Annotated in this window: 57 protein-coding genes and 1 pseudogene (1 of these 58 cut by a window edge); 17 read left to right on the forward strand and 41 right to left on the reverse strand. The window is 61.3% G+C overall.

What is annotated here, in order from left to right; genetic code table 11:
- Positions 1-184: 184 nt before the first annotated feature.
- Together HMPREF3104_RS07405 and HMPREF3104_RS12085 are read left to right on the forward strand one after the other, a co-directional pair.
- Positions 185-961 (forward strand): ATP-binding protein, encoded by a 777-nt coding sequence (locus tag HMPREF3104_RS07405; RefSeq protein WP_052205464.1) that lies wholly within the window; start codon positions 185-187, stop codon positions 959-961.
- 91 nt (positions 962-1,052) lie between these two features.
- Positions 1,053-1,217 (forward strand): annotated as a pseudogene (locus HMPREF3104_RS12085) (terminase); the annotation flags it as partial.
- Here the strand turns inward: HMPREF3104_RS12085 and HMPREF3104_RS07410 are convergent.
- A complete protein-coding gene (locus tag HMPREF3104_RS07410; protein WP_070495012.1) occupies positions 1,218-2,447 on the reverse strand; it encodes an MFS transporter in 1,230 nt (409 codons plus the stop codon).
- 91 nt (positions 2,448-2,538) lie between these two features.
- Between HMPREF3104_RS07410 and HMPREF3104_RS12610 the strand changes: the two genes are divergently transcribed.
- On the forward strand, positions 2,539-3,216 hold the full coding sequence (locus HMPREF3104_RS12610) for a TetR/AcrR family transcriptional regulator (protein ID WP_070495013.1): 678 nt from the start codon (positions 2,539-2,541) through the stop codon (positions 3,214-3,216).
- 248 nt (positions 3,217-3,464) lie between these two features.
- Here HMPREF3104_RS12610 and HMPREF3104_RS07420 read toward each other — a convergent pair whose 3' ends face one another.
- The 3 genes from HMPREF3104_RS07420 to HMPREF3104_RS12750 all read right to left on the reverse strand — a co-directional run bounded on the left by HMPREF3104_RS07420 (position 3,465) and on the right by HMPREF3104_RS12750 (position 5,368).
- Complete coding sequence (locus HMPREF3104_RS07420; protein WP_070495014.1) at positions 3,465-3,656, reverse strand: hypothetical protein; 192 nt, start codon at positions 3,654-3,656, stop codon at positions 3,465-3,467.
- A 428-nt stretch (positions 3,657-4,084) separates the two neighbouring features.
- Positions 4,085-4,222 carry a hypothetical protein gene (locus tag HMPREF3104_RS12480; RefSeq protein ID WP_168156364.1) on the reverse strand — a complete coding sequence of 46 codons (138 nt, stop codon included), beginning with the start codon at positions 4,220-4,222 and terminating at the stop codon, positions 4,085-4,087.
- On the reverse strand, positions 4,223-5,368 hold the full coding sequence (locus HMPREF3104_RS12750) for an ImmA/IrrE family metallo-endopeptidase (RefSeq protein WP_070495016.1): 1,146 nt from the start codon (positions 5,366-5,368) through the stop codon (positions 4,223-4,225). It abuts the gene before it with no gap.
- A 642-nt stretch (positions 5,369-6,010) separates the two neighbouring features.
- On the opposite strand from HMPREF3104_RS12750, the gene HMPREF3104_RS07435 reads away from it, so the two are divergent.
- Positions 6,011-7,225, forward strand: a complete 1,215-nt coding sequence (locus HMPREF3104_RS07435; RefSeq protein ID WP_070495017.1) for an ATP-binding protein — start codon at positions 6,011-6,013, stop codon at positions 7,223-7,225.
- Positions 7,226-7,278: 53 nt separating this feature from the next.
- On the opposite strand, the gene HMPREF3104_RS07440 is transcribed toward HMPREF3104_RS07435, so the two are convergent.
- Both HMPREF3104_RS07440 and arsB read right to left on the reverse strand, forming a co-directional pair.
- Positions 7,279-7,692, reverse strand: coding sequence for an arsenate-mycothiol transferase ArsC (locus HMPREF3104_RS07440; RefSeq protein ID WP_256388265.1), 414 nt, complete (start codon positions 7,690-7,692; stop codon positions 7,279-7,281).
- A gap of 9 nt (positions 7,693-7,701) precedes the next feature.
- Positions 7,702-8,781 (reverse strand): ACR3 family arsenite efflux transporter, encoded by a 1,080-nt coding sequence (gene arsB, locus HMPREF3104_RS07445; RefSeq protein ID WP_070495019.1) that lies wholly within the window; start codon positions 8,779-8,781, stop codon positions 7,702-7,704.
- An 82-nt stretch (positions 8,782-8,863) separates the two neighbouring features.
- On the opposite strand from arsB, the gene HMPREF3104_RS07450 reads away from it, so the two are divergent.
- Entirely contained in the window at positions 8,864-9,211 is a 348-nt protein-coding gene (locus HMPREF3104_RS07450) for an ArsR/SmtB family transcription factor (protein WP_070495020.1), read from the forward strand.
- Between the two features lie 28 nt (positions 9,212-9,239).
- Here HMPREF3104_RS07450 and HMPREF3104_RS07455 read toward each other — a convergent pair whose 3' ends face one another.
- The 3 genes from HMPREF3104_RS07455 to HMPREF3104_RS07465 are packed head-to-tail and all read right to left on the reverse strand — an operon-like array spanning position 9,240 to position 11,820.
- Entirely contained in the window at positions 9,240-9,716 is a 477-nt protein-coding gene (locus HMPREF3104_RS07455) for a carboxymuconolactone decarboxylase family protein (protein ID WP_052205472.1), read from the reverse strand.
- A gap of 51 nt (positions 9,717-9,767) precedes the next feature.
- Positions 9,768-10,460 carry a potassium channel family protein gene (locus tag HMPREF3104_RS07460; RefSeq protein WP_052205473.1) on the reverse strand — a complete coding sequence of 231 codons (693 nt, stop codon included), beginning with the start codon at positions 10,458-10,460 and terminating at the stop codon, positions 9,768-9,770.
- A complete protein-coding gene (locus tag HMPREF3104_RS07465) occupies positions 10,453-11,820 on the reverse strand; it encodes a TrkH family potassium uptake protein (RefSeq protein ID WP_070495021.1) in 1,368 nt (455 codons plus the stop codon). Before HMPREF3104_RS07465 ends, HMPREF3104_RS07460 begins: the two co-directional genes overlap by 8 nt.
- A gap of 145 nt (positions 11,821-11,965) precedes the next feature.
- On the opposite strand from HMPREF3104_RS07465, the gene HMPREF3104_RS07470 reads away from it, so the two are divergent.
- A complete protein-coding gene (locus tag HMPREF3104_RS07470; protein ID WP_141738168.1) occupies positions 11,966-12,943 on the forward strand; it encodes a 1,4-dihydroxy-2-naphthoate polyprenyltransferase in 978 nt (325 codons plus the stop codon).
- Between the two features lie 18 nt (positions 12,944-12,961).
- The gene (locus HMPREF3104_RS07475; protein ID WP_070495023.1) at positions 12,962-13,876 is read left to right on the forward strand and encodes an AEC family transporter; all 915 of its coding nucleotides are present in this window, start codon (positions 12,962-12,964) and stop codon (positions 13,874-13,876) included.
- 18 nt (positions 13,877-13,894) lie between these two features.
- Here HMPREF3104_RS07475 and HMPREF3104_RS07480 read toward each other — a convergent pair whose 3' ends face one another.
- Entirely contained in the window at positions 13,895-14,203 is a 309-nt protein-coding gene (locus tag HMPREF3104_RS07480) for a DUF4229 domain-containing protein (RefSeq protein WP_070495024.1), read from the reverse strand.
- Between the two features lie 41 nt (positions 14,204-14,244).
- Here HMPREF3104_RS07480 and HMPREF3104_RS07485 point away from each other — a divergent pair, with 41 nt between their 5' ends.
- Entirely contained in the window at positions 14,245-14,502 is a 258-nt protein-coding gene (locus HMPREF3104_RS07485) for a hypothetical protein (protein WP_070495063.1), read from the forward strand.
- Positions 14,503-14,660: 158 nt separating this feature from the next.
- On the opposite strand, the gene HMPREF3104_RS07490 is transcribed toward HMPREF3104_RS07485, so the two are convergent.
- The 8 genes from HMPREF3104_RS07490 to hemL form a co-directional block, all read right to left on the reverse strand.
- Complete coding sequence (locus HMPREF3104_RS07490; RefSeq protein ID WP_246816382.1) at positions 14,661-14,900, reverse strand: helix-turn-helix domain-containing protein; 240 nt, start codon at positions 14,898-14,900, stop codon at positions 14,661-14,663.
- 73 nt (positions 14,901-14,973) lie between these two features.
- Positions 14,974-15,975 carry a UDP-glucose 4-epimerase GalE gene (gene galE, locus HMPREF3104_RS07495; RefSeq protein ID WP_070495026.1) on the reverse strand — a complete coding sequence of 334 codons (1,002 nt, stop codon included), beginning with the start codon at positions 15,973-15,975 and terminating at the stop codon, positions 14,974-14,976.
- A 3-nt stretch (positions 15,976-15,978) separates the two neighbouring features.
- The gene (gene ccsB / locus HMPREF3104_RS07500; RefSeq protein WP_070495064.1) at positions 15,979-17,004 is read right to left on the reverse strand and encodes a c-type cytochrome biogenesis protein CcsB; all 1,026 of its coding nucleotides are present in this window, start codon (positions 17,002-17,004) and stop codon (positions 15,979-15,981) included.
- 71 nt (positions 17,005-17,075) lie between these two features.
- On the reverse strand, positions 17,076-18,719 hold the full coding sequence (locus HMPREF3104_RS07505) for a cytochrome c biogenesis protein ResB (protein WP_070495027.1): 1,644 nt from the start codon (positions 18,717-18,719) through the stop codon (positions 17,076-17,078).
- 10 nt (positions 18,720-18,729) lie between these two features.
- On the reverse strand, positions 18,730-19,509 hold the full coding sequence (locus tag HMPREF3104_RS07510) for a cytochrome c biogenesis CcdA family protein (protein ID WP_070495028.1): 780 nt from the start codon (positions 19,507-19,509) through the stop codon (positions 18,730-18,732).
- A 3-nt stretch (positions 19,510-19,512) separates the two neighbouring features.
- On the reverse strand, positions 19,513-20,088 hold the full coding sequence (locus tag HMPREF3104_RS12305; RefSeq protein WP_052205482.1) for a TlpA disulfide reductase family protein: 576 nt from the start codon (positions 20,086-20,088) through the stop codon (positions 19,513-19,515).
- A gap of 33 nt (positions 20,089-20,121) precedes the next feature.
- A complete protein-coding gene (locus tag HMPREF3104_RS07520; protein ID WP_070495029.1) occupies positions 20,122-20,724 on the reverse strand; it encodes a histidine phosphatase family protein in 603 nt (200 codons plus the stop codon).
- On the reverse strand, positions 20,721-22,055 hold the full coding sequence (gene hemL / locus HMPREF3104_RS07525; protein WP_083278999.1) for a glutamate-1-semialdehyde 2,1-aminomutase: 1,335 nt from the start codon (positions 22,053-22,055) through the stop codon (positions 20,721-20,723). Before hemL ends, HMPREF3104_RS07520 begins: the two co-directional genes overlap by 4 nt.
- 20 nt (positions 22,056-22,075) lie before the next feature.
- Here hemL and HMPREF3104_RS07530 point away from each other — a divergent pair, with 20 nt between their 5' ends.
- Positions 22,076-22,918 (forward strand): NAD(P)-dependent oxidoreductase, encoded by an 843-nt coding sequence (locus tag HMPREF3104_RS07530; RefSeq protein ID WP_070495031.1) that lies wholly within the window; start codon positions 22,076-22,078, stop codon positions 22,916-22,918.
- A 243-nt stretch (positions 22,919-23,161) separates the two neighbouring features.
- On the opposite strand, the gene HMPREF3104_RS07535 is transcribed toward HMPREF3104_RS07530, so the two are convergent.
- A complete protein-coding gene (locus tag HMPREF3104_RS07535; RefSeq protein ID WP_070495032.1) occupies positions 23,162-23,917 on the reverse strand; it encodes a DedA family protein in 756 nt (251 codons plus the stop codon).
- Positions 23,918-24,126: 209 nt separating this feature from the next.
- On the opposite strand from HMPREF3104_RS07535, the gene HMPREF3104_RS07540 reads away from it, so the two are divergent.
- Positions 24,127-24,342, forward strand: coding sequence for a hypothetical protein (locus HMPREF3104_RS07540; protein WP_070495033.1), 216 nt, complete (start codon positions 24,127-24,129; stop codon positions 24,340-24,342).
- A 377-nt stretch (positions 24,343-24,719) separates the two neighbouring features.
- Here HMPREF3104_RS07540 and HMPREF3104_RS07545 read toward each other — a convergent pair whose 3' ends face one another.
- The 10 genes from HMPREF3104_RS07545 to HMPREF3104_RS07590 form a co-directional block, all read right to left on the reverse strand.
- Positions 24,720-26,201, reverse strand: coding sequence for a protoporphyrinogen oxidase (locus tag HMPREF3104_RS07545; RefSeq protein WP_070495034.1), 1,482 nt, complete (start codon positions 26,199-26,201; stop codon positions 24,720-24,722).
- A 5-nt stretch (positions 26,202-26,206) separates the two neighbouring features.
- Entirely contained in the window at positions 26,207-27,256 is a 1,050-nt protein-coding gene (gene hemE / locus HMPREF3104_RS07550; protein ID WP_052205487.1) for a uroporphyrinogen decarboxylase, read from the reverse strand.
- Positions 27,257-27,304: 48 nt separating this feature from the next.
- Positions 27,305-29,857, reverse strand: a complete 2,553-nt coding sequence (locus HMPREF3104_RS07555; RefSeq protein ID WP_070495035.1) for a heavy metal translocating P-type ATPase — start codon at positions 29,855-29,857, stop codon at positions 27,305-27,307.
- A 15-nt stretch (positions 29,858-29,872) separates the two neighbouring features.
- Positions 29,873-30,382, reverse strand: a complete 510-nt coding sequence (locus HMPREF3104_RS07560) for a hypothetical protein (protein WP_070495036.1) — start codon at positions 30,380-30,382, stop codon at positions 29,873-29,875.
- Between the two features lie 3 nt (positions 30,383-30,385).
- Positions 30,386-31,024 (reverse strand): hypothetical protein, encoded by a 639-nt coding sequence (locus HMPREF3104_RS07565; protein ID WP_052205490.1) that lies wholly within the window; start codon positions 31,022-31,024, stop codon positions 30,386-30,388.
- Entirely contained in the window at positions 31,017-32,051 is a 1,035-nt protein-coding gene (hemB, locus tag HMPREF3104_RS07570) for a porphobilinogen synthase (protein ID WP_052206474.1), read from the reverse strand. The genes HMPREF3104_RS07565 and hemB overlap by 8 nt, the downstream gene beginning before the upstream one ends.
- 10 nt (positions 32,052-32,061) lie before the next feature.
- Entirely contained in the window at positions 32,062-33,786 is a 1,725-nt protein-coding gene (locus HMPREF3104_RS07575) for a bifunctional uroporphyrinogen-III C-methyltransferase/uroporphyrinogen-III synthase (protein WP_083279000.1), read from the reverse strand.
- Between the two features lie 165 nt (positions 33,787-33,951).
- Complete coding sequence (gene hemC, locus HMPREF3104_RS07580; protein ID WP_052205492.1) at positions 33,952-34,836, reverse strand: hydroxymethylbilane synthase; 885 nt, start codon at positions 34,834-34,836, stop codon at positions 33,952-33,954.
- A gap of 1 nt (position 34,837) precedes the next feature.
- On the reverse strand, positions 34,838-36,178 hold the full coding sequence (locus HMPREF3104_RS07585) for a glutamyl-tRNA reductase (protein ID WP_083279001.1): 1,341 nt from the start codon (positions 36,176-36,178) through the stop codon (positions 34,838-34,840).
- Between the two features lie 46 nt (positions 36,179-36,224).
- Complete coding sequence (locus HMPREF3104_RS07590) at positions 36,225-36,461, reverse strand: glutaredoxin family protein (RefSeq protein WP_070495040.1); 237 nt, start codon at positions 36,459-36,461, stop codon at positions 36,225-36,227.
- 144 nt (positions 36,462-36,605) lie between these two features.
- On the opposite strand from HMPREF3104_RS07590, the gene HMPREF3104_RS07595 reads away from it, so the two are divergent.
- On the forward strand, positions 36,606-37,631 hold the full coding sequence (locus HMPREF3104_RS07595; protein ID WP_070495041.1) for an HAD family hydrolase: 1,026 nt from the start codon (positions 36,606-36,608) through the stop codon (positions 37,629-37,631).
- 278 nt (positions 37,632-37,909) lie between these two features.
- On the opposite strand, the gene HMPREF3104_RS07600 is transcribed toward HMPREF3104_RS07595, so the two are convergent.
- The 6 genes from HMPREF3104_RS07600 to HMPREF3104_RS07620 all read right to left on the reverse strand — a co-directional run bounded on the left by HMPREF3104_RS07600 (position 37,910) and on the right by HMPREF3104_RS07620 (position 42,856).
- The gene (locus HMPREF3104_RS07600) at positions 37,910-39,205 is read right to left on the reverse strand and encodes an NADH:flavin oxidoreductase (protein ID WP_070495042.1); all 1,296 of its coding nucleotides are present in this window, start codon (positions 39,203-39,205) and stop codon (positions 37,910-37,912) included.
- Between the two features lie 433 nt (positions 39,206-39,638).
- Positions 39,639-39,740: a 30S ribosomal protein bS22 gene (locus HMPREF3104_RS12090; protein WP_003855542.1), complete on the reverse strand. Its 102-nt coding sequence runs from the start codon at positions 39,738-39,740 to the stop codon at positions 39,639-39,641.
- Between the two features lie 165 nt (positions 39,741-39,905).
- On the reverse strand, positions 39,906-40,097 hold the full coding sequence (locus HMPREF3104_RS07605) for a helix-turn-helix domain-containing protein (protein ID WP_052205496.1): 192 nt from the start codon (positions 40,095-40,097) through the stop codon (positions 39,906-39,908).
- Positions 40,098-40,252: 155 nt separating this feature from the next.
- A complete protein-coding gene (gene proC / locus HMPREF3104_RS07610; protein ID WP_070495043.1) occupies positions 40,253-41,065 on the reverse strand; it encodes a pyrroline-5-carboxylate reductase in 813 nt (270 codons plus the stop codon).
- 33 nt (positions 41,066-41,098) lie between these two features.
- The gene (locus HMPREF3104_RS07615) at positions 41,099-41,890 is read right to left on the reverse strand and encodes a hypothetical protein (protein WP_070495044.1); all 792 of its coding nucleotides are present in this window, start codon (positions 41,888-41,890) and stop codon (positions 41,099-41,101) included.
- 6 nt (positions 41,891-41,896) lie between these two features.
- On the reverse strand, positions 41,897-42,856 hold the full coding sequence (locus HMPREF3104_RS07620; RefSeq protein WP_070495045.1) for a Ppx/GppA family phosphatase: 960 nt from the start codon (positions 42,854-42,856) through the stop codon (positions 41,897-41,899).
- A 33-nt stretch (positions 42,857-42,889) separates the two neighbouring features.
- Here HMPREF3104_RS07620 and HMPREF3104_RS07625 point away from each other — a divergent pair, with 33 nt between their 5' ends.
- A complete protein-coding gene (locus HMPREF3104_RS07625; RefSeq protein WP_070495046.1) occupies positions 42,890-43,774 on the forward strand; it encodes a DUF3109 family protein in 885 nt (294 codons plus the stop codon).
- On the opposite strand, the gene HMPREF3104_RS07630 is transcribed toward HMPREF3104_RS07625, so the two are convergent.
- From HMPREF3104_RS07630 to HMPREF3104_RS07640, 3 genes are read right to left on the reverse strand one after another with little or no spacing between them, the layout of a single operon-like run.
- Positions 43,756-44,445 carry a response regulator transcription factor gene (locus tag HMPREF3104_RS07630; protein WP_052205501.1) on the reverse strand — a complete coding sequence of 230 codons (690 nt, stop codon included), beginning with the start codon at positions 44,443-44,445 and terminating at the stop codon, positions 43,756-43,758. The two genes, HMPREF3104_RS07625 and HMPREF3104_RS07630, sit on opposite strands and share 19 nt — an antisense overlap.
- A gap of 8 nt (positions 44,446-44,453) precedes the next feature.
- Entirely contained in the window at positions 44,454-45,629 is a 1,176-nt protein-coding gene (locus HMPREF3104_RS07635; protein ID WP_236587391.1) for a sensor histidine kinase, read from the reverse strand.
- A gap of 47 nt (positions 45,630-45,676) precedes the next feature.
- Complete coding sequence (locus HMPREF3104_RS07640) at positions 45,677-46,423, reverse strand: phosphoglyceromutase (RefSeq protein WP_070495047.1); 747 nt, start codon at positions 46,421-46,423, stop codon at positions 45,677-45,679.
- A 34-nt stretch (positions 46,424-46,457) separates the two neighbouring features.
- Here HMPREF3104_RS07640 and HMPREF3104_RS07645 point away from each other — a divergent pair, with 34 nt between their 5' ends.
- Entirely contained in the window at positions 46,458-47,612 is a 1,155-nt protein-coding gene (locus HMPREF3104_RS07645; protein WP_070495048.1) for a chymotrypsin family serine protease, read from the forward strand.
- 11 nt (positions 47,613-47,623) lie between these two features.
- Here the strand turns inward: HMPREF3104_RS07645 and mshA are convergent, their stop codons facing one another.
- A complete protein-coding gene (gene mshA, locus HMPREF3104_RS07650) occupies positions 47,624-48,886 on the reverse strand; it encodes a D-inositol-3-phosphate glycosyltransferase (RefSeq protein ID WP_070495049.1) in 1,263 nt (420 codons plus the stop codon).
- A gap of 35 nt (positions 48,887-48,921) precedes the next feature.
- Positions 48,922-50,094 (reverse strand): MinD/ParA family ATP-binding protein, encoded by a 1,173-nt coding sequence (locus tag HMPREF3104_RS07655; protein WP_083279002.1) that lies wholly within the window; start codon positions 50,092-50,094, stop codon positions 48,922-48,924.
- Positions 50,095-50,690: 596 nt separating this feature from the next.
- Here HMPREF3104_RS07655 and HMPREF3104_RS07660 point away from each other — a divergent pair.
- A complete protein-coding gene (locus HMPREF3104_RS07660; RefSeq protein ID WP_070495050.1) occupies positions 50,691-52,403 on the forward strand; it encodes a long-chain-fatty-acid--CoA ligase in 1,713 nt (570 codons plus the stop codon).
- Between the two features lie 25 nt (positions 52,404-52,428).
- On the forward strand, positions 52,429-54,126 hold the full coding sequence (locus HMPREF3104_RS07665) for a long-chain-fatty-acid--CoA ligase (RefSeq protein ID WP_070495051.1): 1,698 nt from the start codon (positions 52,429-52,431) through the stop codon (positions 54,124-54,126).
- Between the two features lie 29 nt (positions 54,127-54,155).
- On the opposite strand, the gene HMPREF3104_RS07670 is transcribed toward HMPREF3104_RS07665, so the two are convergent.
- Positions 54,156-55,217, reverse strand: coding sequence for a UDP-N-acetylmuramate dehydrogenase (locus tag HMPREF3104_RS07670; RefSeq protein ID WP_371441050.1), 1,062 nt, complete (start codon positions 55,215-55,217; stop codon positions 54,156-54,158).
- Here HMPREF3104_RS07670 and HMPREF3104_RS07675 point away from each other — a divergent pair.
- Complete coding sequence (locus HMPREF3104_RS07675) at positions 55,179-55,670, forward strand: DUF2505 domain-containing protein (protein ID WP_052205507.1); 492 nt, start codon at positions 55,179-55,181, stop codon at positions 55,668-55,670. The two genes, HMPREF3104_RS07670 and HMPREF3104_RS07675, sit on opposite strands and share 39 nt — an antisense overlap.
- Positions 55,671-55,688: 18 nt before the next feature.
- Positions 55,689-56,281, forward strand: partial view of a class I SAM-dependent methyltransferase gene (locus tag HMPREF3104_RS07680; protein WP_070495053.1) — the 5' portion only. It continues 217 nt past the right edge of the window; the window shows 593 of its 810 coding nt (coding positions 1-593); its start codon is at positions 55,689-55,691; its stop codon lies off the right edge, out of view.

Genomic DNA, 56,281 nt, shown 5'->3' on the forward strand with positions numbered 1-56,281 from the left:
ACATCATGCCCTCTCACCAACCCAGGCCGGTTTAATCAACCCGCCCGACAGGCCATGATCTGCCAGCCATAACACCGCCTGAAACACCACCGGTGGAACACGCACGCGATACCCGCGGCGCATATCTGGGTGGGTCTGCCCAGTTCAGCATGGAAAACCTCACGAAGAAAGGACCCCTACAGTCATGACACAGCCACAACCAGCATCAGCATCAGCGCGCTTTCCTGATGAATCGATCCTGCCTGTCTTTACCGATCTACGTATGACGGCTTTTGGCCGAACCGTGATTGATATTGCAGCAGATCCCATCTTCGACTCGTGGAGCTTTTCTGACAAAGTGCTCTACGCGCTGGATAAAGAAGTCGCGGCCAAGCGTGAACGACGAGTCAACAAATTACTCAAAGCATCCCGATCGCCAAATCTCGATGCGTGTATCGAAGACATCACCTACACACCCGGCCGCAACCTCAACAAAGAGCAAATCACCAGACTCGCTCACTGCCAATGGTGCCAAAAAGCGCAAAGCATTGTCATCCTCGGCAAATCATCCGTCGGCAAAACATACCTGGCCCAAGCACTCCTTACCGCTGCGTGCAGAAACGACTACTCTGCCCGTTTCTTCCGCACAGACACCCTGGCCAACCAGCTGATGGTGCTACGCCATGATGACACAGCACGCATGGAGTTTCTTCAAGACTTACACCTGGCAGACGTACTCGTGCTTGATGACTTCTTAACAACGCCGATTGATGCTGCCACAGCACACCAGCTGCTCAACATTCTTGCTGAGCGTGAACACCGGGGCTCAACCATTGTCACCTCCCAGTTCACACCCGATGAGTGGTACAAGTCCATCCCGGATGCTGTCATCGCCGAGTCGATACTGAATCGGCTTGTCGCTGGCGCTGAGATCATCACACTCGAAGGACCAAACATGCGCCTCGAAGCCAATACGCAGTAGCGGCTCATAGTCAACGCCCGGGTGTTACCCGATACTCACTCGGGCGTTACTGGATACTCACCACAGTGTTACTAAATCCGTGGTCCTAACAGCTATCGCGTCCCCATTCGTGGCCATGTCTCAGTCGTTTAGCAAGCAGGCGAATACGCTCTGGTACGAGATTTTCGATGTCGTCAAAGACAACTCGCTGGTGGACTACTCGGGGCCGACTCCTGCGGATAACGTGATGGAACGGCTACTTCAGGCTCGCTCATAGTTATTGGCGTAGTGCGGGTGCGGTGTGGGCGTAGATGACGACCACTGCAATCAAGGCGATACAGACGGCGAAGGGTGCCAGCGGGTTCCACCCGTAAAGGGCGGTCGAAGCCAGCGGGGCAATCGCGTACGCCAACCCATTATTAGCGTTGATGATGCCAGCCACTGCGCCTTGCTCATCTGCACTCATCTTCAAGGTTGGGCCAGTGTTGTACCCGGGCATCGCCAGTCCCATACCTACCCCCAGCACGATACACCCGACAACCAGTAAAGCGTGCGAGGAGGTAGGCCAAATGAGCACAGTTGCAACTAGTGTAATGGCCAGACCAGTACGTAAAAGCTTCGCTGCTCCCCACCCTGTCTTTGGAGCAATCACCGCTTGGGCAATGATCATGGTCACGCCCATGATGGTCAGGTAAATCGCGGAAATACCTGCGGTCGCAGTTGCCGACAGGGCGAAGCGGTCTTGGACAGTGAATCCAAAAATCGTAGCAACAGAAGAAAACACAAGAAACATCACCAGACCAGTTGCTAGCCAGGGAGCTACACGCGGATCAGTGAAGCGAATCCGTTGAGGCTTTGCAAAAAGTTGCCCTCGGCTTTGAGGTGCGAAACTCACCAAGAGAACAACCAGACCAATCACCATCACAACGGGCATGACCACCAAGGGCAAGAGCAGGCCACCAGCAGCGGCTAACACACCTCCAGTAACACCTCCAACAATGGAGGCCATCCCTTGAGCCGCTCCAATCATGCCCAGTGCTTTTACCCGCCCGTTCTCGCTGGCAGCATGCGTGACCAGGTGGGCTTGCGCGGTCGGGGCGATCGCTGAAATCCCTCCACCATAGAGCAAACCACGAGTGATCACAACACCAAAAACTAGTCCGACACCGCCAACTACCTGGTTCATCCCCAGGTAGGAGACAATACCGAAGGCGCTCAAAGCGATGATCGCGATCACAAGCCCGGCCGCGAGTACACGTTTAGCGCCGACACGTTGGGAAGCTCGCCCCCAATAAGCACTCAAGCTCGCTAGTACAATCGCTGCCAAAGAGATAGTGGCGCCAATATGCCATTCCCGCAATCCCATCTGTCGTGACAGTGGCGCGATGATCGGATTGAGAATCATTTGCCCCATAAAGGCGAGAAAAACGATTCCCACTACCAGGTTCGCTTGCGCTCCTGGATCAATAGAGCTCTGTGTCGGCTTATTACTACGAGGGTCGGGCATCACTACACTCCATTACTAGAACACTGTTTCACTTAGGGATATTGTAGAATGGTGTTCTAGTAAGGGTCAAGGAATAAGTTAGGGTCACCTTATGAACACTGTGCTAACGGGGCGAAGGGCTGGGCTATCACGCGAGCTGATTGTCAAACAAGCTGTACAGTTAAGCGCGATCAGTGGCGTTGAGGGATGGTCAGTACGGGACATTGCCCGTGAACTGGGCGTGGTTCCCTCAGTGATTTATCATTATTTTCCAAACAAGGAAGCCATTTGTGATGCTGTTGTAGACCGGGTATGTGTCGGGATTGAAGTTCCCGACCCGGACCTTGAATGGAAAGCCTGGTTTCGAGCTATGGCTCACAATCTACGCCCCGCATTGTTAGCATATCCGGGGATTACCGACAGGTTCGCGCGGGGCAAGTTCACCGAACAGTTTTTGCCGATGATCGATGGAGCCTGGGCCAAACTACAAGAAGCTGGGTTTGGTGACAATTCGCCTGTGGCCTACACAATTATCGCGAACTCGATCATCCACACGATCGGAGCGAGAAACCTGCGCGCATCCAATCAAATCCAGCCTCGCCACAACCTGCACGAAATGCTTGTCAGGCTTGAGCCTATGATGGCTCAATCTGTTGGACTGACCAGTATTGTCAACTCTTACCTGGAGCCTCTCTCACACTCTGATGAAGAAGAAGCGATGTCCGAGGAATACTACGACCTCGTCATCGATGTGATCCTAGACGGCATCGAACACACCCTGCTGCCTTAACTCTGACCCACTTCTCAATCATCGTCTTAGTGAGCGCCCGCACAGCGGTGTACTTCAACACAGCGGATGTAGCCCAGTTGATAAGCCGGGTCAGTTCACGTTCACCCCTCGCGTTCTCATGGTCACGGAGACGGTTAAGTAGTTCTTCCTGATACGGATTATTCATGGTGTGCCCTTCATCCAGGTATGGGTAAAGGGAGCCAAGGCACACACCCTGACCCCCTTCGCTGCCTGCTACGGGCTAGCGTCTACTCGGTAGCACCCGCCGTGGTCGGCTCCACCACATCCTGTTCAGCCGTCGCCAGCACCTCCGGGCGGAACACGGAACCGCCGTACACCTGGAGGCCCGTAATCGCACGGGTGAAACGGAACGGCAGCATGGACGATTCCGCCACCTCCGTGATCTGGTAGCCGAACGCGGTAGCCATCGGGTGGCCCACAATGACACCTCACGGCCCGCCACCGTCGGCACCGTCGGCGCGGAAATGATGCGGAACCCGAGCAGGCGACCAATCTCACCGTTCAAGAGATTGCTGTTGTTCACTGCCTTGTCCAGGCGCTCGTCGTACAGCAACGCCGATTCCATCTCGGGGCCAACCATCACGAAACGGTCAGTCTTCGGAACCGAAGTGGCGTTGAGTTTCTTACGCAGCGCCACCAGCGTCTTGTACGCGTCCTTCTTCTCAATGTCGAGCGGGAGGGTGCCCACCTTGTTGGAGTTCTTCACTCCGTCCTTCATGAGCTTGCCGATGTAGGTATCGACCTGCTCGGACATGCCTTCCACTGCCTCGCTGACTGCCCCCGGCTTCACGTCCAGAGCAGACTGGACGGAAGATACCAGCGGAATCTTGAAGTTAAAGTAATCGCCCTAGTCGATCTTGAACTTGCGGTCGCTGAACTCAAGGTCTTCAACAACCATGTCTTCGGACTCGTCGTACGATTCAAAAATGTCTCGCGGACGGTGATTGAACGCACCGATCACGATATTCGTATCGATGAGGTACACCTATGCGACCTCCTGCATACGAGTAACCGCATTCTTCAGCGTCGCAGTCTTTGCAATGCCCAGTTGGCGCGAAGCTTCCTCTTGAGAAATTGCGCCATCTGCATATGCGCCGGTTACTGTGTCCAAGAACCGGCCACCCAGCCGAGACTTCAACGTGACGAAGAAGTCACCGCCTCCACTAACAATCGGAGGCGTAGGGTTCGAGGGACGTTGCCGAAGGAATTCCTGCACTTGTGGTTTGCCAAGGCGGCGCTGCCCCACAAGGGACCACAGTGTCGTATCCGCGATTACCCGGTACGCATCGTATGCCCATTCAGTGATGTGTTTCAGATCGGGATTTCTGTCCCATTCCTGCAACAACGCATGCTGCGGCAGAAGCAGGGCAGCTGCAAACCTGTTACACCATCGCTCTACATCGTGATGATCGTTCATGGCTCCAGTGAGCCCTTCTGCAGCGAGTAGTACGTGGCCTAGCTCGTGAGCAAGGCTAAAGTACTGCCCAACTTTGTAATCACTGCCGTTGATGAAGATCAAGGGGTAAGCACCATCGAGCAGTGTGAAAGCACGAAACTCGTCGATGTCGAGTTTGCGGTGGTTGTTATTTCCAAGTACGGAGTTTCGCATCACCAAGACACCGCAGTGCTCCATTGCCTCCGCTAATTCCAGCACATTCTCTCGACCAGTAGCCGCCCTGCCTGGCTTCCATCCAGCATCGGCGAGCTGAGGAAGTAATGCACGCACGGCATCGTCCGGGTTATCACGTAATGTCCATTCGCCACCGAAACGTGGGGGCTCAATGCCTTCTGCACGAGCAAATTCGGCGTACCAACCCAAACGCCGCTCACAGGCGTAAATCGTTTCCTTCAATTCCGGGCTGAACTCGGTTACTTTCTTACTGTCTACGGTGCGGAAATCTGGAAAATCCGGTTGGTCATCCGTGGGGTCGTCGAGAAGCAAGTATCCAAACGGGATACAAGCAAGCGACGCCAAGTGCTGAGCCTGACGCAACGTCGGGGATACCTCCCCTTCCAGCCATTGCCGGACCAACCGAAAATCGCTTTTTTGGGCAAGTTCTTCAACCGTGACGCCGGTCCGCTGTAGGGCCCAACGCAACGTCGATGCTGCAATGTCGACTCGAACAGTCATCACTCACCTCCCGCTAGTTACGTAGTTTTTACCTTAGCGGAGGAGCCCAACAAACATCTCCGGGGAGCTACAGCTATCAAATTGATACAAACGAGTTTTCATGCCTGCGGAACTAGCCTCGCTCATGCTAGGGTTCATGTCAATCGTTCAGCCCGCCTCCGAGCCAAGCTCAGAGTGTGGGCTGGATTTCTTATTGCAATCTGGCGGATCCCTTCGTACTCCGGCATCGCCCGCACCGTCACCGCGCTGACCTGAGTTGGTCGACGGGAAGGGTGAAGCGTCCTGGGTTCCGTTCCGCTTACTAAACACCCAGCATCTGCACGTACGGTGCACCGTTACCGGAAGCGGTGTAGACCGTGGCACCGCCCTCACCGATCGCGATCGCGCCGACCGCGTCACGGTTGCGCACCATGGCTCCGGCCCCGCCACCGCCACCGGCACCCCGTCCGGACCGGAGCTGAAGGTGTTCGCGCGTAGCAGGGGTGGCTCGTGGACGTGTTTATCGATGGGTTGCGGGCGCAGGTCGAAGGGGCGTCGTAAAGCAAAGGCCCACAATGCACTGGTAGCCTGCTTGGCCCGGATTTCAGGTATACCTGAAACTATGCTCAATTCCGGCGTGAATTTCAGGTATATTCGAAATCTATGAGAGTCCTGCACCCACGGCAGCAGTACCTGGATAACCTGCTGGCAGTCACCGATAACGACTTCGTGCGCATCATCACCGGCGTGCGCCGCTGCGGAAAATCGACCCTCCTAGAGTTGTACCGTCGCCACCTGCGCGAGCACGGCACCCCGGAAGACGCCATCATGGTGATCAACTTCGAGGACCAAGCCAACGCAGCGCTGCGGGAACCGAACGCTTTCCACGATGCCGTCAAGGAACGCATCGCAGCCGGCCTGCGCTACCTCCATGTCGATGAGGTGCAGGAACTGGAGGATTGGGCGCGCGTGATCAACTCACTGCGGCTCAATGAGCAGCTGGAGATCTGCGTGACCGGCTCCAACGCCTCCCTGTTCGTTGGCGAGTCGCTGACCTATTTGGCGGGGCGCTACATCGAGATCCCGATGCTGCCGCTTTCCCTGGCGGAGTTCATGGAGTTCCGCTACTCGGCGGACGAGCGACCGGGCCTTGATCGCGCGTTTCAGGAGTGGGTCACCATCGGTGGCTTCCCCGCTACGGTGCAGCTCGCGGACCCGGTGGTGATTCGTCAGGCGAACTCCTCACTCTTCGATTCCATCTTCACCCGCGATATTTGCCTGCGCGGCCAGATCAGGGACACCGACGCTTTCCTGCGCGTGGCCCGCTTCCTCTTCGACAACGCCGACAACCCGGTGTCCACGAATCGCATCGTGGGCCACCTCAAGCACGAGGGACTCAAGGCGTCGAGTGAAACCGTGGACCGCTACCTCGGCCTGATGTCGGACGCGCACCTTATTTATCAGTGTCGGGATTACGACACGAAGGGCAAGCGGTGGCTGAGCACCAACGGCAAGTTCTACTTCGTCGACCCGGGGTTGCGCACCGCGCTGCTCGGCTCCCGCGCGTTCAACTTCGGCCACGACCTGGAGAACATGGTCTATCTGGAGCTTCGCCGCCGTGGCTACCAGGTTTCCACCGGCAAGGTACCCGGTGGGGAGATTGATTTCATCGCCAATGACGGTCAGCGCACGCTCTTCGTCCAGGTGGCGCTCACGGTGGCTGAGCCTGCAACGCTCGCGCGCGAGCTCGCGCCGTTCGATACCCTGCCCACCGGGTCCCGCTGCGTCCTCGTAACGACGGACCGCTTCGCCCCCGACACCGGCAACGTCTCGTGGCGCGACGCCATCGAGGTGCTGGCGGGCGCGGCGCTAGACTAGCGCTTCGTAACAAAGCTACTGAAACTCCTACCCGTCGCCCCCCCGCTTGGTAGTTACTGCCCCAACATCTCGTCGATAAGCGCCTGCACGCGATTGTCAATGTCGTCGCGGACGAGGCGCATGCGCTGCATGCCTTCGATGCCGCGGAGCGACGGTTCGTCGGTGCGCCAGCGCTCCAGCGTGCCGCGGGCGTCGTCGGGCATTTCTACCTGCGCGTCTTCGCCGAGCACCACGACGCGATCAACGCTGCGCAGCAGTTCCGGATCGATGGGTTTGGGCGTGCCGTGCGACATGTCGGCGCCAGCCTCTGCGATCGCCTCGACCGATTCCTGGTTCAGCAACATGCCAGGTTTAGTGCCCGCGGAGTGGATGCCAATCCGACTACCCGCGTGCTTCTCGGCGAGCGCCGCCGCCATCTGAGACCTTCCGCCGTTGCCGACGCACACAAACAGGACAGAGGGCTTCACAACGTCTCCTTAGGACAACTTGGGCAAGGTGGGATCGCCCGGGAACAGTTTCGGCCCGACCCCGCGCATGAGGTAGACGAGGCCGACGAGGATAGGGATCTCAATAAGCGGACCGATGGTGCCCGCCAACGCCTGGGCGGACGTGGCGCCGAAGGTGCCGATCGCAACGGCAATGGCCAACTCGAAGTTGTTGCCCGCCGCGGTAAAAGACACGGACGCGGACTGGGCGTAGCCCATCCCGGATACCTTGGACACCACAAGTGCAATAGCGAACATGCCAACGAAGTAGCACAGCAGCGGGATCGCCACCCGTGCCACCGTCCACGGTTGGGAGAGAATCTGGTCGCCTTGTAACGAGAAGAGCAGAACGATTGTGTACAGCAGGCCGATCAGTGCGAGCGGGGAGATCCGGGGCAGGAAGGTGTTTTCGTACCAGTCGCGGCCCTTGGTGCGCTCGCCGATGATGCGAGACAGCAGCCCGGCCAACAGCGGGATGCCTAAAAAGACCAGCACGGAGGACACGATCGCCCAGAAGGAGAATTCCACCGAGGTGGTCTCCAAACCCAGCCAGCTCGGCAGGATTTGCAGGTAGAACCAGCCGAGCACCCCGAACATGACCACTTGGAACACCGAGTTGATGGCTACGAGCACTGCGGTGGCTTCACGGTCGGCGCAAGACAGGTCCGACCACACCAGCACCATGGCGATGCAGCGGGCGAGGCCGACGATGATTAGGCCGGTGCGCAGCTCCGGCTCATCCGGCAGGAAAATCCAGGCGAGCGCAAACATGAACGCGGGGCCGACAATCCAGTTCAAGATGATTGAGACGGTCATTAACCGTTTGTCGGTGGCAATCTCGCGGGTCTTGTCGTAGCGCACCTTGGCCAAGGGCGGGTACATCATCACCAACAGGCCGAGCGCGATCGGAAGCGAGATGCTTCCGACTTCGAGGCTCTCAAGTGCGCCCGAAAGCCACGGCACCGTTCGGCCGAGGGCGAGGCCCGCTGCCATGGCGAGCATGATCCACACCGGTAGGAAGCGGTCAAGAAATGACATACGCTCTACTGGCTGAGAGGTTGTGTCTTCCATCTGGAATCCTTATCGATTGACAGCATTCAAAACGAACACTAAGCGTCATATTTATCACTGTCAATATAACGAGGTAAGAAGCATGAAAGATTACGTCGCCCCTACAGAAAACACTGACCGCGACTGCTGCTCACTGGGCTCCGGTCTGCTCTCCGAAGCCGACGCGACGCGTTACGCGGACCTATTCAAAGTTTTAGCGGACCCCGGCCGGCTACAACTTCTCTCCAGAATCGCCGAAGAGGGCTGCGAGCCGATGAGCGTGGGCGAACTCACGCAACGCTCCGGGCTAAGCCAACCGACAGTTTCCCACCACCTCAACATGCTTACCAAGGCCGGCCTCCTAGAAAAGAGCCGCCAGGGCAGGACGGTCATACACCGGCTGCGCCCGGAGCTGTTCGAGGAACTTCGCACCGTGCTGCAGATGGACTGAGACTAACGGGGCAGGGCTTCAATGTTTGTCATTCATTACCGAGGTCAAACGCGTCGACCCGTGAAAGGCTTCGTGGATCCATCCGGGTGGTGATGGCTATGCGGTTCCACGCGTTGATTGCGACAATCGCCATCAATACGTTTCGTGCTTCCTTTTCGCCGAGCTGCTCCTCGACGTGATCCCAGAGTTCATCCGGAACGGAGCTCTCGCCGTTGATTCTCGTCACTGCATCGGTCAGTTCGAGGACGGCTCGTTCTTTTTCGGTGAACTGTTCACGGTTGTCGATCCAGTTCTCCGCCTGCGAGACGCGTTCCTTGGACCAGCCGTCTTTCCTTGCGTCGCGTCGGTGCATTGCCAGGCAGTAAACACATTGGTTCAGCGCGGATGCACGAAGTTGGACGAGGTGTGACGCGTCCTTTTCAACCCGTGCACGCACATAGGTTTCCAGGCCCAGCATCGGAGCGTAGGCAACTTTGGGGATCGGCTTGCGGGGTGTGTTCGACATGCCACAACAAGATACATCAACTCCCCCGCACCGCGGCCAGCAACAGCGCAACTACAGCTGCGAGAACCGCTCCAGGTCGTCGGGCGCACCGGCAAGCACGACCAGGTCAGAGGCGGTCAGTTCCATGCCTGATGCAAATGGGCGCCACTGGCCCGACCCGGTACGCACTGACACCACTTGCACGCGGTGTTTGTCCCAGAGACGCGAGGCGTCGCAGGGCTCGCCGATGAGGGGGCGCGGCGGGACCATTTTGATCACGCCGTAGTTTTCGGCGAGTTCGGCGAAGTCCTGGAAGCGTCCGCCGAGCAGGTGGGCGACGCGGCGACCGGTGTCGTGCTCTGGGCGGATGACGTGGGCGACGCCGAGGCGTTGCAGGATGCGGGCGTGGGATTCGGAGTCGGCTTTGGCCCAGATATCGGGCACGCCGAGATCCACAAGGTTCGAGGCGGTGAGGATAGATGCCTCGAGTGCGGAGCCGATACTGATGACGGCCCGTTCCACTTCTTGCACGCCGAGTTGGCGCAGGGCTTCGGGGTCGGTGGTGTCGGCCACGATGGCGTCGGTAAGCAATGGTGCATGCTCGCGCACGAGTCGCTCATCAGCGTCGATGCCGAGGACCTCCACGCCGTGGTGGGTGAGTTCGTGGGCAAGCGCGCCACCGAAGCGACCAAGTCCAATGACCACAACCGGCGGGATGTCGATGCGTTGTTTGCTCCGAAACAGGGAGCCGGGGAAGTTAGCCAATGAACGGCCTTTCTACTGGGTAGTCGTACCTGCGCACGACGTTACGGGTGGCAAGCGCCGCCACGAGGGTAAACGGGCCAATGCGCCCGAGGTACATCAAAAGACACAGCACGAGTTGAGAGGGCGTGCTTAGCAGCGAGGTAATGCCCGTGGACAGTCCAGTCGTCGAAAACGCGGAAATGACTTCGAAAATGACCTGGTCGGCGGTGAATTGTGGGTCGAAAACGCGCAGTGCCGCCACGCCGAGGGTGACCGCAGTAACGCCTGCGGCGGCGACCGTCATGGCCTGGCGGACCACCGACTTTGGGACGGTTCGTTTGCCCACGGTGGTCTGGTCACGCCCAGCAAACTCAGCTGCCATAGCGGCAAGCAGCACAATCGCGGTGGTGAGTTTGATACCGCCGGCGGTACCTGCGGAACCACCGCCGATGAACATGTAAATGTAGGTGACCATGAGCGTGATCGGGTGGGCGTCGGCGTAGTCGATGGAATTGAACCCGGCGGTACGCGGGGTGACGCCGCTAAAGAACGCGTTGAGCAGCTTCGTGCCGGTGGCCATGCCAGACAAGAGCCCCTGCCATTCCAGCACTGCGATAAGCAACGTCGCAGTGAACACGAGAAACGCGGTACCTGTCAGCGTCATGCGGGTGGTCACCGACAGTCGCCGGGAACTCACCGGGGTGCCGTGCACCATGCCACGGATGCGCTCACGCAGGCGCGCCATGAGTTCGGAGAGTACCGGGTAGCCGAGTCCACCAGTCATGAGCGCGCCCGCCAACGGCAGCAGAATCCATCCGTCGGTGTGATACGAGATCAGACTGTCCGAGCGCAGCCCAAACCCGGCATTGTTGAAGCCGGAAATGGCGTGGAAAATCCCCTCCCACGCCGCACGGTGGACAGGCATGTCGTAGTGCAGCAAGAACCGGAAGAATAAAACCGTCGCGACAAGTAGCTCGAACCCCAGCGTGAGCAGGAGCGTTGCAACGAGAGTGGCGCGCACCCCGCCTTCTAAAATTGGCCTGCCTTCCGCTGCCGTGGAGTGGCGCGAGCGCAGGTTCACCCGGCCGGTCAACAGCATGCCGGTGAGCGACGTGATGCTCATGATCCCTAAACCGCCAACCTGGATCAGGGCAAGGACAATCACCTGGCCGAAGAGGTTCCAGTGACCACCGGTGTCCACCGTGACAAGACCTGTCAGCGTCGTCGCAGACGTTGCTGTAAACAACGCATCCATCACCGGTGTTGTGGTGCGGTCGGCGGAGGCGAATGGCATACACAACAACGCGGTGCCACTGAGAATGAGCAGGATAAAACCGAGTGCGGTCAACCGCGCCGGTTTGAACCACCTCAAAGAGGCCATAGTGTTCACCGACGAAAGTTTACTCCTACTGCGCTACCGACTGCGACCGAAACAGTTGCACATCCTCGTCGGTATACGCCGCGGCGATTTGGGTCTCGGCGGACTACACTAGCCCAGCGCAACGCTTGGGTGCATGATGGAGTGCATGACTGATTCCGCCGCATTGCATCACTGGTGGGAGGCCGCACGCCCCCACACCTGGCCGAACGCCTTCGCCCCCGTCATCGCCGGTACGGGTGTCGCGGCGTACTGGGGTACTGAGGGCCCGCACGTGGGCAAGGCGCTACTCGCGCTCCTTGTGGCCTGGGCGTTGATCGTTGGCGTGAACTTTGCCAATGACTACTCCGATGGCATCCGCGGTACTGATGAAGACCGCACGGGCCCGGCGCGCCTGACGGCGTCAGGTACGGTGCCGCCGGAAACCGTCAAGCTCGCAGCATTTGTGGCGTTCGGTGTAGCTGGGGTGTTCGGGTTCATCCTGGCGGCAACTTCATCGTGGTGGCTGCTGTTGGTCGGCATTATCTGCATCGCCGCGGCGTGGTTCTATACGGGCGGCACGCGTCCCTACGGCTACGCGGGCTTTGGCGAGCTGGCCGTGTTCATCTTCTTCGGCCTCGTCGCCGTGATGGGCACGGAGTTTGTGCAGACCGGATTCCTCTCCAGCGAAGGCTTCCTGTGTGCCGTGGCGATCGGTTCGATCTCGGCCGCGGTGAATCTGGCCAATAATATTCGTGACATCCGCACGGACGCCGCCGCCGGCAAGAAAACCCTCGCGGTGCGCATTGGTGATTCTGCGTCTCGAACCCTGTTTACCGTCCTCACCCTCATCCCATTCGTAGTCACCATCCTGCTTGGATTCAGTACTCCGCTGGTGTTTGTTGGGTTTGCGGCGTTGCCGTTTGCGGTGGCGTCGATAGTAATTGTGCGCCGCGGCGCAACTGGCAAGGACCTGATCCCCGTACTAGGGATGAACGGCAAAGCGATGCTGATCTGGTCAATCGCAACAGCCCTCGGCTTGGCCTTCTTCGGTGCTTACTTCTGGGGCCAGCCGGTCCCCTACACCGAAGGCGGTGCCGACTTCGGGTGGTCCATGCATCTGCCTCCGGCTGGCATGCCCTTCTAGTGGCGTAAGCTGTCCGACATGCTTGATGTCTTAACCGGTTTCTCAATCATCTTCGTGGTGATTGGTGCCGGTTTCTTTCTTGCCCAGAAAGGCATCATTCGTCAAAACAACCGGCTGATGTTGAACCAGATCGCGTTCTACATCGCCACCCCTTCGCTGATTTTCTCCAGCGTCGCGGTATCCGATACCAGCGTGTTCTACTCCAAGGTGGTTGGGGTGGTGGCGGTGGCGTCCGTAGGCATCATGGTTTTGTACTGGCTGTTGAGCTTTTTTTCTTTTAAACGCCCAGTCGCCGAAACCATGGCCGGCGCCGCCAGCTCCAGCTACTACAACTCCATCAACATTGGACTGCCAATTGCCACCTACGTGATCGGGGATGCCACCTATGCCGTGCCCGTCCTGGTGCTCCAAGTAGCAATCCTCACCCCACTGATCATCACCGGCCTGAACTGGGGCGGCGCCGAAAAAGGCGCGACTTTGAAAGCAATCGTGGCCGGCCTGACCGCGCCGATGGTCATCGCCGCTATCGCCGGTTTCGTGGTGTCCGCCTCCGGCTGGACGGTGCCCGAACCCATAATGGCGCCGCTAGAGATCCTCGGCGGTGCGTCCATCCCGCTGATCCTGATGAGCTTCGGCGCCTCCCTGAAGGGCGACGGCGTCCTGCACGAGGAGCGCGTACCAACCCTGGTTGCCTCCACCTTAAAACTGGTGGGTATGCCGGCGATGGCGTGGGCCATCGGCAGCGCGTTTGGGCTTAGCGGCTCCGATCTCTACGCCGCGGTCATCCTCGCCGCCCTGCCAACCGCGCAGAACGTGTACAACTACACCGCCACCTACCGCGTCGGCGAAACCGTGGCGCGCGACACCGTCTTCATCACCACATTCCTCTCACTGCCGGCAATGCTGGTGATCGCGCTGCTGTTCGGGCACTAGCGCTGGGGTTGGCTTGGGTTAACGCTGGGCGAGCTCGCCCTCGATCCAATCCTTGCGCGCCTGGCGCTGGGCCTTGAACTGCGCCAGCGCCTCCGTCGCCTCCACACGCTGCTTGGTAAAGACCAGCATGGACAGCGGGAACGCCACAATCAACGCCAGCAATGCAGAGATAATCAACGGCACCGGCGCGCCAATCAACATGGCCACGCCCTGGATCACCACCGTCAGCGCCAAAAACAGCAGCAAACGGTACAAGCCGTAGATGGCGGCCGCCTTGTTTGCGCGGGCGCGGGCGTTCGGGTCAATGGTTGGTTGCGTATCGGTCACGCTTCCCAACCATAATGCGACGACTAGTAATGTTGGAATCTATGGGACGCGTACTTCTCATCCTCCTTGTCATCCTTGCCGTCTACCTCATGTGGCGCGCCTTCGGCCCGGGTTCCGCCGAACGCTACGGAACCCGCGCCCCCGAGCAACGCCCGGCCATCAAAGGCCCTGATGATGACGAAGAGTTCCTCTGGAACATTGAGAAGAACCGCTTCAAGGAACGCCGCGCGAAAGAAGAGGCGGAACGGCGTAAGAAAGAGGAAGAGGAGCGGCGGAAGCGTCGCGAAGAAGGGCAGTAGCGGGGTTGCCCGGGCGCCGCGCGTGGGCTGGCGCTGAAAACAAATGCGAGATCTTTCAGCGTCCTGCGGTTTTCTAGTCACATCCGTAACAAATCGAAATGTTTGCAATGAGGCCAGTGTGACAGGTGGGGTTAGCGCTGGTCAGGGGGCTTTCGGGGCTAGGCGCCGGCACCAGAGCTGGGCGTGAGCGACAGCCGAAGGCCGAGCACCTCAGCAACCGCGGCGACTTTCTCCCAGCGCACGCCCTCACCACCATGCTCGATGGTGTGCAGCGTGGAGCGGGATACACCAGCAGCGCTGGCAACGTCCTGCTGCACGCGCCCAAGCTCGCGGCGCTGGGAAGCCAGCTGCTCCCCCAGCGCCAACAACGTCGGGTTGCTGCTGGCGGGTTTGCCCACCTTATTGCGCGGCTGACTGCGTGGCTGACTTCTTGGCTGGCTGCGCGGTTGCCCCTTCGCCACACTGCCACTGCTAGTCACCGCGCAGCCCTTCCTCTTCGTCCAACACCGCCGGTAGGTGGTGTTGGGACCAGGTGAGGGCGTGGCGTACGCCGTCGATAAGCGAAAGCTCCGGGGACCAACCAAGGACCTCCAAAGCTTTGGTGGTGCGGGTGGCGCAGCCGACAACATCGCCGTCGCGCGGCGGGGCGGTGCGGATCTCCAGGGGTGTGCCGGTGGCCTCGCCGAAGGCCTCGGCAAGTTCGAAGACCGTGGTGCCCTGGCCAGTGCCCAAGTTGATGGTGGTGTGGGCGTGAGAAGTCTCGGCGAGGAAGCGCAGCGCCGCCACATGCGCACGCGCAAGGTCCCACACGTGGACGTAGTCGCGCAGACCCGAGCCGTCTCGAGTCGGCCACTCAACACCCGTAACCGTAAACGGCTCGCCAGCAGTGTGGGCCTCAATCATCTTGCCCATCGCGTGCGTGGGGTGCGGGTTCTGCAGGCCGGTGCGCATCTGCGGGTCAGCGCCGATTGGGTTGAAGTACCGCAACGACAAGGAGGTAATCACAGGCGTGTCTTCCAGCACACGCTCCACCATCCGCTTGGACGCGGAGTACGGGCTCAGCGGGTTGACCGCGCTGTGCTCATCCACCATGTAGTCCGGGCCTGGCTCATACATGGACGCCGTGGAGCTCAAAATGAACCGCGTGATGCCGTGGCGCTCCAGGGTCTGCAGCAGCTCGATGCTTTTGGCCACGTTGTTGTGGTAATACGCAAGCGGCTTTTCCACGCTCTCCGGAACGACAATCTTCGCCGCGCAGTGAATCACCGCGTCAATGTCAGGATGCTCGGTGGTGATGCGCTGGATCAGCGCAGTATCCGCAATATCGCCCTCGTAGTAATCAAAACGCTGGGCGAAGGCGCGAAGGCCGGTAGAAAAATCGTCCAGAATCACCGGCGTGATGCCGCTGTCCGCGCAGCAGTTGGCGATGGTGGAGCCGATATAGCCAGCCCCACCTGTAATCAGGACCTTCATGGTTTAGTTCAGCCCAGCGTAGGAGTGCAGGCTCGCAGCAACAAAGTTCACATACGTCATGTTAAACACCGTCATTGCCAATGCAAAGACGTTGATCCACGCCGCCTTGGAGTTTTTCCAGCCAGCGGTTGCGCGTGCGTGCAGGTAGGCCGCGTAGAGCACCCAGGTGATCATGGACACGGTTTCCTTCGCGTCCCAGTTCCAGAACCGGCCCCAGGCAACCTCAGCCCAGATCGCGCCGAAGACGATGCCAATGCCGAACAGCGGCAGGGTCACAATCGCCGTCTTGTACGTGATCGTGTCCAGGGTCTTCGCGCTTGGCAGCGGCTTTGCAATCGCACCGAAGAAGCCGTGCTCCTCACCCTTCGGCTGCCACATGCGCAGCAGGTAGAGCAGTGCGAACGCGCCGGAGACAACACCGATGGACGCACCGATAGACACCGTGGACACGTGGACCGGCATCCAGTAGGACTGCAGCGCCGGCACCACCGGAGCGGCCTGCAGGTGGAACACCGTGGAGTTTAAGAACATGGTGATCACCATCGGCGCAAGCAGCCACGGCCACAGGGAGTGCCAGCCCTTGCGCTGCACCACGGCTGCCGCGGTCACCATGATCACCGCCGTCATGAACAGGATGTACTCATACAGGTTGCCCAGCGGGAAACGCTGCGCCGCAATGCCGCGGGTAACAAAGGCGACAATGTGCAGCGTCACACCGAACCAGACCAACGCCTGGGTCATGTTCGCCCACTGGCGCGCCTTGCCCACGCGGGTTTCATATTCAGCGTCCAGCGCGGCGCTATCAACCGGCTCCTCGGGGCGCTCCTTGGTCAGCACCGAAGAACCAGCGCCAACGGCCACTTTCTCCTCCGCACGTGCAGCGAGCTCTGCACGCTCACGGCGAAGGTCCACGATGCCAAGCAGGCGACCGTAGTAGATGCAGGACATGAGCAGCGCAGCGATGTAAATGACAAACGCCGTGCGGAACGTCAAGTCCGAAAGTGAGGCCATTGTTGTATCCACGAGCATGTGCATTAACGTACCCCACTTACCAGGCCAATTCCAACCTTTTGGCGGGTCACAGGCCTGTTAGCAACGTCCTAGAGGTCACCCTCTTCGAACTCTTCTTCGCTCTCATCGTGGGTGCCAAGGATCACGCCCACCAGTTCCTCGAACTCGCTGCCCCAACCGGCGCGGTCCGTGCGGGCAAGGCCGGCGATCTCTACGCGCGTAACGGCCTCCCCGGCCGCGGTGGTCTCCGGGTGCAGGCGCACCCACACGCGGCGACGCTTGATGGTCAACGACGCCGCCAGCGCCGCCAACATAATCATCGTGGTCACCAGCGCCCAGCGCTGGAACGGGTCGCGGGAGATTTGGTAGTTGGCAAACTCGGCGGCGCCATCAAAACGCACCGTGATCGGGCCGGCCGGATCGCCCACGTCCACGCGGGCCTCCTCCCCCGGCTCAAGGGTGAGGCGCTGCGTCTTCTGCAGCTGGCCGGATGCAATGAGCGACTGGTCCAGTACGAAAATGTTCTGCGGGCGGCCGGTGTCCAGGCCGGCGTCGCCCACATACACCTCCACCGCCATCGCCGGATCCTCCATGGACGGGAAGGCGGACTGCAGCATGTCCTGGTTCGGACCGGTCCACTGCGCCGTTGGCGCGAACACGCCCTCAAACGCCAGCTGGTTCTGGCGGCGTTCCATCAGATCCGGGTACATGCCTGCCGGCGGATCAAAACGCATCACGCCAGAGGACAAAAACGTTTGCAGGTCAGTCGGGCGAAACTGCACCATCTGGGTGCGCGACTCCCCGTTCGGCCACGTCACCGTAATCTGCGGCGCAAACCCGTGCCCCTGCAGGTAGACGCGGTCCTGGCCAATGCGCAGCGGGTGGTTGACCTGCAGCGTTGCCTGCTCCCACGTCTCCTTCGGCGCGGTCACGTCATCGGTGTAGGTCACGTCGGACCAAAAGCCCAACGCCTGGCCATTCGGCAGGTAATCAGAGCGGAAGTTTTGGGATTCGAAGCAGAAGGGGGTGAGCCCGGTGCCGTCGAAAAGCGAACCGGCCCTGAACACATCAAAGTTAGACGGGCTGGTGTTGCAGAATTCACGCGAGTTTTGCACGGGCACCGCATGCTCGGATTCGGAGTTGGTGACCACGATCGCCTGGCCCTCATAAAAGGCCATCCTGCCAAGGGCGAAGGTGACAATCATGCCCACAATGCCCACGTGGAACAGCAAGTTCATCAGCTCACGCGAGTAGCCGCGCTCCGCCGAAATAGACAGCGCGCCGGCACGGTCCTCCCCCGGCTCATAGACCGCGGTGTGCCAGCGGCGAAGGGCTTTTTGCGTATTTGCGCTCACCTGATCCACCGGTGCCGCCACCACACCGGACTCATGCAACGGCATGCGAGAGAGGAACTTCGGCGCACGCGTCGGCTTCGCGCGGTACGCACGCCAGTGATCCACAGAACGCGGAATGATGCAGCCCACAAGGGAGATCATCAGCAGCACAACGATGGCGACGAACCAGGTGGACGAGAAAGCGTCGAAAAACTGCAGCCTGTCGTAGATCGGCCCCATGGTGGGATTGGCCTTGAGATAGTCATCTACCAGCGACGCACTGACCTGCCTCTGCGGCAGCAGCGCGCCCGGGATGGCAGCCAAGGCCAGCAGGAACAGCAAGATAAGCGCGGTGCGCATGCTTGTCAGCCAGTGCCACGCCTTCTTCAGCATCTGCATGTTGAATCCTTTAAATTACTGTCTCTCCGAAACCGACGGTGAACTGACGCGTCCACCCAATAAATGTCTCCCACACGCCACTGAGCAGCAAAATGCCAACCGCAATCATGGCGATACCGCCGATGATCTGGATCTGGCGCGAATGCCTGCGCAGGAAATCCACACTCTTGACCGCACGCGCCGAGCCAATGGCGATAAGCAGAAACGGCAAGCCCAGCCCCAAACAGTAGGCGGTGACCAGAATCGCGCCGCGCGCCGCCGTCATGCCCTCAGTACCTGCGGCGACGGAGATGATCGCAGCCAGCGTCGGCCCAAGGCACGGCGTCCAGCCAAGCGCAAACACGCCGCCTAAAAGGGGCGCACCGAAGATGGTGGCCCAGCGTTTCGGCTGCATGCGGGTGTCTTTCTGCAGCGCCGGGACCGCACCCATGAACACCACGCCCATCAGGATGGTCACCACACCACCGATGCGCATGAGCATCTCCGCGTTGAGACGAATCATGCTAATCGCCCCGAACACACTGACCGTGGCCAACAGGAACACCACGGTAAACCCTGCAATGAACAGCGCTGCGGCACCGGCGACCGCGCCTCGTTTTCTAGTCACCCGCGGCCCGTCCTCCCCGTAGCTGACCTCACCGCCAACCACGCCCGTGAGGTAGGAAATGTAGCCGGGCACCAGCGGGATCACGCACGGGGAGGCAAAAGAGACTAACCCGGCCAACGCCGCGGCCAGCATGCCAAGCAGCAGCGGCCCTTCTGCCGCTAGCTGTGAAAACGCCTCCCCCATCGGCTACTCCGCCTCAAGTTCTGCAACCACGTCAAGAATGTCCTGGGCGCTTACCTCACGCAGGAACACCGCCGCTGGGCGGTGTTCCTTGTCCAGGATCACGGTGGTTGGGATCACGGAGCTAGGCACGCCGCCGAGAAACGCCGCGGTTTTAAACGGCGGGTCATACAAAGACGGGTAGGTCACCGCGTTGTCTTTAAGAAAGTCGCGCGAAATCTCCGGGTTCGGGTCACGCACGTTGATACCAAGTACTGTGCCCGTGCCGATCTCCTCGAAGTGCTCTTGGACCTCCTGCAGATCATCAACCTCCGCGCGGCACGGGGCGCACCACTGGCCCCACGCGTTCAACACCACGACCTGGCCAGCGAAGTCATCCAGGTTGATATCGGTGCCCGGCTCCATCAGCGACTCACCGCTGAAGTTTGCCAACGGCTTGCGGTCTGCCTGGTCATAGCGGATCTCAACCTGGCCGCCTGGAGAGTGGAACGAGAACGTGCCGCCGCTATCGCCGCCAGTAGTTGAGCAACCAGCAAGGGCGAGCGCGCACACAAGTGCGGGCAGGATTCGTTTCGTTCTCACAAGTAGCTTTCTTAAGGTTTGGCTCAGGGTTTTCTAGATGTGTCCGGCCGGAGTGGAATATGACCAGTCAATAACAACGTCACCCTCAAACACAAGTGACGTCACACTTGCCAGGTCACACTCGCGGCTGGCGTGCGCAAAAGGCTTGCCCTGCACGAAGCGCTGCACCGTGACAATGGGCAACTGGTGGCTCACCAACACCGCCTCGTGGCCCTCGGCCTTCTGACGTGCCTGCTCAGTGGCGCGATCCATACGCTGGAAAATCTCCTCGTACGGCTCGCCCCAGCTGGGCTCCCAGGGTTTGAGCATGTAGCGCCAACGCTTCGGGTTCCACAACTGGGAACGCCACCCCTTGGTGCGCAGCCCCTCAAAGGTGTTGCCGGCCTCAAGGATGTCCTCGCACGTATCCACGCTTAAACCCGTGACCTGGGCAATCGGCTGCGCCGTCTCCTGCGCGCGCTCAAGCGGGCTGGCCGCAAGGTAGGTCACGTCGCGGCCCTCGAAGAACTCCGCGGTGGCCGCAGCCATGGACTGCCCACGAGAGCTCAGGTGATAGTCCGGCAGGCGACCGTACAAAATGCGCTGCGGATTAAACACCTCGCCGTGGCGCACAAGGTGAACGATGGTGCGCGTCATGCGGTTGGCTCCGCCTGCGCCGCGGCCTTCGCCGCCGGAACCAGTGCCGCCTCAATACGGCCAAAGTCCTCATCCGTCAGCGCGGTGGAGACGAACCAGGTTTCAAACGCGCTCGGTGGCGCAAACACGCCAGCGTCCAGCAGCGCGTGGAAGAACGCCGGGTAACGCCAGGTGTCCGCAGCCTTCATGTCCGCGAAGTTGTGGCCAGCGCCCTCCGCGAAGCGCACGGACAGCATCGTCTCTGCACGCTGGATGTGGTGGGCTACGCCCTCGCGCGTCAAGGCGCTGCTAATCAGGCTGCCCAACAGGTCCGCGTTGCGGTGCAGTTGCGGGTAAATATCCTCAGAGGCCAGCTTCAACGACGCCAAGCCCGCCGCCATCGCCACCGGGTTACCGGACAGGGTACCCGCCTGGTACACCGGACCATTCGGTGCGAGCTTCTCCATGATCTCGCGACGACCACCAAAAGCCGCCGCCGGCAGACCGCCGGAGATGACCTTGCCAAACGTGGTCAAGTCACCCGCCACACCGTCCACGCCGTACCAGCCGGAGTAGGAGGTGCGGAAGCCGGTCATCACTTCGTCCAAAATCAAAAGCGCGCCGTGCTCATGCGCAAGATCCTTCAGCTTCTGGTTGAAGTTGTCCTTCGGTGCAACGGTGCCCATGTTGCCGGCCGCGGCCTCCGTGATCACACAGGCAATCTCGCCCGGGTTTTCCTCAAACGCACGACGCACCGCATCAATGTCGTTGTACGGCACCACAATCGTGTCCGCCGCCTGCGCACCGGTCACACCCGGGGAGTCCGGCAGCGAGAACGTTGCCAAACCAGAGCCCGCCGAGGCCAGCAGCGCATCCACGTGGCCGTGGTAGCAGCCGTCAAACTTGATAATCTTCGGCCGGCCCGTGAAACCGCGCGCCAAACGCACCGCAGACATGGTCGCCTCCGTGCCGGAGTTGACCATGCGCACCTCTTCAACGCTGGTGCGCTGCACAATGTGCTCTGCAATCTCCACCTCAGCCTCGGTCGGCGCACCGAAGCTCAGGCCGTCAACCATCGCCGCCTGGACGGCCTCAAGGATTTCCGGGCGCGCGTTGCCGTTGATCATCGGCCCCCAGGAGTTGACCAGGTCAACGTAGGCGTTGCCATCAACGTCGATAAGCTTGGATCCATGCGCGCTCTTGATAAAGCGAGTCTGGCCGCCGACGGAGCCGAAACCGCGCACCGGCGAGTTCACACCGCCCGGAGTCAGTTGCTGCGCGCGGGCAAACAGCTCCGCTGAACGCTTGGTGTTGGCTGAGGTTGGCATTTGACTAAAGTCCTGCGTGGTCATGGTTGTCTATCCTAGGCCATATGAAGATCGCGTTTTTAGGCCTCGGCCGCATGGGAACTGAGCTTGCACTCAAACTTGTTAATGACCACGAGCTCACCGTTTGGAACCGCACCGCAGCCAAAACCGAACCTTTGGTTGCCGCCGACGCACGAGCCGCAGCTACCCCGAAGGAGGCGGTTGAGGGCGCTGAGCTGGTCATCACCTCACTGTTCGGGCCGGATGAGGTCCGCGAAGTTGTCATTGAGCCCGGCTTGATCGCACCTGATGTGACCTGGGCGGATTCCACCACCATTTCGCCTGCGGATGCCGCCGAGTTCGCCGCCGCCGTCCCCGGCTTCGTCCACACCCCGGTGGTTGGCACACTGCCGCCCGCCCGCGCCGGCAAGCTGGGGGTTTATGTAGGTGGAGCAGATGCTTGCCGACGCCACGTAGTCGCCCAAACCGTCTCCCCCTGGGCCGCCGCCAACCCCGAGCGCCTGCGCGAAGTAGACACCGCCGCCAAGGCCGCCGTGGGCAAACTGCTGGCCAACCTGGCCCTGGCCGTGAGCCTGGAAGGCTTCCGCGAGGCGTTGGACCTTGGCCTTTCCCAGGGCCTTTCGGAGTCCGAGGTGGTTTCCATGCTCGGCTCCACCGGCCTGGAGTTCATCGTGAACATGAAGGCGCCGTTCCTGCTGGGTGAGCGTTCTGTTTCTCCTGGAGACTTCTCCGTTGACGCCATTGCCAAGGATGCCCGCCTGATGCTTGACGCCGCTGACACCGACCTGCCCGCCGTCGCCGCAGCCCTGCGCTCTTTGGAAGCACAGCAGGCCGCCGGCAATGGCGACAAGGACCTGTCCTCCGTGGTGGTTAACCGCGACGTGTAGTTCTGGGGGTGGTTGGGGCCGGTTTTGGGGTTGGTTTTGGGGCCGGTTTTGGGCGCGCCGCTGCACCAATCTCCAGATTAGTGCATTCCGGCGCCTATTTCCCCAGGTGGCTGCTCACCCTCCGGGAATTGTTTCATCTCCCGTTGGGTCAGGCTGACAAATTTGACGAGCCGATTGACATTTCCCCAGGTCGCCACCCTGACAGAGAGGGGAAATTGTCAAATTTGTCAGTGCAACGAACGTTTAAGCCTGCGGCTTGGCCGGCTTCGCCTTGGACTGCCTCCGGAACACCCCGATAAACACCACAACCACCAGGGCGAGGGCGATGTAGTTGGCAATCTTGGCGTAGTGGTCCAACACGGTGACCACAGGCTCGCCGATCCACCAGCCAAGGCCCAGGTACAGGAAGGACCACAGCGTCTTGGACACAAAGTCCAGGACCATGAACTTCCACAGCGGCATCCCGGTCATGCCCATGAGCACGAACACGACGAAGGCGATGGGCAGCGGAATCGGTACATACGCCAAGAAAATGCCGAGCCAGCCGAGTTTGAGCGCCCAGTACTCAACACGCTCGATGTTTTTGGCGGCGCGTTTGGAGTTGGATGCTTGGACCTCCAAAATTCCCCGACCCCACAGCTTGCCTGCCCACCAGTAGATCCAGTCAAACTTGATGGCAACCAGTGAGCCGATCAGCAGGTACAGCAGCCAGTGTGGTGCTTGGCCCACCGCCGCCAGTGCTCCTGTCGACGCCGCGCCCAACCTCGAACCCGTCAACGCCAGCATGATCGGCGGGTCTAGTCCCAGCAGCCAGGCCCGCAGCGGGATCATGGCCAGGCCGAACAGGCCGACAAACCCGAACCAGCCAAGACACCAGTAGTCCGCCTTTGACGGTTTACCGTTCCACGGCAGGCCGTCTTCTTCCCACCATTCCTTGTTGGTGGTTTCGGCGGTGGTTGGCTCGGCGTTTGGCTCGCCGGCGCTCACGTTGTCGCTCATAGGGAATCAACCTAGTGCAGAACACAGTGCAGACGAACCCATGGCAGAAACTCTGAGCAATAATTCGCGCTACTGATCCAATCGACGTGAGATTACATGGGGATTTTGAATCAAAATTCAACCAACATACAGAAACGGCTCGTATCAATGATGGGGCTAGCGAAACACAGCTGGCACGAAATAGCTGTTTTAGATAAAGGAGAACCGACATGTCCAACACCAAGACCCGCTTTGCTGCTACCGCTGCTGCTGTTCTGCTCGCATCCACCGGCCTGGCTGCTTGCAACGACACCGGCGCTGACGACGCAACGACGACCGACTCCACCGTCAGCGGCACCACTGGCACTGCAGACTCCAGCACTGGCTCCAGCTCTGACTCCACTGCAGACACTGCAACGGACTCCACTGCAACCGAGACCAAGTAAGTCGCGCTAGACAGCGGTCAATAACGGTCAGCAACGCGAAACCCCCATCGCACCAACTCCGGTTGGTGTGGCGATGGGGGTTTCGTCATGCGCCCAGGAATTGATGCCGTAACCAATGTCGGCGGTACAGCCCCTCCACACGAGTGCACGCCAAGTCCAAGCCGAGCCCAAACCAAGTCCGGCTTCAACAGATATGCAGGTGAAGAAATGCAGGGGAAGATATGCAGGAGTAATGGTCAGAGCGTTTTTTCAATAAGGGCCCCGTTAATGAAAATATCCCGTGACCTGCGAACCTGCATATCTTCCCCTGCATATCTACCTTTGGTAGCTGTTCGGCGACCACGGGGCGACGGGTACAGAACCGAACAGGGGCTCAGCTAGGACTTCAGAACGTCGGCGGCGACGGCGCGGGCGTCTGCAATCACCGCGGGCACGCCAACGCCGGCGACCCAAGCGCCAGTCACACTCACGCCACCAGCGCCACCAGCACTGTCACCACCAGCACCAGCACCAGCGCCACCAGCACTGTCACCACCAGCGCCACCAGCGCCCGCCAACGCGTCGGCGAGCAGTTGTTTGACGGTGGCGACGGTGGTCAGGTGCGTGGCGTCGAAACGCGGCAGGCCCCCGAACCAGCGTTGGACGTAGATTTCTTCGAGGCCGGCCTCGCGGCCGTCGAAACCCGTGATGGTGCGTAGGTCGTCCAACGCCCAGTCCACAAGGTCGTCCTCGCTGGCGGACAGCGCCACGGTGTCGCCGAAGCGGCCGAAGCTGGCGCGCACCAGCGCGCCGCCGCGCGCAGCCAGGTGCGGCCACTTGCGGGAAGACAGCGTGAACGCCTTGGCGTGCACGTCCTGAGCACCGTTGGCTACCAGCACGCCGGAGTTCTGCGGCAGGCCCTCATCGGTGGCGAAACGCATGCCCACCACCGCGGAGTTCGCCAGCTGCACCGACTTCAGCGCAGCAGAGGCTTCGGGGGCAACGCTCTTCAGCAGCAGCGCGGCCGTCGGGGCAGGCACAGCGAGAATGACCTGGTCATACACCACATCTTCACCGCCTTTGAGGCGGTAGCCGGAGCCGTCGCGAGTCAGGGCGGAGATAAACGCGTCGATGTAGATGTTGGCACCGGACTGCTCCGCCAGTGCCTCGTAGACCTCCTGGTAGCCCTCGCGGAAGGAGTTGAACACGGCGCCGTGGCCGGTGGGTAGCTCCCTGCGCGCGGCCTCCAAGTTGGCCACGGCTGTAGACAAGTGCACGGGGCCATCCGCGGCAAGGCGGTCAAGCTCCGCCGCCAGCTGCGGCACAGTCGCGCGAACACCCAGGTCATCGGCAGTGCAGGAGTACACGCCGCCCAGCAGTGCGGTGACAATGTTGTCCACCACTTCGTTGCCGTAGCGCTCGCGAACAAGGGCGCCGAGGTTTATGTCACCGCCGATTTCCCACTCGAAGCCGGGCTGCTCGCCTTCCTGGTCAATGCGCTGCGCAGTCTCTTCGCTTACCAGGTGCTTCACGCCCTCGGAGGAAGACGGGATACCCATCACGCCGCCGGTTGGCAGCTCACGCGCCGTACCGTCAACCCACACCAAGGAGCGCAGACCCGAAGGTTCCACCAAAGAGTCGCCGAGACCCAGCTCGGTGAAAAACTCCACAGCATCTTTCCTGCGCGCCATGAACGCCTCCGCGCCCATGTCCGTCGGCCCGGCTTCAAACGCCACGGTGTAGAGCTTGCCGCCGATGCGATCGGTCGCCTCGTAGACATCCACACGCAGATCAGTTACGCCTTCAGCCTCGCTCAAACGGCGCAGCTCATAGGCTGCAGTCAAGCCCGCAAGACCTGCGCCAATAATGGCAACGTTCACGCTTTCTACGCCTCCTCGTGAATAATGCGTACGGCTTCTGTGATCGCATCCGCATCCGTGGTGGGCAAAACGCCGTGGCCGAGGTTGAAGATGTGGCCGGTGGCATCCCCCACTTCGACCGCGCGGGCAGCCTCAGCCTTAATGCGGGTGACCTCCTCGCGCACCACATCGGTGCCCGCGAACAGCATCGCCGGATCCAGGTTGCCCTGCAGCACGCGTGGGGAGGCAAAACGCTTCGCCGCCACATCCAACGGCACACGCCAATCCACACCCATAACCTCGCTACCTGCCTCAGACATGGCGCCGAGCAGCTCGCCGGTAGCAACACCGAAGTGGATACGCGGGATCTCACCTGCAACCGTCTCCAGGATCTCCACCGAGTACGGCAACACGTGCTCGCGGTAATCCGCCTCCGTGAGGAAGCCCGCCCAAGAGTCGAACAGCTGCATCGCGTCAATGCCTGCCTCAACCTGGGTGCGCAGGAACGTGGTGATGGTGGGCACCAGGCGACGCATCAGCGCGTGCCAGGTTTCCGGATCCCCGTGCATCATGGCCTTGGTCTTCTCGTGGTTCTTGCTGGGGCCGCCCTCAACGAGGTAGCTGGCCAGCGTAAACGGCGCGCCCACGAAACCGATCAGCGCCTGGGTATCTTTCAGCTCACCCAGGATGATCTCAATACCCTTGGCCACCTCTTCCACGTGGTGGTCCAGAATCGGCAGGTTATCCACGTCCGCACGCGAGGTGATCGCCTGATCCATCACCGGGCCGCGGCCCGGCACAATCTCAACGCCAACACCGGCGGCCTTCAGCGGCACCACAATGTCAGAAAACAGGATCGCACCATCCATATCGTGGCGGCGCACCGGCTGCATCGTGATTTCCGCCAGCAGCTCGGGCATGAAGCAGGAGTCCAACATGGGGATGCCTTCGCGTACCTTGAGGTACTCCGGCAGGGAGCGGCCCGCCTGGCGCATAAACCACACCGGGGTGCGCGACGGGGTCTGGCCGTTAGCAGCCTGAAGAAGCGGGGCATTAACAAGCTCACGTCTGGTCATGGCTTACAAGCCTACTTCAGATCCGCCAGCTCCTTTACCGCGGGAAATTTAGGAAGGGAAACGCCCGGCGCGCGAGGAGCGTTGCCCGATGATCAACGAGCTACCTAGCATGACCAGCGTGGCACCCATCGGTGGCAGCACACCGCTCATGGCAAGGGCAACGGCCGCCGCGTTGTAGATCAGGGCAAACGCCATGTTGGAGTCAATGATGCGGGACACGCGCCGGCCGTGCTCAAGCAGCTGGGGCACTGCCATGACGTCATCGCGCATAACCAGTGCATCGATCTCAAGCTCGGTGTTTTTCTTCATGTTGCTTTCGAAGAAATCCTCCTCGGCATACAAAACGCCAAGGTCACCGACCTCAATAACGTCCAGCACTGACAGGGAACCCACCATGGCTACGTTCGCCCCACGGCTGTGTAGTTGGCGTACGGCACCCGCTTTGTCATGCGCGGTCACACCCGCCAGCACCGAGGACATGCCCAGCATGTTGGCAAAGCGGCGCCCCACCGCGTAGGTGTCACGCGTCAGCATCACAGTGGAGGTGCCCATTGCTTCTAGACGATCAACCGCATCCGCCGCATCCTGCTTCTCCGGGTCATGCAGCGTGATCACACCTCGGTCACGGTTCTTCCAACGCACCACAATCGGCGCACCGCCGCTAACCGCCGCCAGCGCCAAACGCCCCTTCAGGCGCGACAGGTTTGTGGGGCGCCACAGTTCCGCGTCCAGGTAGGTGACCTCATCATCATCGGCCGCACGCCCGTCAACCACGGGGCGAAGCGTCACGCGCCCGGTGGTGGTGCCGTCCTGGTGGATGGTGGACTCCTCCAGATCCACACGCCACGGGGCACCGTGGCCTTTCGCCTCACGCGCCGCTGCAACAATCGCACGCGAGGACGGGTGGTTGGACTCCACCAACAGCGCTGCTGCAACCAGCAGCACAACCTCGGTGTCCTCCCCTTCCGCGGCGGTGACCGTCTCCACGGTCATCTCCGGCTCCACCAGGGTGCCCACGCGGTTAAACACCACCGTGTCTACTTCTTCGCACTTGCGCAGGGTTGCGCCATCGCGCACCAAAATCGCGTGGCGCGCCGCAGCCTCAACGCCATGCCTGATCGCCAGTGCAGGCGAAATTGCCAGCGCCACCGGGGCCACCACAGCCAGGATGGCAAGGGCGGTGGAGAAGGCGGCGTTGATGTTGCCGTCGATAAGCCACCAAAGCCCAAAATCAATCACTGCCAGCGCATACGCCGCCGGGATCATCATGCCGGCTGAGCGGGTGGAGACCATCGTCGCAGCATTTTCTCTTCGCGACGCCTCCTCCACCCAACGACTCACCCACGCCCACTTCGTTGCATGGCCGGTGCGACGCGCACGGACCTTGATCTTGCCGCGGTCAACCACCGTCCCGGCGGCCACCTCATCGCCCACCTTCACGTTCGGCTCCGCATCCACACCAACCAGCACGTGATCCAGATGCGCTGAGCCGCCAACCACCTCACCGTCTACCGGAATGGTTTGGCCGGCGCCAACCTCCACGTCATCCCCGCGGTTAATTTCAGACAGCGGCAGCACCTCTTCATCACCGTGACCACGGCGAATCACCTTGTACTCCGTATCTGAAGGCGGCGTAAACTGCGCCATCTGATCCACCAACGACGCACCAGCACGCTTAGCGTAAAAGCGCCCCACCAGCAGCAACGCGGTGACTCCGCAGGCGACGTCCAAGAAGAGATCCATCGCATCCCCGCGCCGCGTGGGCGTCCACCCGGTTGCAGACACCCAACCGATCTCACCCGCAGGCGTAAACAACAGCGCTACAACAGACCAGAGATACGCCGCCAGCACAGCGACCGAACTCGCGCCATCCAGCGCCGAAAGGCCACGGCGCACGCCACCAGCCATCGCGCGGTGGAACGGCAACGCGCACCAAAACGCCACCGGCGTAGTCAGCGCCAAACACAGCCACTGCCAGCCCGGGAACTGCACGGCCGGCGAGTAACTGAGCACAATCACCGGCAGCGACAACACCACTGCCGTGATCAACCTCGCCGGGGTAACCAGGTCGCGGGCAGTAAACAGCACGTCATTAGAGCTGGACCGGGTACGCGCACGGCGCACAAAGCCAGCATCACGCGCGGCACTCAGGCTCGCCTGCGCATCCCGGCGCCGGCGGCGAATCCGCACCGACATCCCACGCGTACTCTTGCGCGGCGAACGCGGCTCCACCGCATCCTTCAGCAACGCCTGGCGCTGCAATGTGGTGTCCGTCATCACCGGATCCACACCAAACGCGCGGATGATGTTCTCCAGCTGCTCCGGATGCACATCAGACGGCGCCGTAATCCACGCCATTGACGTCGGATACACCATGCGCGTGGTCACGCCCGGGATCTCTTCCAACGCAACTTCTATGTCCGCCAGCTGCGGAGCATCCTTCACGCCGACCAACTCAAAGGCATACGAGATGTTGCGGCGTTGGTGGTCGTCATCGCCACCGTCGATACGCATGCTCTGCCCACTGGTCTCAACACCAGCAAGCCGGGCGGCATCGCGGGCAAGCTCAATCGAACGGGAAAGATCTTCAGAAACTGACATGGTTCACCTTGCGCTTTAGCGCAGCCCTTCCCACAGGTCCCCACTGCGGTGATCCACAAACGCATTCGCCGCCGGCCGGAACATAAAGAAACCAGCAAACGCCAGCAGGACCACAATGGCAAACGCCACAAAACCAACTGCGTGCACGAAAAAACCGGCCAAGTTCACAAACGCGGTGAGCATCACCAACACAGACGCCACCCGGCGCGCACGCTTTGAACCGCGCTCAAAAAACGCCGCGCACGCCGCCAGCCCCAGGGCCAACACAATATTGCCCACGGCAACAATGCGCGTGTTCAGCAGCAGCGACCGAGTCACATCAGTATCAAGATCCGGCGGCAGGTAAGTGCCCAAAAATACAGTGCCAAACAGGTCAACGGCTGTTACCAACATCAGCACTGCGGCAGCAACAACCAGCCAATACGCCACTTTGAGTGACTTCGGCCAGGTCTCCGTGGCCGCATCTGTGTGCCTGCGGTTGCGGTCATTCGGGTCCGCAACCATCGTTGGAAACATGCCCGCCATGTTTTAGGCTCCTTTAGCTCCGTTTTTGCCGGCGCCGGTGTCTACCCAATCAGCCGATTCCTTCTGGGAAGCGTAGAACAGCCCCAGCGCCCCCGCCACGCCAAGCATGATTTGGATAACCCCGTCGAAGGCGTAGAACGCAAGCGGCACCGTCGTGCCAGCTGGGCGCATGGCAAACACCATCAGCGCACGCAGAGCGAAAAACACTGAGAACACCATCAGCAGCCTGCGTGCGGTTCCTGCCCATTTGCGCTGCCTGCTTATCGACGCCAACGCGAACGCAAATAACCCCAAAATAGCCAGCTGGACCAACGCCATCAGCGCAACCGAACCCCACACCGCAACGTTTAACAGCCCTTCGGACATGGCCTCGGACACGGCTCCCGTCTGCTTCGACGCTTCCTTGGCGGAGGCGATCAGCTGGGAGGGGTCCATCAGCAGCGCAACCGTGGTCAACGCTTGGTGCAACAGCTCACCACCGATCATGACCGCCCAGCACGCCAGCATGTAGCGCACCGTTTCCGGCTTGCCGCCGTGGGCGGCCTCCGGGTCAACGTGGGAGGCGGAGTTAGGGTTGCTCGGGGCACCAGTTGGCCCTGAAGGCCTTGAGGGCCCAGTTGGCCCCGGCGGCAGGCTAACCACGCACGCCTCCTGCTTGGTTGAGGCGCTTGGCGGCCTCAATGGCGTAGTAGGTCAGGATCTGGTTCGCGCCAGCGCGCTTGATGCCAATGAGGGATTCCATCATGGTCTCTTCAAAGTCGATCCAGCCGTTTTGGCCAGCGGCAACCAGCATCGCGTACTCGCCAGAAACCTGGTAGGCGGCAACCGGCACCGGCGACATCTCCGCTACCTTGGCCAGCACGTCCAGGTACGGCATGGCGGGTTTGACCATGACAAAGTCCGCGCCCTCATCAATATCCAGCTGGGTTTCCAGGATGGACTCTCGGATGTTTGCCGGGTCCTGCTGGTAGGTGCGACGATCGCCCTTCAGCGAGGAGCCGACCGCGTCGCGGAACGGGCCGAAGAACTTGGAGGCGTACTTCGCGGAGTACGCCATAATCGCCACATCCTGGTAGCCAGCGCTATCCAGCGCCTCACGGATGACAGCGACCTGGCCGTCCATCATTCCGGATGGGCTCACAATGTGGGCACCTGCGGCGGCTTGGGCCAGCGACATCTTCACGTAGAGCTCAAGCGTTGCGTCATTAGCCACGATCTCCTGGCCAAAACGGTCCGTCTCCAGCACGCCGCAGTGGCCGTGGTCCGTGAACTCATCCAGGCAGGTGTCCGCCATGATCAGCAGGTCATCGCCGAACTCCTCACGGAGTGCAGCCAGGTTGCGGTTCAGAATGCCGTTTTCATCCCAGGACACCGAACCCGTAGCGTCCTTATCCTCATCACGCGGAACACCAAAGAGGTCCACGCACGTCACGCCAGCTTCCAACGCCTCGTGGCAGATGGCCTTCAGGCTGTCCGTGGTGTGCTGGTACACGCCTGGCATGGAGGAAATCTCGCGCTTGGCGTCAATGCCGTCTGCGACAAACAGCGGCAGGATGAAGTCCGCTGGGTGCAGGCGGGTTTCCGCCGTCAGCTCACGGATCTTCGGGTTTTGGCGCAGGCGCCGCGGGCGGCGCAGCATGGTCAGGTCAATAGCGGAGTCATAAGACATGCGCCCCATCCTATTCCCCGCTCGCAGCTCCGTCCGCAACTGCTGCAGCGGCCGTCTCTACCTCAGCGGGTTTCCGGCGTGCACGACGCTTCTTGCGCGGGGGCGGCAGCTGGCCAGCGGCGCGCAGTTCCGCAACGTGCTCCGCCAAAGCGTCGACCAGCGAAGGCACATCCGCAACCTCCGGCACCACGTCCACGCGCAGGCCCTGCTCCTTCGCCTCAGCCGCCGCCATGGGGCCGATGCAGGCGATGATGGTGCGCTGATGCGGCTTACCAGCAATGCCAACCAGGTTCTTCACGGTGGAAGCAGAGGTGAAGCACACGGCATCAAAACCGCCGGTCTTGATCATGTCGCGCACCTCAGGTGCAGGCGGGGCGGCGCGCACGGTGCGGTACGCCACCACGTCATCTACTTCCCAGCCCTTCTCCAAAAGGCCGTCCACCAGCACGTCCGTACCCAGGTCAGCGCGCGGCAGCAGCACACGCGACACCGGGTCAATGTCCTCGACGTACTCCGGGAACACCTCAACCAGGCCAGCAGCGTTTTGCTTCGTGCGGTGCGGCAACAGCTCCGGCATCATGCCGCGGGCACGCACAGCGTCCGCAGTCTTCTGCCCCACCGCAGCCAAGTGCACGCCGGCAAAGGAACGCGCATCCAAACCCAGCTCAGCAAACTTGTCCCACACCGCATCAACAGCGTTGACGGAGGTAAACACCACCCACTGGTAGCGGCCCTCAACAATACCCTTGATCGCACGGTCCATCTGCGCGGGGTTGCGCGGCGGCTCCATGGAAATGGTGGGCACAGACTGCGGGATTGCGCCATAGGAGCTTAAGCGCGCACTCATCGACCCAGCCTGCTCCTTGGCACGCGGCACCAGCACACGCCAGCCGTAGAGCGGACGGTTTTCCCACCAGGAGTACTTCGCGCGTTCATCCGGCACGGTACCCAAGGTCACCACCAGCGGACCGGTCAGGTCCGCGTCCAGCTTGGCCACGGTCTGCAGCGTCGCATCAAACGTGCGCTGCAAACGCGTCGTGCCGTGCGTGGTCACCGCTACTGGAGTGCTGGCCGCAAAACCGCGATCCATCAGCTCCTTAGCCATCTGCGGCAGGTGCTCCTGCGTTGCCTGGAACACCAGCGGCTGCGGCGCGGTGGCCAGCTGATCCCAGTCCACGGTCTCATTCGCCAGATCCGCCTCGGTGTAGGTGGAGCCCAGCGCAATGCCGGCGAAGGAAGGCACGGTGGACGGCAGGCTCATGCCCGGCACCACCTGAAACTCCAGGCCAGCGGCAGCAACCGCGGACACCTCCGCCATCACCGAATCGCGCGTCAGCGGGTTGCCGCTGACCAGGCGCACCACATCACCGTCGCCGCCATCGCCCTGCTCATACAGTGCTTCCGCCTGCTCAAGGGCATTTTTCAGCTTATCTACAACCCCGTCAACCCCCGCAGCCAACTCCTCAACCTCAGCCGCCGTTGGCAGCTCCGGGCGTGGAGGTTTCCGGCGCGCACCAGCCTGTTTTGCCTCAAGCACCATTTGCTCATACTCCGCGTTCGCCGCGTCGAGCTTGGACTGGGGGACGGGAAGACCTGCCGCAACAACGTTACGGACACCCTGAGAGACCTCCGGATCAACCAACGCGATAGCATTGGACTCCAGCACCTCGCGTGCACGGATGGTCAGCAGATCAGGGTTTCCCGGGCCTGCCCCGACGAAGATGATCTTTGTCATACAGTGAACTTTTCTAGGCACAAATAGTTGTCTCGGCGCGGACGAGGGTGCCGTTATGCCACCCCGCTGTGCCGAGACGTGAAAGCGTTTGGTATCTCCACCTTAAAGTGGAGTGCCCAGGATTCAAAAACGCCTGTGTTTTTTATATGCGTTTTACGCCCGTGCTTACATCAACGGCATTGCGCCGCGTGCCACCAACGCTTCCGCCACAGATTGGCCAAGCGCCACCGGATTCGAGCGCTGCCCAGTCTGGGTTTCCACAACCTGCTTCGAGCCGTCCAGGGCGAATACGCCTGCGGTCAGCGTCAGCGTGTCACCATCCAGCGTTGCGTGAGCAGCAACCGGCGCGGTGCAGCCAGCCTGCAGCGTTGCCAGCACCTGGCGCTCCGCCGTCGCCTGGACGGTGGCGTCCGGGCAGGCCAGCGCATCAATACGTGCGGCGTTGTCCGCATCGCCCGCGCGGCACTCCACTGCCAGCGCACCCTGCGCCGGCGCCGGCACCAGCACCTCCGGCGAAAACACCTCGGTGGCGCGATCCGCATACCCGCCGCGGCTCAGACCCGCGTACGCCAACATGATCGCGTCCAACTCACCAGAGGTAACAAAGCTCATGCGGCGCTCAATGTTGCCGCGCAGCGGGCGAATGTCCAGGTCCGGGCGCAGCGCACGCAGCTGTGAGATGCGGCGCGGCGCCGACGTTCCCACCTTCGCGCCCTGCGGCAGCTCCGCCAACGTCAAACCGTCGCGAGCAATCAGCGCCTCACGGTTATCCTCACGCTTCGGCACAATCAGGTGTGCGCGTGGTTCCGGCGCCGTCGGCAAATCCTTAAACGAGTGCACGGCAACATCCACCTCACCGGCAAACAACGCATCACGCAGCGCGGACGTAAACACGCCCACACCGATGCGCTCAACCGGTGCCTGCGATAAATCACCAGGGGTGGTCACAATGTGCAGCTCCGCCGGGGCACCACCTGCAATCAGCCAGTCCCTGACGTGCCCTGCCTGGGTAGTAGCAAGGTGAGATCCACGAGTACCAATGCGCAACATGTTACAGCTCCTTGACCTGCATTTTGGCCTGCATTTCTTCCGGACGCGGCAAGCTCCCCGCATCAACGGCAACAGAGGAACGGCCCAAGCCGAACAACTCCTCGAACACCGTATCCACGCTAACAGTGTCCGTTGTCGCCGCCAGCTCCTTAATCTTCACCGTCGGCGTGTGCAGCAACTTGTCCACTACGCGGCGTACGGTGCGTTGGATTTGGGCAAAGTCGTCCTCGCTGACGTCGACAAGCCTGGCCCTGAGTTTCTCCAACTCGAATTCCTGGACCTCGGTGGCGCTACTGCGAAGCCGAGCCACCGCCGGCGCCACCTCGCGCACGCGCTGCTGGGAGGAAAACTCCCGAACCTGCTCAGACACAATCTCCTTGGCGTTTTGCACCGCCACAACATCCGCCGAATCCCCCTTGGCAGTGCGCTTCTTGTGCAAAAACTCAATGTTGATCAGGCGCACGCCCTCGCGCGTTGCCACATCATCTGCAATATCGCGCGGCAGCGACAAATCCACCAACACCGCCGGACCCGAAAGATCCTCCGCAGTGATGGTGAAACCGTCAGACGCCGTGGCGGAAACCGTGATGTCCGCGCGCGAAATCGCACCCGCACGCGCGTTGAAGTCCACCACTTCCGCAGGCACTCCAGCTTCCCGCGCGTGCTCCGCCAGCCGCTCCGCCCTCGAACGCGTGCGGTTAGCAATGATCAGCTTGTCCACACCGCGCTTGCCTAGCTGCGTTGCGGCCAAAGAACTCATCGCGCCAGCACCCAACACCAGCGCCGTGTGCCCCTCAAGCGTATCCACGCCCATCTCCGCCATCGCCTCATCCAAGGCGAAGGTGACCATGGACCCACCGGCCTCATCAATCGCGGTTTCCGTATGCACACGCTTGCCCGTATGCAGCGCGGTCTGCGCCAGCGAATGCAGCGTCGGCCCAACCGTGCCGCGTTCCGCCGCATCCAGATACGCCGCGCGCACCTGGCCAATAATCTGCTGCTCCCCCACCACCATGGAATCCAGCCCAGAGGCCACGGAGAACACGTGCTCTGCAGCCGCATCCGCGTAACGTACGTACAGGTAGCCGCGCAGCTCCGCCTCACTGACCCCAGAGACGTCAGCCAGTACCTTCAGCACGTCCTCCACACCAACGTGGAACGCGTTCGCAACTGCGTAAATCTCCAGCCTGTTGCAGGTGGAGATAATCATGGCTTCGCTTAGAGACGGCTGCGCCACCAACGCTGTTGCAGTCGTGTCCTGCACCGCCTCGTCCATACTCAGCCGCTCAAGCAACGCGACAGGAGCCGAGCGGTGGGACATCCCCACAACGAGTACGCTCACCCAATCTCCTCCAACTCACCAAAAAATCAAACTAAAGTATAGCCCTCTAATGGCGAAGCTCTGCGTCCAACTCGTCCGCATCCACTTCCCAGCACGCGAACTCATCACCGTCAATCACCACAACCGGCACCCGGTCCCCGTATTCCAATGCCAGCTCAGGGTCCGTATCCACATCCACAACTCGCATGAGAGCTTCATGCTTATCGACGACCCGCCGAACCTCCCCCTCAACCCTCACACACGAACCGCAACCCTGCCTCACCATGAGTTCTACAGTCCTCATATTTGAAGGTCCTCCAGTTCTGGTTTGGTGGCGCCTGAGGCGCGTTTGTTAGGTACGATGTGCAAGTTAACTCGTTAACGCTAACAGACAGCTAGCGTTAACCAACAGCTAGATCACCAACCTCAACCGCAACCGAGGAACCCCATGGCCGAGCCCAGCGAACTCCTTGCCCAGTGGTCCGTCTCCCACGGCAACCTGCGCCGCTTCTTTGAGGACCTGGCACTGCCCCCGCTCGACGCAGAGGCGCAACGCGCCGCCGGCGAAGCGGCCGCCGCAGCCGCCATCGAGGAAACCTTCGGCATCGGCATTGAGGAATTCGCCCTCGGCGTTGATTCTGTCGGCGGCGCCTTTGCTACCGCAGGGCGCCCCAAGCTCAACCAGCCGGACCCGGACATCCCCCAGGATCCCGGCGCCGCGGCGTTTTTCGACATTGATAACACCCTGATCCAGGGTTCCTCGCTTATCCTTTTGGGCCAACAGCTAGCCAAGCGCCGCTACATCACACTTCGTGAGATCTTCCCGGCCCTGGTCAAGCAAGTGAAATACCGCGTGTCCGGATCCGAAAACGCTGATGACATCGCCTCCGGCCGCGAGCAAGCCTTAGGCCTAGTCAAGGGCAAGTCTGTCGCTGAGCTCAAGGAGCTCTGCGCCGAGATTGTGGACCGCCACATGCTGACCAAGGCGTACCAAAGCACCGTAGAACTCGGGGCTATGCACCTCGCCGCAGGCCAACAGGTGTGGTTGGTTTCCGCAACACCTGTCCAGATTGGCCAGGCACTGGCAGAGCGCCTCGGCTTCACCGGCGCACTTGGCACGGTTGCCGAGGAAGAAGACGGCGTATTCACCGGCCGCCTGGTTGGTGACATCCTCCACGGCCCGGGTAAGCAACACGCCGTTGCGGCACTTGCTGCCCTCCAACAGTTGGACCTGGAGCGTTGCACCGCCTACTCCGATTCCATCAATGATCTACCGATGCTGGAGATGGTCGGTGCCGCCGTGGCCATCAACCCGGACCACCAGTTGCGCCACCACGCTAAGCAGCGCGGCTGGGAGATTCGCGACTACCGCTCCATGCGCCGCCTCATCCGCTCCTACGCCATCCCTGCTGTTGCCGTCGCTGGTGTTGTCGGCGCGGCGGTCAAGGTTGCTCGGCGCCGAAAGGCCGCTTAGGCGCTCCGCTTAAGCCTTCCGCTTAGGCCCTCCGCTGAGGCCCTCCACCGCAGTAATTTCCGAATTGCTACATTACGCCCCCTAAACGCCCAGGTGACTGCATGTACTACCGGGATTGTTTCGTCGCTCGCCGTTCCCGAGGCAGTCAGGAAAAGAGAATCCTGAATTCTTTTGGCCTGAGGCCATTAGCGACCTGGGGAAACTGAATTCTTTGGCCGATTTCGGGAAACAAATTCAGGATTCGAGGCGCCGCCTGGGCGTCCGGAACCCTAACGGAGTTAGAGACCGTACTTCTCCTTCTCCTTGGCGGTCATGCCGTCATACATCGACCCGGAAGCACCGGCGGTTTCTTCTGGACGAATCTGACGATCCTCCGGAGTCGCAGCGTAGTCAGGCGAGTACACACAATGCGTGCGTCCAAAAACGCTCGGCATGCAGTAGTTATTGTGGTCGCACAGCGTCCTGTACTCAGGCTGCTTTTCAATCTTCTGAATCATGTCCGGTTCACGTAGCAACGCGCGGCCAATCTCGAAGAACTCAAAGCCTTCCTTGTACCCCAATTCAAAGTGCTCACGCCGGGTCAGACCACCCAGCAGGATGAGTTTGGTGTTCTTCACCTTGTCTAAGAACTGACGGGCATCATCGAACATGTACATGTCCTCGTACGGGAAGTCGCCCATCATCTTCTTGCCAAAGAGCTTGACGCCAACGTCGAAAGGAAATGGCATGTGCTCAGCAAACCCGTCCACGGGCACATCGCCCCTGAACAGCCACATTTGCCGCAACACGGAGGAGCCCTGAGTCAACAGCAGTGCGTCAATGTTGCCGTCAGCATCCAGCATCTGCGCAGTCTGCAACGAATCTGGCAAGGTAATGGAGCCCGGAATGCCATCCGTCATGCTCATCTTGGCAATGATCGCAACATCATCACCCACCCGCTCCTTCACCGCTGCGGCGATCTCGCGGACAAAGCGGGAGCGATTCTCAATGTGGCCGCCGTACTCATCATCTCGGCGGTTGATCCAGCCCGACAGGAAGCTCGACGGCAGGTAGAGGTGACCGAAGTGCAACTCGAGCGCATCGAATCCAGCTTCTGCGGCTAGCTCCGCAGCATCAGCAAACTCGCGGATGGCCTGCTGAATCTCTGCCTTCGAAATCCCCTTGCAGTAGTTAAAGCTTGTGGGGCTGAAGAACTTCGACGGCGCCCAGGGGGTTTCCCCAATCAGCGGACGCGTAGCCACTGGCCCGGCATGCCCAAGCTGGGAAGATGCCTTCGCGCCGTGAGCATGCATCGTGGCAGTGAAATCCCTCAGTCCAGGCAGGGAATCACGTTCCATCAAGATCTGGCCTGGTGCCGAAAAGCCACGCTTCGAGGTAGCGCAGTACGCCAGGGTGGTCATCCCGATACCACCAGCGGCAAAACCCTCGTGGTACGCAATCAGTTCATCAGTGACTTTGCCATTTGGCGAACGCCCCTCAGACGTCGCAGCCTTGATGAAGTGGTTTCGCAACTCAACTGGACCAAGCTTGGTGGGCTTGAAAATCTCGGTCGGGTCAACATTGGGAGTGGTCATTGAAATGGTCCTCTCTCAGTAGAACCCTCGAAAGGGGGTTAAGTGAACAGCGGTCTCAAACCCGATCCTAGGTTTAAATGGTGCGGGCGGACGGCCGACCGAAATTCGCTGCCACTGAAGCAATCGCCGGATTGTTGCATTCCGGCCGTGCCCGAGTGGTTGCGAAAAGGCAGTCAGGAAAAGAGAATCCTGAATTCTTTTGGCCTGAGGCCATTAGCGACCTGGGGAAACTGAATTCTTTGGCCGATTTCGGGAAACAAATTCAGGATCCGAGGCGCCGCCTGGGTGCCGCCTGGACGTCCGGCTGACAAATGTGACAACGCAATTTGCGTTTCCCCAGGTCGCACTCCAATGGGCCACCCCAAATTGTCACATTTGTCAGGATTAAACGAAAAAGGCCCGCTCCAACCAGAGCGGGCCCAAAACCTAAGGCTTACTTGCCAAGTTTACGACGCTGCACACGAGTGCGGCGGAGCATCTTGCGGTGCTTCTTCTTGGACATACGCTTGCGGCGCTTCTTAATTACTGAACCCACTGGGTTTCCTCGTTTCTTTATCGGTACATGTACTCGTTCTCCGGCAGGCCAGGCCGGTGAGAATGCTAAATAGCATACAGGGGTGGCTGTTCAGGACAAAAAAGTCCGGCACCTCCGCTGACTATGTGGAGGTGCCGGGCTTGGGGTGTAGATAAGCAAGAAGCCTTATCCGACGTCGTACACCGAGGACTCGAGGTACTCGTTGACCGCGGTCTCGTTCACGCGGAACGAGCGGCCCACGCGCACGGCCGGCAGTTCGCCGGAGTGCACGAGGCGGTAGACGGTCATCTTGGAAACGCGCATGATCTCCGCGACTTCCGCGACGGTAAGGAACTTGCCCTTCTCTTCACTTGCCATAATTTTCTTTAACCTTCCGCACGGTAGGCGCGCTGTAGGCTTCCCCTCCCACAGGACGGACACGCACGTGCTTGAACGAGCTTACCGTGAACGGTGTGTCGCGCGCGACTTATGGGGTAAGAAATTTCAAAAGTGCCCGCTGTGAACGTGTGTGACTAGTGGTTCCCAAGTTCCGCGGAACGCTCCGCACATGCCTCAGCGGCCCGGTACAAGGCGCCACGCAGCCCGGACTCTTCCAGCTCACGGATAGCAGCAACCGTTGTTCCCGCAGGTGAGGAGACTGCCGCACGCAGCTCCGCTGGCGTATATTCGCCTTCCAGCATCGCGCCAGCACCCGCCGCAGTGGCCACGGCCAGCTCGGTTGCCAGTTCACGGTTGAGGCCCAGGGCTACCCCCGCGTCCACGAGCGCCTCGGTCATCAAAAAGTAGTAGGCGGGCCCGGATCCGGAGATCGCGGTCACGGCATCCAGCTGTGATTCGTTGACTTCGACGACTTTGCCGGCAGCCTGGAGCAGGTCGCGGACGAGGGTGCGTTGTTCGTCGTCAACGTAGCGTCCATAAGCAACTGCCAGCACGCCCTTGCCCACCAGCATGGGGGTGTTGGGCATGACGCGCGCGATGGGGGCTCCTGCGGTGGAGATGGCGTCCTGCATGGCGGCAAGTGACACGCCCGCGGCCATGGACACTAAGACGGTGCCGGTGTCGTTGCGGTCCACCTGGTCACTGATCTCATCCAGCAGCTGCGGGATCTGCGCCGGTTTGACGCACAGCACCGCCACATCGGCCTCATCCACGGCGGCACGGTTGTCGGTTTCGGTCAGCACCCCGTATCGCTGGGCTATGCTTGCCGACGCCTCCTCCGTCCTATTCGTCGCCACAATCTGCTTGGGGTCAACGCCGGAGTTCAATAGGCCCGCGATCAACGCTTCGCCGATATTGCCCGCGCCTAAAACGGCGATCTTTTGCACAGAGCACCCCTTTTTTAAGTGTGAATGTTCGAATTAGAGCAGCGCCGGGCCAAACGCGATCACGACGGCAGCAACGCCTGCGAGACCAACCGACAGCCAGTCACGGCCAGTGCCAATTGCGCGCGCCGCGTAGACGGAGCCAGCCACCGTGATCACGCCAAGGATGGCCGCCACCGCTGTAGGTGTGCTGGTCCACAGCCACTTAAACAGCATGAAGCCGAGGATGCCCAGGACAACACCGAGGAACACCATCAGCACCAGGGTGATCGGGTTGACGCCAGCCTCTTCGGTGTCTTCAGCGCCTTCGAGGTCTTCAGCGCCTTCGAGGTATTCGAACTCGTCGAGCTCTTCAAGTTCTTCGACCTTGGTCGGAGCGGCATCTAGATCAACGATCGGTGCTGGCTTCGGCGCTTCAGTTTTCGGCGCCTCAGCCTTTGGTGCGGGCGCTGCCGGCGCGTCGGGGACCTTCTTGATTACCGCGGTCTCGTCTTCCGAAGCGCGCTCAACCCTCTTCGGCTCAAGCTGCTTCAGCTCAGCCTTTTTCACCTCAGGCTGCTCAGCCTTCGGCGCAGCAGCGGGCGCTTCAGAATCCACAGGCTTCGCAGGCGCGGCTGGCTTCTCAGCGGGCGCGTCGATGGGAACGCTGGAGTGGCGCGACTCCGCCGGCTTAGCCTCGACCTTCTTTATGGAGCCGGTGAGTTCGGCGACGGACACGCCACCGTCTTCAAGACTGCGGCGACGGCGACGACGGGTGCCAAGCTCGGGATTCTCCTTCTGGGCGCGGGCGAGAATCTCCGCAACGGTGAGCTGTTTCTGCTCAGACATCTTTAGCTACACTCCTTCATCCATCGCCGCGGCGGCGCCTGCGGTGTCAATATCGATGCGTTTCAAGATCACGCCTTCGCGCAGGGCCCACGGGCAGATCTCCAACTTATCAATGTTTAGGGCGCGCATAGCAGCTTCCGCAACGAGCGCACCCGCCACGATCTGGTGGGAGCGGTCAGTACTGATGCCTTCCAACTCCGCGCGGTCAGCCGCGGTCATGCGCGAAATAAACGCGATGAGCTGTCGAAGACCCGGCGCGGTCAGAGTTCGTTTGACGTAGGGACCGGCGGACGACGGTGCGGCACCGGTCAGGCGTGCCAGTGAGCGGAACGTCTTGGACGTGCCCACGGCCAGGCCGGTTTCGCCCATGGCGCGGAACTTCTCGGCGGGGCCGGCCAGTTCGGCGTCAATGTAGTCGCGCAGCAGGTTGATCTTTTTGCGCTCCGGCGGGTCGGTGTCAAACCACTCATGGGTCAACCTGCCCGCGCCCAGATCCAGCGACACCGCCAGGTCTGGGACTTCTTCGGTGCCGGTGGCCAGCTCCAACGAGCCGCCGCCGATGTCTAAGTTGGTGATGCGGCCGGCAGACCAGCCGTACCAGCGGCGGGTGGCCAGAAACGTCAGGCGTGCCTCTTCTTCACCGGAGAGGACGCGCAGCTTCACGCCGGTCTTCTTCTCCACGGCTTTGAGCACTTCCGCCGAGTTGGTGGCAGAGCGCACCGCGGAGGTGGCAAACCCGTGGAACTCTTCGCACTTCAGGTTGCCCGCAAGGTCTGCGGCCTCTTGGACAACGCTGATGAGCTTTTCTACGCCTTTGTCCTCAATGTTTCCCTTTTTGTCCAGAAGCTCAACAAGCCGCAGTGGCTGCTTCCAGTCGGACATTGGGGTGGGGCGCGCCCCTGAGTGAGCGTCCACCGCCACCAAGTGGACGGTGTTGCTGCCTACATCCAATACACCTAAACGCACACAGCAAGCGTAACGGTTATAAGGTGCTTCGGTGTGAATCAACCAGCCCCGAATGAAGTTTTCTTAGGTTTTCCTGCAAGCTCGCCCGCGGGTAAATCCATCGCGGCGGGGCGTGAAGTACCGCCTGATTTTCCCCGCGAGTGGTTCGAGTTCGTACACCCGGAGGATCCGCTGCACTCCTTCACTATTGACTTGACCTGGGTGGAGTCCACCTGGTCGTGCCGTTTCGGCACTCCGGAGTGCCTGGGCATGCATGAAGAGATCCGTGAGGTTGGCTGCTGCAACCACGGCGCCTATATGGCCGATGAGCAGGATCGTGATGATTTGTATAACGCGGTGGCGGAGTTGCCGGCGAAGTATTGGCAGCTGCGCCCCAAAGACACGGACTCGTTCCTGGCCAACGGGGACATCACTGAGCTTGAGCCGTGGCTTGAGTGGGATGAAGAAGACAACATGAAAACCAAGGTGGTTGACGGCGGCTGCATCTTTGCCAACCGCAACGGCCATCCCACCGGCCCGGGGTGTGCGCTGCACCAGTACGCCATGGCGGCGGGCAAGAATATTGTCGGTTCCAAGCCTGAGGTGTGCTGGCAGGTGCCTTTCTCGCGTGAGGACGCCTACGAGGAGCGCCCCGACGGCCAAGAAATCCTTCGCACCACCATCGGTGAGTACGACCGCCGCCAGTGGGGCTCAGGTGGTGAGGACTTCGACTGGTGGTGCAGCGGCGCACCTTCGTGCCACGCCCCGCGTAACGACGCTGACGCTATCCCCGTCTGGCGTTCCATGAAAGAGGAGCTCATCGCACTTATCGGCGAGGCACCTTATGCGGTACTCGCGGCGCATTGTGAGGCGAGGGGGTTGGCGCCGGACGTCGCTAAGCAAAGGCACCCTGCGGCAACTCAAGCCTCAAACTTGTAGCCCAAACCGCGGACCGTAACCAGCTGGGTCGGGCGCGAGGGCTCCCGCTCAATCTTGGTGCGCAGGCGCTTGACGTGCACATCCAACGTCTTCGTATCGCCCACATAATCCGCACCCCAAATGCGCTCAATGAGCTGGCCGCGAGTAAGCACGCGGCCGGAATTGCGCATCAGGTACTCCAAAAGATCGAACTCTTTCAGCGGCATCGCCACAGGCTGGCCATCCACCGTCACCGTGTGGCGCTCCACATCCATGCGTACGCGGCCGCCCTCAACAATGCGGTCATCAAACTCATCAACCTCTTCCACCTCCGGGCCGCGGCGCAACACCGCGCGGATGCGAGCAATCAGCTCACGGGTGGAATAGGGCTTGGTCACGTAATCATCCGCGCCCAGTTCAAGGCCAACAACCTTGTCAATCTCAGAGTCACGAGCCGTGACCATAATGATGGGAACATCCGACTCAGCGCGCAGCTTGCGGCACACGTCCGTGCCACTCATGCCCGGCAACATCAAGTCCAGCAGCACCAAGTCAATGCTGTCCTCATTGAACTGCTCAAGCGCAGCCGTACCGTCGGCCGCCCAGACAGTGTCAAACCCTTCCTTCTTCAGCAGATACGCCAAAGGCTCCGCCAAAGATTCTTCGTCTTCAACGATCAGGATTGTTGTCACTTTAACTGTCAGTCCTTCCCGGGTACCTGCCGCTGATCCGGCTGGTAAATAGGCAACTCGATGGTAAACGTGGACCCGGTACCGGGCCGCGACCACAGCTTGATGTTACCGCCGTGGTTAGCCACCACATGTTTGACAATAGCCAACCCCAGGCCAGTGCCGCCCGTTGAGCGGGAACGCGCCTTGTCCACACGGTAGAAACGCTCAAACACGCGCTTCTGGTCCTCGGGCGCGATGCCAATGCCGCGGTCAGTTACCCGCACCAGCACCACGTTTTCACGCACCACCTTCTGCGAGATACTCACCTGCTTGCCGTTCGGCGAGTAGTTGATGGCGTTGGACACCAAATTGGACACCGCAGCAACCAACAGTGCGCGGTCCCCCATCACCTCCACACCCGTGGTGGCGCCGCGAGTGAGCACGATGTCATGGTTTTCGGCGCTGACGTGGTTGCGCTCAATCGCCTCATCAATCACCGCGTCAATGCTCACGGGCACCATCTCCGGCAGTGCCTCCGCGCCCTGGAGCTTGGACAGGTTGATCAGGTCCGTGATCATCTCACCCATGCGGTGGGACTCTTTGAGCAGCTTCTCACCGAAGTGCTCCACCATGTCCGCGTCACCTGGGTCCTGCATCAGCGCTTCCGCCAGCAGCGACATGCCACCAACCGGCGTTTTCAGCTCATGGGAAACGTTGGCAACAAAGTCACGCCTTGCCGCCTCCATGCGCACGTTCTCAGACTCATCCGTGCAGTACGCAATGACATAGGAGTTGTGCGTGAGGGTGAGCGGCTTGACCACCACGGACACGTTGCGGATACGGTTGCCGGTGGCCCGGCGCGGCAGGTCCAAATCAAGCGTGTGCGTTTCCAGATCCTCAAACGCCAGCTGCGCTGCGTCCCACACCTCGGGGTTGATGGTGCGGTCATGCACGATGGACATGTCGTGGGCGCGGGCATTCGACATGATCACCCGCGCACCACGGTTGAAGATGGCAATGCCTGTGGGCGAGCCCTGCACCGCCAGGTTCAGCAGTTGGCTGACCGTGGAGATCTGGCTTGGTGCAGCATCGTCGTCATCCGACATACGCTCGCGCCAGCTGCGATACGTCCGCAGCGCCCACACGGCGGCCGCGGTGAACGCGACGCCGATCAGGAACGCGAAAATCGGCGTTACTTCATCCAAACTTCATCCAAACCGAGTCAAACTAAACCGAGTCAAACTCCAGTGAGCTACTTCTTGCCCTGGTTCGCCACAGCGGCTGCACCGGCAGCTGCTGCCTCCGGGTCAAGGTAGGTGCCGCCCGGGTTGGATACGCGGCCGTGCTCATCAAACTCGTACACCAGCGGCATGCCGGTCGGGATGTTCAGGCCAGCAATGTCCTCATCAGAGATGCCGTCCAGGTACTTCACCAGCGCACGCAGGGAGTTGCCGTGTGCAGCCACCATGACGGTCTTGCCAGCCAGGATCTCCGGGCGGATCACGTCAACGTAGTACGGGGTGAAGCGCTCCACCACGTCCTTGAGGCACTCGGTGCGCGGCACTTCCTCCAAAAACGCGTAGCGCGGGTCATTGGTCTGCGCGTACTCGTTGTCCGCGTCAATTGCCGGCGGCGGGGTGTCGTAGGAACGGCGCCAGGACATGAACTGCTCTTCACCGAACTGCTCGCGGATCTCCGCCTTGTTCAGGCCCTGCAGCTTGCCGTAGTGACGCTCATTGAGACGCCAGTTACGCACCACCGGAATCCAGTGGCGATCCGCCGCGTTCAGCGCAATGTTTGCGGTGCGGATTGCGCGGCGCAGCAGAGAGGTGAACACAACGTCCGGCAGGACATTCTTTTCCACCATGAGCTTGCCGGCGTTGACTGCTTCGCTCTCGCCCTGCTCGGTCAGGTCAACGTCTACCCAACCGGTGAATTGATTCGACTTGTTCCATTCGCTCTGGCCGTGACGGACCAGGATCAGCTTTCCGTTACCCATGCATTCAAGCATGCCACGCTTTAGGCTGTGAGGCATGCGATTTTCAACCTCTCGGGCCGCCGCCTGCCTTGCGGCGGCCGCTGTTTTTGCTTCCACTCTTGCTTCCACTCTTGCTTCCCCGGCCGTTGCGGCTGAACCTGCGCTGACTGCGCCGGGTGCGCCGATGCGCATCATGCCGAAGAATCCGCCGGCCACGGTGAAGAATGGGTATGGCGATGACGTGAAAGTTCCATCGTCATTTTTCACCTACGTGTGCTCCCAGGGCCCGTCCGGCACGATCCGCCACCTGGATGGTTCGGAGCAGAAGGTGATGCTCACGGCGTCCCACTGCATCACCCCACTGCCTAACCTGCCGGACATGACCGATCAGGTGCAGGTCAATGTGGGTGGCGCTTACCACCCGATCGGTGTGCGCGGCCGCGCGAATTACGTGCCGCCGGCAGCGATGAACCTGGATGATCCGGTTGCTACCTACAACACGGCCGATTGGGGCTTCGTGCTTATCGACGCTGGCGTGAACCCCACCCACGTCTCCCAATCCAAAACCTCCACAGGCGAGGGGCCGAGTGCTCCCGTGGAGCTGACCACGCTGAAGGATTACCGCACGCTGCGCCCCGGCGAGGTCTCCTTCGACGTTGCTGGACAGCCGATCTGCAAGGACGGCTCCACCACGGGACGCACCTGCGGCACGCAGCTCTTCCGCAACCGTGACGGTGTGTTCTCGTGGAACCTGAACTACATCCAGGGCGACTCCGGTGGCGTGAACTATGACCCGCGCGACGGCTCCGTCATCGGCGTGACCTCCATGGTGCTGGGCCCGTTGGGCAAGGCACAGGCTGCTGACCGCATTGTGGAGGAAGCCTTCGGCATCCCGGACGGCCAGGTCAACGAGCACTTCACACTCGCCCCGTCGAACGCGCCGCACGCGGACTTCCTGCCAGCCACCGAAGAGTTCGGCGGTCTGGAAGGCCAGATCAACGAGCTCAACCGTGGCTACGTCCCGCCGAACCCGAACGAGAAGCTTGACCAGGCCATCGCGAATGCCCAGGCAGACGCCAACCGCGTGGCCCAGGACGCGGCGCGCGGCCAGTTCAACCCTGCTGAGGTGGGCAACCTCGCCGGCCAGCACGTCGGCGAGATCACCCGCTGGGCACAGCTTTCCGTGGCACACAGCTTCGGCGCGCTCTAGCAACGCCGCCGCTAGATCCCCGCTGGCTGGCGCGTCGCCTGGCCGGGTTCGAAGCCGGATAGCGTCTCCTCGTACACCTCGATGAGACGCTGCGCGGAGGCCGCCCAGCTGAACTTCGCGGCATGCCCCGTGGCGGTGCGGCCCATGGTGATGCGCAGGGAGTCGTCGGCAAGCAAAAGCTCCAACGCATCAGCCCAGGCGGCTGAACCGTGGCCGTCGACCAACAGCCCGGTCTCCTGATCCGCAACCGCAAGCGGCAGGCCGCCCACGCGCGCGGCAACCACCGGGGTGCCCGTGGCCTGCGCCTCCACTGCGACCAGGCCGAAGCTTTCGTTGTAGCTGGGCACAGCGATGACGTCGGCGGCCTGGTACACACTCACCAGCTCCTGTGGCGGGCGCGGGCCCAGGAACCTCGTGATGCACGCAATGCCCTCCTCCCGCGCGATTTCGTGGTAGCGCTCCACACTCGCACCCGCCCCGGACGCACCACCGCAGATGATCACGCGCAGCGGCGCATCCACCTTCCTACGGCGAGCCACCTCACCCATCGCGCGAAGCAACACCTGCGGGCCCTTGAAATCCTGCAAGCGGCCCACAAACGCCACCACCTTCGCATGCAGCGGAATACCAAGCTGACGGCGAGCCATCTCCGTATTCCGGTTCGTGCCCGGGGTGAACAGTTGCGTATCCGCGCCGGGGCTGACCACGTCGATCTTCTCCGGGTTCACGTCGTAGAACCGCGCGAGCTGCATCGTCTCATCCTCCGTGTTCACCACCAGCGCCTCAGCGTTGTCCACCAACTGCTGCTCACAAATGCGGCGCGCCTCGGACTCTGAAGCGTCGGCGGCATAGGCGTTTTTCACCGCCGCCCACGTATGCCCCGTGTGCACCAGCGGCACACCCGCCAAATCCGACAGCAGCCAGCCCACCTGACCGGAGAGCCAGTAATGCGAATGGATCAGGTCATAGTCCACACTGTTGGCGCGGGCGAACTGCACCACGCCACCCGAAAACGCCGCAAGCTGCGTCGGCAGGTCCTCCTTCTCCAGGCCCTCATACGGCCCGGCGACGATGTTGACCACCCGGTAGCCGTCCTCCACCTGCACAATCTCGCCCTGGCTGGGGCGGGTGGCGCGCGTAAACACGTCCACTTCCACTCCGCGCCGCGCAAGCTGAATAGCGGTGTTGTGGACGTAAACGTTCAGCCCGCCCGCATCGCCCATCCCGGGCTGCTCAAGCGGCGAAGTGTGCATGGAAATCATGGCAACGCGCATGCGGGCCAGACTAGCGCGCCTTGCCGCTGGGCATGTTACACAGCGTGGCGATGCCAGGAGTTGAAGTCGTCGGCGATGGTTGCGGCGAGGCGTCTATAAGCCTCAAGCACGGGCTTTTGCAGCTTATCGACGTCCACCACCGCCCCCTCCGCCAAATGCCTATCAAAGGGAATCACGTGCACCGCCCGCGTACGCGCCTGGAAATGCTCGATGATCTTGGACATATCCACCGTCGGCTTGCCCGGCGCCGCGTTGGAGACCACCACCACGGCATTCGCCGCCAGCTGGTCATAGCCGTGCATGGTCAGCCAATCCAGCGTGGCCGCCGCCGACTGCGCGCCATCCAACGCCGGCGAGGTCACCAACACCAACGTGTTGGCCAGGTCCAGCACGCCCGCCATCGCCGAATGCATCAACCCCGTCCCACAATCCGTCAAGATCACGTTGTAGTGGTGCTGCAGGATGTCGATGGCATGGCGGTAGTCGCTTTCCGAAAACGCCTCACTAACCGCCGGATCACGCTCCGAACCAATCACCTCAAGCCGCGAATTCGCCTGCGCCGTAAAGGCCCTGACCTGCGGGTATCTTGCCGTATCCTCGGCGTTGAGCAAGTCACGGATCGTCGCCGGGGAAGGCGCCGCCGCCCGCTGCGCCAACGTGCCCAAATCCGGGTTCGCGTCAATGGCGATCACTCTGTCTCCACGTTCCCTGGCAAACACCCCTCCCAGCGCCACCGTGGTCGTAGTTTTGCCCACGCCACCTTTCAGGCTCATCACCGCAATCCGGTAATCGCCCCGAAGCGGCGCGCGCACCGCCGCCAACAGACGATCCTCATCCATCTGCTTCTTCGAATTCCCCGGGTTCACCCTCCCTCCGGTTGCCGAATACACCAGTTTGCGCCACCCCTTCTTCGGCGGAAGCTTCACCGGATTCAGCAGGTTGCGAGTGTCCAGCGCGCCGGGTTTGGCGGGGCGGCTCGGTTGGGGTTGGTGTTGGGCTGGTTGTTGAAGTTGATGGGCTGGTTGGGCGTAGTAGGCGGGTTCTGGCTGATAACTGGTTTGCGGGGTGTTGGCTGGCGGGGTGTTGGCTGGCGGGGTATTGTCCCAGGGCTCGTCATCGCCGGGGTACGGTGTCGGGTCTGCCAGTCGAGCAAAAAACTCCTCCAGCTCCGGCTGCGTCACGGTGCGGTCAACGGTGCGTTCTTCCATAGTCGCCTCCTGCGGTTATGCCCTTGGTCTTGGGCCGTGTAGTTCGGTGGGAGGCAGCTACCGGAGAACAGCAGCTGGTAGCAGAGACTGGATTCCCCCGGATAGCATCGCGATTCCCTTCGCGATCCCCCCTTCCGCCTGAAGTCTAGCTAAGTTTTTCGCAAGCGCAGCCTAATTGGGCGGAAATAATTCAGACGGCCGGGTCAAATCCTGAATTCTTTTGGATTGAGTCCATTGGCCACCTGCGGCAACTGAGTTCTTTGCCCGTTTTTGGGAAACAAATTCAGGATTCAGGGTGCCGCCCCATTACCCGGCTGACAAATCTGACGACGCGGTTTACGTTTGCCCAGTTCACCACCCTAGCACTAAGGGCGTCACGTCACATTTGTCAGTGGGCACGCGGGGATCCTGACAAATCTGACAACGCGGCTTGCGTTTGCCCAGGTCGCCAGCCTGACAGAGAGGGCGTCACGTCAGATTTGTCAGAAACCCGCCAATACAGCCACCAACCCGCCAAAACCCCCAAACCTACGGCATCGTAAGTTATACTCCGCTACATTATTTTGCCAAGGAAACCAATACCCAAAGGAGCCCACGTGGGAGCAAGCGAAGAGAAGGCCTGGATCAAGCAATACGCCAGCTGGACCAACCCAAATCCGCCGATTGGCAATGACACGCTGGTCAGCTGGTTCAACCAGGTCGTGGCAACTCAGCCCAAGACTGCCGCAACGTGGTTCATGGGCAAGGAGTTGACCTACGCGCAGCTCAATGAGCAGGTGGGCAAGGCTGCTGCGGCGTTGACCACGTTGGGCGTTGGCCCGGGCGACCGTGTGGCTGTGGCGCTGCCGAACTGCCCCCAGCACATCGTGATAATCACGGCGATCCTGCGCTTGGGCGCAGTTGTTGTGGAGCACAACCCGCTGTATACCGCCTATGAGCTGGAGCATCAGTTCAATGACCACGGCGCGAAGCTTGCTGTGGTGTTTGATGTGCGCGCGGATGTGTTCACGGAGCTGATTGGTAAGACTCCGCTGGAGCAGGTCGTTTCGGTGAATATGACTGAGGAGATGCCGTTGCATCTTCGCGCAGCGCTGCAGTTGCCGCTCCCATCAGTGTCAAAGAAGCGCGCGCAGCTAACCAAGGCTGCACCGGGCACGATGCCGTGGCGCGCGTTTATGCACCTGGGTTCCCACAAGGTGCACTTCCCGCAGATCAGCCCGGAAGATACGGCAGTGATCCTGTACACCTCTGGCACGTCGGGTAAGCCGAAGGGCGCGCCGCTGACGCACCGCAACATTGTGTCGGTGCTGCATGCCGGCATGGAGTGGCTGGAGGACTGGGGCGCGGTCAAGGAGAAGGTGCTGGGTGTGTTGCCGCTGTTCCACATCTACGGCCTGGCGCTGAACTATGGCCTGCCGCTAACCATTGGTGCGCAGATGGTGCTGGTGCCGGCACCGCAGCCGCAGCTCTACCAACCGGCGATTACAAAGACGAATCCGACGGTGCTGCCGGGTGTGCCCACGTTGTACGAGAAGATCATCGATTGGGCTGTGGAAAGCAACGTTGATCTTTCTTCGGTCCATACCTCTATCTCTGGCGCGTCGACGTTGCCGGCGCTCACGATTGAGCGTTGGGAAAACGCCACCGGCGGCCGTCTCATTGAGGGCTACGGTTTGACGGAGACGTCGCCAATTTTGGTGGGTAACCCGCTGGATGGCACGCGTCGTCCGGGATACATCGGTTTGCCGTTCCCCAACACGGAGATTCGCATCGCGGACCCGGATGATCCCAGCCGCACGATGCCGGACGGTGAGCCGGGCGAGCTGCTTGCCCGCGGCCCGCAGGTCTTCGCCGGTTACCTGAACAATCCAGAGGCGAATGAGCGCGCGTTCCATGACGGCTGGTTCCGCACCGGTGACATGGCGATTATGGAGCCGGATGGGTGGATCAAGCTGGTCGCCCGCATTAAGGAAATGGTCATCACCGGCGGTTTCAACGTGTACCCGGATGAGGTTGAGGGTGTCATGCGCGAGCATCCGGACATCGATGACATTGCGGTTGTGGGCCGCCCGCGGCATGACGGTTCGGAGGATGTCGTTGCGTGCATCACGCTTGTCGACGGCGCCGCTCTCGACCCCGACGGCCTCCAGAAGTATGCCCGCGAACGCCTTACCCGCTACAAGGTGCCGAAGACGTTCTACCACTTCGAAGAGCTGAAGCGTGATCAGACGGGCAAGATTCGGAGGCGTGAGGTGAGGGATATGCTCGTCGACACGCTGGAAGCAGGCCACGAAGTTACGGAGCCGTAGGTTGTCTCGGGGTACGCTAGGGCCCATGGAAAAGCCTTGGCTGCAGTATTACCCCGAGTGGACCGATCACACCCTTGAATACAGCGAGATCACGCTGGCTCGTCTGTATGACGAGAACTTGGAAAAGAACGCGGAGAAACCCGCAACCAGGTTCTTCGGACGCGGCCAAACCTACGCCGAGCTTGACCGTGAGGTGCGCCGCGCCGCAGCCGGTCTGAAGGCCTTCGGTGTGCGACCGGGCGACCGCGTGGCCATCATGCTGCCGAACTGCCCGCAGCACGTGGCCGCGTTCTACGCCGTGCAGAAGCTCGGCGGCGTGGTTGTGGAACACAACCCGCTCTACACCGCCAATGAGCTGCGCCCGCAGTTTCGGGACCACGGCGCGCGCATTGCGATTGTGTGGGACAAGGCCGCCGACACGCTGGAGAAGCTGCGCGCGGACACCCCGCTGGAGACGGTCATTTCGGTGGACATGACCAAGGCTATGCCGCACCTGCAGCAGCTGATTTTGAAGATTCCGTTTGGCAAGATCCGTGAGGCTCGTGAGGCGCTCACCGGGCCGTGCTCAAACACCGTGCCCTGGGAGGTGCTGACCAGCTCCGCGATTGGCGACGATGGCGACAACATTGCCACCCCCGATGAGGTGACCCCGGATTCCCCGGCGCTCATCCTGTACACCTCCGGCACCACGGGCGCGCCGAAGGGCGCCATGCTCACGCACCGCAACCTGATGGCCAACCCGATCCAGGGCCGCGCATGGGTCAAGGAGCTGCAGGAACCGGGCCAGCGTATGCTGGCCACCCTGCCGTTCTTCCACGCGTACGGCTTGACGTTCTCGCTGACGCTGATGATGCTGATCGGCTCTGAGCTGGTCCTGCTGCCGGCACCGAAGATGAACCTGATCATGGACACGCTGAAGAAGACCCCGCCCACGTTCGTGCCTGGTGTGCCCACCGTGTTTGAGCGCATTGTGGACACCGCAAAGGAGCAGAACGTGGACCTCTCGGAGGTGCAGGTGGGCTTCTCGGGGGCGTCGTCACTGCCGGCGGATGTGATTGAGGATTGGGAAGCGCTCACCGGCGGCCACCTGGTGGAAGGCTACGGCCTGACCGAAACCGGCCCGATTTTGATTGGTAACCCGCGATCCGCGGACAGGCGCCCGGGCTACATCGGCATCCCCTTCCCCGATACGGAAATCCGCATTGCCAACCCGAAGAACCTGGACGAGGACATGCCGACAGGCGAAGCCGGCGAGATCCTGGCCAAGGGCCCGCAGGTCTTCGCCGGTTACTTGAACAACCCGCAGGACACGGACGCCGCGTTCCACAACGGCTGGTTCCGCACCGGCGATATGGGAGTGATGGAGGAAGACGGCTTCGTGCGCCTGGTCTCGCGCATCAAGGAGCTGATTATCACCGGCGGCTTCAACGTGTACCCGGCGGAGGTGGAGGAAGTCATGCTTCGCCACCCAGACATCAAGGACGTTGCCGTGGTTGGCCGCCCGCGTACGGACGGCTCCGAAGATGTTGTTGCGTGCATCGTGCTTGAAGACGGCGCCGCCCTCGACCCCGACGGGCTGAAAGACTTCGCCCGCGAAAACCTCACCCGCTACAAGGTGCCGCGCACCTTCTACCACTTCGAGGATCTCAACCGGGACCAGATGGGGAAGGTGCGCCGCCGCGAAGTACGCGCTGCGCTGCTCGAGCGCCTCGCTGGTGCTTAGCTGGCTGGCGCTTAGCGGACCAGCCAGAACTAAAGGCCCACCCACACCGGCTCGGGGTGCAGCTCCACGCCGAAGCGCTCGCACACCCCTGCCTGGACGTCATGGGCCAGCGCCACGATGTCCGCGGCACGCGCGCTTCCGCGGTTGGTCAGCGCCAGGGTGTGCTTGGTGGACAGGCGCGCAGGCGCCTCTGCACCCGGGTAGCCGCGGGGGAACCCGGCGCGCTCGATCAGCCACGCCGCGGACAGCTTCACCTGGCCCTCGCCAGCCGCGTAGCGCGGCATCGTGGCCTCCCCAACCTGTTCAAACACCGCGTCTGCGACCTCTACCGGCACAACCGGGTTGGTGAAGAAGGACCCGGCGGACCACGTGTCGTGGTCTTCGGCGTCAAGCACCATGCCCTTCGCCCGGCGCGTCTCCAACACAGACTGGCGCGCCTGCGCCAGCGGCACACGCTCCCCGCCCAAATGACGCAGCGGCGCTGACAGCCCCGCGTGCTCCAGCTGCAGCTCAACCTCCAACACCACGGCGCGCGAGGTGAACTTCAGGTTGGAGTAGCGGTACGCCAGATCCAGAGCAGAGGCCGGTACCCACTCGTCGCGTCCCGTCTTCCTGTCGTACAAACGCACGCGCGTGAGTACGTCGGCGATTTCGGCGCCGTACGCGCCAACGTTTTGCACCGGCGTCGCGCCCGCAGAACCCGGGATGCCGGACAAGGCCTCGATGCCGCCCAGGCCGTTTTCCACTGCAAACTCCACGACGGTGTCCCAGGGGGTGCCGGCTTGGATGGTCAACGTTGCGTCGTCAAGCAGGATGCCCTCATTGCGCACCAGCACAGCGGTGAGATCCAGGGGGCCGTCTGCAACCAACAAGTTGGAGCCGCCCCCAACAACCAGCAGGGGGCTGCCTGCCGCATCCAGCTGGGACACGGCCGCGATGATCTCATCGGCTGTCACGCATTCACGGACCGCGGCGGGCACACCGCCAACACGCAGGGTGGTCAAATCGGCGAAAGATAGGTCTTGCACGTAAGCCACGGTAGTCTGTTGGGCATGACTGTACGTAGCGAAACCTCCGTTACCATCAACCACCCAGCGGAAAAGGTGGCCAAGGCTTACGCCTCCAAGGAGTACTGGGAGTACATTGCTGCAAAGCTCTCCCCGGAACCGGGCTCGGTCAACGAGTTCACCGGTGACACCGTTGTCCTCTTTGAGGTGCTGCCGAAATCCATCATGCCGGCAGCCGCTCAGGCCATGATCTCCCAGGACCTGAAGCTCAAGCGCGTAGTAAACATCGGCGCACTCGACGGCGAGACCGCAACCCACACCTTCACCGGTGACGTCAAGGGCACCCCCGTGGACTTCTCCGGCGAAATCGCACTCAGCGGCGCAGGCGACACCACCACCCTGGCCTATGACAATGAGGTCAAGGTAGACATCCCGTTCATGGGTGCCGCACTGGAGCCGAAGGTGGCTGAAGCGCTCGAGGAGATCGTGGCCAATGAGGCCAAGCTCACCGAGCAGTGGATCACCGAAAACCTCTAACACCTCGGGGTTTATCCTGTGCCCCACTATCACAACCTGCGCTCTACTTCGGGCGCGGGCAAACCATATGGCGTAATCACGCGCGGAACTACCGGCGTGAACCGTCTGCGACGCTCCGACCGCTGGACCAGATACAACCCGCGGGTCGGGGCGTTGCTGCGTTCTGTGGGCACTCCCCTTGCGCTCGACGTTGGCTACGGCGCCTCCCACACCACAACCGTGGAGTGGGCGGGCTGGCTGCGCCAGATCAACCCGCGGGTGGAGGTTGTCGGCTTGGAGATCGACCCGGAGCGGGTGCTTCCGCCCCGTAACGGCGTGCGCTTCGAGCTCGGCGGCTTCGAACTCGCCGGCTACCAACCCCACCTGGTGCGGGCGTTTAACGTGCTGCGCCAGTACGACGTGGCCGAGGTGGCCTCGGTCTGGTCGGCCGTGTGCTCCCGCCTGGCGCCCGGCGGCCTGTTCATTGAAGGCACCTGCGACGAGCTGGGCCGCCGCGCCGCCTGGGTGCTTCTTGATGCTTCAGGCCCCGTCAGCCTCACCCTTGCCTGGGACCCCTTCGACGTTGCAACACCCAGCGACATTGCTGAGCGCCTCCCCAAAGCACTCATCCA

This window comes from Corynebacterium sp. HMSC30G07 (assembly GCF_001806945.1).
In the GTDB taxonomy this organism is placed as follows: domain Bacteria; phylum Actinomycetota; class Actinomycetes; order Mycobacteriales; family Mycobacteriaceae; genus Corynebacterium; species Corynebacterium riegelii.

Coding starts and splice junctions, on each gene's coding strand:
- HMPREF3104_RS07405 (WP_052205464.1), top strand. CDS start 185: ATGACACAGCCACAACCAGCATCAGCATCAGCGCGCTTTCCTGATGAA.
- HMPREF3104_RS07410 (WP_070495012.1), bottom strand. CDS start 2,447: ATGCCCGACCCTCGTAGTAATAAGCCGACACAGAGCTCTATTGATCCA.
- HMPREF3104_RS12610 (WP_070495013.1), top strand. CDS start 2,539: ATGAACACTGTGCTAACGGGGCGAAGGGCTGGGCTATCACGCGAGCTG.
- HMPREF3104_RS12750 (WP_070495016.1), bottom strand. CDS start 5,368: ATGACTGTTCGAGTCGACATTGCAGCATCGACGTTGCGTTGGGCCCTA.
- HMPREF3104_RS07435 (WP_070495017.1), top strand. CDS start 6,011: ATGAGAGTCCTGCACCCACGGCAGCAGTACCTGGATAACCTGCTGGCA.
- arsB (WP_070495019.1), bottom strand. CDS start 8,781: ATGGAAGACACAACCTCTCAGCCAGTAGAGCGTATGTCATTTCTTGAC.
- HMPREF3104_RS07450 (WP_070495020.1), top strand. CDS start 8,864: ATGAAAGATTACGTCGCCCCTACAGAAAACACTGACCGCGACTGCTGC.
- HMPREF3104_RS07455 (WP_052205472.1), bottom strand. CDS start 9,716: ATGTCGAACACACCCCGCAAGCCGATCCCCAAAGTTGCCTACGCTCCG.
- HMPREF3104_RS07465 (WP_070495021.1), bottom strand. CDS start 11,820: ATGGCCTCTTTGAGGTGGTTCAAACCGGCGCGGTTGACCGCACTCGGT.
- HMPREF3104_RS07470 (WP_141738168.1), top strand. CDS start 11,966: ATGACTGATTCCGCCGCATTGCATCACTGGTGGGAGGCCGCACGCCCC.
- HMPREF3104_RS07475 (WP_070495023.1), top strand. CDS start 12,962: ATGCTTGATGTCTTAACCGGTTTCTCAATCATCTTCGTGGTGATTGGT.
- HMPREF3104_RS07485 (WP_070495063.1), top strand. CDS start 14,245: ATGGGACGCGTACTTCTCATCCTCCTTGTCATCCTTGCCGTCTACCTC.
- galE (WP_070495026.1), bottom strand. CDS start 15,975: ATGAAGGTCCTGATTACAGGTGGGGCTGGCTATATCGGCTCCACCATC.
- ccsB (WP_070495064.1), bottom strand. CDS start 17,004: ATGCTCGTGGATACAACAATGGCCTCACTTTCGGACTTGACGTTCCGC.
- HMPREF3104_RS07505 (WP_070495027.1), bottom strand. CDS start 18,719: ATGCAGATGCTGAAGAAGGCGTGGCACTGGCTGACAAGCATGCGCACC.
- HMPREF3104_RS07510 (WP_070495028.1), bottom strand. CDS start 19,509: ATGGGGGAGGCGTTTTCACAGCTAGCGGCAGAAGGGCCGCTGCTGCTT.
- HMPREF3104_RS07520 (WP_070495029.1), bottom strand. CDS start 20,724: ATGACGCGCACCATCGTTCACCTTGTGCGCCACGGCGAGGTGTTTAAT.
- hemL (WP_083278999.1), bottom strand. CDS start 22,055: ATGACCACGCAGGACTTTAGTCAAATGCCAACCTCAGCCAACACCAAG.
- HMPREF3104_RS07530 (WP_070495031.1), top strand. CDS start 22,076: ATGAAGATCGCGTTTTTAGGCCTCGGCCGCATGGGAACTGAGCTTGCA.
- HMPREF3104_RS07535 (WP_070495032.1), bottom strand. CDS start 23,917: ATGAGCGACAACGTGAGCGCCGGCGAGCCAAACGCCGAGCCAACCACC.
- HMPREF3104_RS07540 (WP_070495033.1), top strand. CDS start 24,127: ATGTCCAACACCAAGACCCGCTTTGCTGCTACCGCTGCTGCTGTTCTG.
- hemE (WP_052205487.1), bottom strand. CDS start 27,256: ATGACCAGACGTGAGCTTGTTAATGCCCCGCTTCTTCAGGCTGCTAAC.
- HMPREF3104_RS07555 (WP_070495035.1), bottom strand. CDS start 29,857: ATGTCAGTTTCTGAAGATCTTTCCCGTTCGATTGAGCTTGCCCGCGAT.
- HMPREF3104_RS07560 (WP_070495036.1), bottom strand. CDS start 30,382: ATGGCGGGCATGTTTCCAACGATGGTTGCGGACCCGAATGACCGCAAC.
- hemB (WP_052206474.1), bottom strand. CDS start 32,051: ATGTCTTATGACTCCGCTATTGACCTGACCATGCTGCGCCGCCCGCGG.
- HMPREF3104_RS07575 (WP_083279000.1), bottom strand. CDS start 33,786: ATGACAAAGATCATCTTCGTCGGGGCAGGCCCGGGAAACCCTGATCTG.
- hemC (WP_052205492.1), bottom strand. CDS start 34,836: ATGTTGCGCATTGGTACTCGTGGATCTCACCTTGCTACTACCCAGGCA.
- HMPREF3104_RS07590 (WP_070495040.1), bottom strand. CDS start 36,461: ATGAGGACTGTAGAACTCATGGTGAGGCAGGGTTGCGGTTCGTGTGTG.
- HMPREF3104_RS07595 (WP_070495041.1), top strand. CDS start 36,606: ATGGCCGAGCCCAGCGAACTCCTTGCCCAGTGGTCCGTCTCCCACGGC.
- HMPREF3104_RS07600 (WP_070495042.1), bottom strand. CDS start 39,205: ATGACCACTCCCAATGTTGACCCGACCGAGATTTTCAAGCCCACCAAG.
- HMPREF3104_RS07605 (WP_052205496.1), bottom strand. CDS start 40,097: ATGGCAAGTGAAGAGAAGGGCAAGTTCCTTACCGTCGCGGAAGTCGCG.
- HMPREF3104_RS07615 (WP_070495044.1), bottom strand. CDS start 41,890: ATGTCTGAGCAGAAACAGCTCACCGTTGCGGAGATTCTCGCCCGCGCC.
- HMPREF3104_RS07640 (WP_070495047.1), bottom strand. CDS start 46,423: ATGGGTAACGGAAAGCTGATCCTGGTCCGTCACGGCCAGAGCGAATGG.
- HMPREF3104_RS07645 (WP_070495048.1), top strand. CDS start 46,458: ATGCGATTTTCAACCTCTCGGGCCGCCGCCTGCCTTGCGGCGGCCGCT.
- mshA (WP_070495049.1), bottom strand. CDS start 48,886: ATGCGCGTTGCCATGATTTCCATGCACACTTCGCCGCTTGAGCAGCCC.
- HMPREF3104_RS07655 (WP_083279002.1), bottom strand. CDS start 50,094: ATGGAAGAACGCACCGTTGACCGCACCGTGACGCAGCCGGAGCTGGAG.
- HMPREF3104_RS07665 (WP_070495051.1), top strand. CDS start 52,429: ATGGAAAAGCCTTGGCTGCAGTATTACCCCGAGTGGACCGATCACACC.
- HMPREF3104_RS07675 (WP_052205507.1), top strand. CDS start 55,179: ATGACTGTACGTAGCGAAACCTCCGTTACCATCAACCACCCAGCGGAA.